28 protein-coding genes, 1 tRNA gene and 6 pseudogenes are annotated in these 43,198 nt (G+C 36.4%); 7 read left to right on the top strand and 28 right to left on the bottom strand.

Features of this window, described 5'->3' with window-relative positions:
• Window positions 1-61: 61 nt before the first annotated feature.
• The 4 genes and pseudogenes from ACP6PM_RS01180 to aspS form a co-directional block, all read right to left on the bottom strand.
• Window positions 62-1,111: pseudogene (locus ACP6PM_RS01180) on the bottom strand (DNA cytosine methyltransferase).
• Between the two features lie 25 nt (window positions 1,112-1,136).
• Window positions 1,137-1,931 (bottom strand): DUF3226 domain-containing protein, encoded by a 795-nt coding sequence (locus ACP6PM_RS01175; RefSeq protein WP_426581071.1) that lies wholly within the window; start codon window positions 1,929-1,931, stop codon window positions 1,137-1,139.
• Window positions 1,925-3,076 carry an AAA family ATPase gene (locus ACP6PM_RS01170; protein WP_426581069.1) on the bottom strand — a complete coding sequence of 384 codons (1,152 nt, stop codon included), beginning with the start codon at window positions 3,074-3,076 and terminating at the stop codon, window positions 1,925-1,927. Before ACP6PM_RS01170 ends, ACP6PM_RS01175 begins: the two co-directional genes overlap by 7 nt.
• A 299-nt stretch (window positions 3,077-3,375) precedes the next feature.
• Window positions 3,376-5,163 carry an aspartate--tRNA ligase gene (gene aspS / locus ACP6PM_RS01165; RefSeq protein WP_426581067.1) on the bottom strand — a complete coding sequence of 596 codons (1,788 nt, stop codon included), beginning with the start codon at window positions 5,161-5,163 and terminating at the stop codon, window positions 3,376-3,378.
• Window positions 5,164-5,377: 214 nt separating this feature from the next.
• Between aspS and ACP6PM_RS01160 the strand changes: the two genes are divergently transcribed.
• Window positions 5,378-5,656, top strand: a complete 279-nt coding sequence (locus ACP6PM_RS01160) for a hypothetical protein (RefSeq protein ID WP_426581065.1) — start codon at window positions 5,378-5,380, stop codon at window positions 5,654-5,656.
• A 417-nt stretch (window positions 5,657-6,073) separates the two neighbouring features.
• Here the strand turns inward: ACP6PM_RS01160 and ACP6PM_RS01155 are convergent, their stop codons facing one another.
• From ACP6PM_RS01155 to ACP6PM_RS01140, 4 genes are all read right to left on the bottom strand, one after another.
• On the bottom strand, window positions 6,074-7,012 hold the full coding sequence (locus ACP6PM_RS01155) for a DMT family transporter (protein WP_426581063.1): 939 nt from the start codon (window positions 7,010-7,012) through the stop codon (window positions 6,074-6,076).
• A 472-nt stretch (window positions 7,013-7,484) separates the two neighbouring features.
• Complete coding sequence (locus ACP6PM_RS01150; protein ID WP_426581062.1) at window positions 7,485-8,480, bottom strand: DMT family transporter; 996 nt, start codon at window positions 8,478-8,480, stop codon at window positions 7,485-7,487.
• A 214-nt stretch (window positions 8,481-8,694) separates the two neighbouring features.
• Window positions 8,695-9,384, bottom strand: coding sequence for a class I SAM-dependent methyltransferase (locus tag ACP6PM_RS01145; protein ID WP_426581060.1), 690 nt, complete (start codon window positions 9,382-9,384; stop codon window positions 8,695-8,697).
• Between the two features lie 325 nt (window positions 9,385-9,709).
• Window positions 9,710-10,828, bottom strand: a complete 1,119-nt coding sequence (locus ACP6PM_RS01140) for a hypothetical protein (protein WP_426581058.1) — start codon at window positions 10,826-10,828, stop codon at window positions 9,710-9,712.
• A 674-nt stretch (window positions 10,829-11,502) separates the two neighbouring features.
• On the opposite strand from ACP6PM_RS01140, the gene ACP6PM_RS01135 reads away from it, so the two are divergent.
• The gene (locus ACP6PM_RS01135) at window positions 11,503-11,763 is read left to right on the top strand and encodes a hypothetical protein (protein ID WP_426581056.1); all 261 of its coding nucleotides are present in this window, start codon (window positions 11,503-11,505) and stop codon (window positions 11,761-11,763) included.
• Between the two features lie 14 nt (window positions 11,764-11,777).
• Here the strand turns inward: ACP6PM_RS01135 and ACP6PM_RS01130 are convergent, their stop codons facing one another.
• Complete coding sequence (locus ACP6PM_RS01130; protein ID WP_426581054.1) at window positions 11,778-12,626, bottom strand: calcium-binding protein; 849 nt, start codon at window positions 12,624-12,626, stop codon at window positions 11,778-11,780.
• 256 nt (window positions 12,627-12,882) lie between these two features.
• Here ACP6PM_RS01130 and ACP6PM_RS01125 point away from each other — a divergent pair, with 256 nt between their 5' ends.
• The 3 genes from ACP6PM_RS01125 (at window position 12,883) to ACP6PM_RS01115 (ending at window position 15,781) form a co-directional block, all read left to right on the top strand.
• Window positions 12,883-13,893 carry an ABC transporter ATP-binding protein gene (locus ACP6PM_RS01125; RefSeq protein ID WP_426581052.1) on the top strand — a complete coding sequence of 337 codons (1,011 nt, stop codon included), beginning with the start codon at window positions 12,883-12,885 and terminating at the stop codon, window positions 13,891-13,893.
• A 251-nt stretch (window positions 13,894-14,144) separates the two neighbouring features.
• Window positions 14,145-14,846 carry a DUF1963 domain-containing protein gene (locus ACP6PM_RS01120; RefSeq protein ID WP_426581050.1) on the top strand — a complete coding sequence of 234 codons (702 nt, stop codon included), beginning with the start codon at window positions 14,145-14,147 and terminating at the stop codon, window positions 14,844-14,846.
• Between the two features lie 146 nt (window positions 14,847-14,992).
• The gene (locus ACP6PM_RS01115; RefSeq protein WP_426581048.1) at window positions 14,993-15,781 is read left to right on the top strand and encodes an ABC transporter permease; all 789 of its coding nucleotides are present in this window, start codon (window positions 14,993-14,995) and stop codon (window positions 15,779-15,781) included.
• 530 nt (window positions 15,782-16,311) lie between these two features.
• Here ACP6PM_RS01115 and ACP6PM_RS01110 read toward each other — a convergent pair.
• From ACP6PM_RS01110 to ACP6PM_RS01080, 7 genes and pseudogenes are all read right to left on the bottom strand, one after another.
• Window positions 16,312-16,767 (bottom strand): annotated as a pseudogene (locus ACP6PM_RS01110) (formylglycine-generating enzyme family protein); the annotation flags it as partial.
• 113 nt (window positions 16,768-16,880) lie between these two features.
• A pseudogene (locus ACP6PM_RS01105) lies at window positions 16,881-17,102 on the bottom strand (formylglycine-generating enzyme family protein); the annotation flags it as partial.
• Window positions 17,103-17,479: 377 nt separating this feature from the next.
• A complete protein-coding gene (pruA, locus tag ACP6PM_RS01100) occupies window positions 17,480-20,461 on the bottom strand; it encodes an L-glutamate gamma-semialdehyde dehydrogenase (protein ID WP_426581046.1) in 2,982 nt (993 codons plus the stop codon).
• Between the two features lie 1,883 nt (window positions 20,462-22,344).
• Window positions 22,345-22,418, bottom strand: a tRNA-Pro gene (locus tag ACP6PM_RS01095).
• 340 nt (window positions 22,419-22,758) lie between these two features.
• The gene (locus tag ACP6PM_RS01090; protein WP_426581044.1) at window positions 22,759-23,124 is read right to left on the bottom strand and encodes a DUF1818 family protein; all 366 of its coding nucleotides are present in this window, start codon (window positions 23,122-23,124) and stop codon (window positions 22,759-22,761) included.
• Between the two features lie 3 nt (window positions 23,125-23,127).
• The gene (locus ACP6PM_RS01085; protein ID WP_426581042.1) at window positions 23,128-23,784 is read right to left on the bottom strand and encodes a hypothetical protein; all 657 of its coding nucleotides are present in this window, start codon (window positions 23,782-23,784) and stop codon (window positions 23,128-23,130) included.
• Window positions 23,785-24,725: 941 nt separating this feature from the next.
• Window positions 24,726-24,986: a DNA-directed RNA polymerase subunit omega gene (locus ACP6PM_RS01080; protein WP_426581040.1), complete on the bottom strand. Its 261-nt coding sequence runs from the start codon at window positions 24,984-24,986 to the stop codon at window positions 24,726-24,728.
• 158 nt (window positions 24,987-25,144) lie between these two features.
• Between ACP6PM_RS01080 and ACP6PM_RS01075 the strand changes: the two genes are divergently transcribed.
• Window positions 25,145-25,837 carry a GDSL-type esterase/lipase family protein gene (locus ACP6PM_RS01075; RefSeq protein ID WP_426581038.1) on the top strand — a complete coding sequence of 231 codons (693 nt, stop codon included), beginning with the start codon at window positions 25,145-25,147 and terminating at the stop codon, window positions 25,835-25,837.
• A gap of 647 nt (window positions 25,838-26,484) precedes the next feature.
• On the opposite strand, the gene ACP6PM_RS01070 is transcribed toward ACP6PM_RS01075, so the two are convergent.
• From ACP6PM_RS01070 to ACP6PM_RS01025, 10 genes and pseudogenes are all read right to left on the bottom strand, one after another.
• Entirely contained in the window at window positions 26,485-27,675 is a 1,191-nt protein-coding gene (locus ACP6PM_RS01070; RefSeq protein WP_426581036.1) for a class I SAM-dependent methyltransferase, read from the bottom strand.
• A 221-nt stretch (window positions 27,676-27,896) separates the two neighbouring features.
• Entirely contained in the window at window positions 27,897-29,288 is a 1,392-nt protein-coding gene (locus ACP6PM_RS01065) for a VanZ family protein (RefSeq protein ID WP_426581034.1), read from the bottom strand.
• A gap of 755 nt (window positions 29,289-30,043) precedes the next feature.
• A complete protein-coding gene (locus tag ACP6PM_RS01060; RefSeq protein WP_426581033.1) occupies window positions 30,044-31,240 on the bottom strand; it encodes a class I SAM-dependent methyltransferase in 1,197 nt (398 codons plus the stop codon).
• A 41-nt stretch (window positions 31,241-31,281) separates the two neighbouring features.
• Window positions 31,282-32,370: a hypothetical protein gene (locus tag ACP6PM_RS01055; protein ID WP_426581031.1), complete on the bottom strand. Its 1,089-nt coding sequence runs from the start codon at window positions 32,368-32,370 to the stop codon at window positions 31,282-31,284.
• 475 nt (window positions 32,371-32,845) lie between these two features.
• Complete coding sequence (locus ACP6PM_RS01050; protein WP_426581029.1) at window positions 32,846-34,078, bottom strand: methyltransferase domain-containing protein; 1,233 nt, start codon at window positions 34,076-34,078, stop codon at window positions 32,846-32,848.
• Between the two features lie 615 nt (window positions 34,079-34,693).
• On the bottom strand, window positions 34,694-35,719 hold the full coding sequence (locus tag ACP6PM_RS01045) for an NAD-dependent epimerase/dehydratase family protein (RefSeq protein WP_426581027.1): 1,026 nt from the start codon (window positions 35,717-35,719) through the stop codon (window positions 34,694-34,696).
• A 57-nt stretch (window positions 35,720-35,776) separates the two neighbouring features.
• Window positions 35,777-35,992 (bottom strand): annotated as a pseudogene (locus ACP6PM_RS01040) (zinc ribbon domain-containing protein); the annotation flags it as partial.
• A gap of 246 nt (window positions 35,993-36,238) precedes the next feature.
• Window positions 36,239-37,012, bottom strand: coding sequence for a glucose-1-phosphate cytidylyltransferase (gene rfbF, locus ACP6PM_RS01035; protein ID WP_426581024.1), 774 nt, complete (start codon window positions 37,010-37,012; stop codon window positions 36,239-36,241).
• An 806-nt stretch (window positions 37,013-37,818) separates the two neighbouring features.
• Window positions 37,819-37,953, bottom strand: a complete 135-nt coding sequence (locus ACP6PM_RS01030; RefSeq protein ID WP_426581075.1) for a zinc ribbon domain-containing protein — start codon at window positions 37,951-37,953, stop codon at window positions 37,819-37,821.
• 192 nt (window positions 37,954-38,145) lie between these two features.
• Window positions 38,146-39,144 carry a glycosyltransferase family 2 protein gene (locus tag ACP6PM_RS01025; RefSeq protein WP_426581022.1) on the bottom strand — a complete coding sequence of 333 codons (999 nt, stop codon included), beginning with the start codon at window positions 39,142-39,144 and terminating at the stop codon, window positions 38,146-38,148.
• 593 nt (window positions 39,145-39,737) lie between these two features.
• Here ACP6PM_RS01025 and ACP6PM_RS01020 point away from each other — a divergent pair.
• Window positions 39,738-41,063 (top strand): annotated as a pseudogene (locus ACP6PM_RS01020) (IS701 family transposase).
• A 15-nt stretch (window positions 41,064-41,078) separates the two neighbouring features.
• On the opposite strand, the pseudogene ACP6PM_RS01015 reads toward ACP6PM_RS01020, so the two are convergent.
• Window positions 41,079-41,257, bottom strand: a pseudogene (locus ACP6PM_RS01015) (IS5/IS1182 family transposase); the annotation flags it as partial.
• Between the two features lie 206 nt (window positions 41,258-41,463).
• Window positions 41,464-42,726: an LCP family protein gene (locus ACP6PM_RS01010; RefSeq protein ID WP_426581020.1), complete on the bottom strand. Its 1,263-nt coding sequence runs from the start codon at window positions 42,724-42,726 to the stop codon at window positions 41,464-41,466.
• Window positions 42,727-43,198 lie beyond the last annotated feature (472 nt).

Raw genomic sequence — 43,198 nt, 5'->3', positions numbered from 1 at the left:
TTCGACATATCCATTCTACACAATCAGGCACAACTGAATTACCATATAAAGCATATTGATCCTAAATTTTAGCAACTCGACACCAATTATCAGGAAATCCCATTAAACGAGCATATTCAATATTAGTTAAACGGCGAAATTTATTACCTACTTTATATCTTTCATAATGTCTAGAAGTAGAAGCGGTTAATGTAGAAGTAACGCCATTAATGCCAAATATTGTATAGCCAAGACGCGCTCCTCCTCCTTGGTTATATAATATTTCCACACCATTACAATATCTATTTACAGTTTTGCTCTTTTTAATTCTTTCTAGAGTATCAGAAGTAAAATCAAATTGTGGATTTATTTCTGATTCATCTTGGAGAATATCTTTGAGTTTTTTTCTGGGTTTTATATCGGTCATTAAAGGCAAAGATTGACTATACATTTGATTTTGATAAGCAATACCCCAGTGATAGTTTTTACTACTGACATTCATAATAGGCTGCATATATTTTTCTATTTCGCTATTTTCATTCCAAGGTAAACTGTCAGCATCATTATCTGTTAAAAATACAGAAAACTTTTCTATAGCAGGAATTTTTTGTGTAGATTCAATACAAGTGCCAAAAATAAAAATTCGGTCTCTGTTTTGGGGAATACCAAAATTTATCGGGTTAATGATTCGCCATTCAATAAAATAGTCTAAGGAAGCAAGGGCATTTAAAATTATTCGGAAATGATACCCTTTTTCCATAGTCAAGATTCTTTTGACATTTTCTAATAAAAAATATTTTGGTTTTTGAGCTTGGATTATTTCCACAATTCGTTCAAAAAGTGTTCCCCTGACTCTATCTCTAATTCCCATTTTTTTGCCTGCTTGACTAAATGGTTGACAGGGAAATCCTGCTGTTAAAATATCGTGTTCTGGAATTTATGATAAATTAATTTTATTAATATCGTCTAATACTATTGAGTCACTACCAAAATTACTTTGATAAACTTGAGAAGAAAGTTTGTTAATATCATTAGCCCAAATAGTGTCAATATTTGCAGCTTTCATTCCCAAACGAAAACCACCTATTCCAGCAAATAATTCTATGGCTTTTAGTTTATTAGTTTGAGTCAATTTATTATTTCGTTTAAGTGGAATTTTAGCCAGCAACATCGGTTAACTCTAGAAGGTCTATTAAAAAATTTTGGAGTTGTTTTAATGATGTTACTTCTTTAATAGTTGTTTCGCTGACCCAATCATTATCTTTATCTGCAATACTGGCTGTATTTGTTTGCCCTGGGTTTAAAACACTAACTACTGTAGCAATTAAAGCTTTTTTATCGTCAAAAGGTTTCCATTTGAGAGGTTTAGATTCTCTCTCTTCTTTTGAAAAGTTATCCAGATATGATTTAGCTCTTTCCATATATTCTGGATAAGCTATTTCTCCACATTCACATAGCAAAGTATCTAAAACTCCTTGAGAATTATTATCTGGTAATACATAAATACCTGTTCTGGCAATATTGGAAATATTTTTAGCTACAACGCCTGGTTGATTAGGAAAATTAGGGAAGTAATCCTTAAGTATTTCACGATATTTTTCTACTACTATTTCAGGAGTATTGTTATCAGCATCAACGATAATTCCAAATGCTGTTATATCGGTTTGATATTCAGGATAAATACAGAATGTATCATCTAAATTTTCAGCAAGATTACTACCTCCACCAACATAAATAGCTACGGATAAACTATCATTAAATAGAATAGAAGGCATATTTAATCGCGTGTACAACTTTCCATTTTTTGGATAAGTAGGAATAAACTTTTTCCAGAAATTCTCTAATTTTGATTCCTCTCCCTTAAATTTATTAAAACCTAAAAGTTTTAATAATCTGCTTACTAATGCTTGATCGTGATTACCTTCTACGGCAATAATTGCATATTTTACCATCTTACTTCCAATCCTAAATTTTCTCTAACCCTACCTAGTTTTGCTTGGTCAATTCTAACTGCTTTAGTTTGCATATCTTTTTGATACAAACGATATAAAACTAAGTCATTTGTTGACTCACTAGCAGCCAACATTGCATCGACAGTTTCTAGACTATGGGTAGTAGCAAATAATTGTACATTCATTTTTCTACACCACTTAACTAACCAAGAAAATGAAGGAACTAATGCTTCAGTATGAATGGCTGTTTCTAGTTCATCAATTAGCAAAATACCGCCCTTTAATTTTGCGATAGTTAAAGCTATAAATAGTAACCGACGAACACCATCCCCAAAAGAACTTATAGGGGTAATACCTAATGTTTTATGAATTACATAAAGGCGAGAATTTTTACCTGTGGGGTCGAGAATTTCTAAATCAATAATTTCTGAATCTATCATTGAAATTAATTCAACTACCTCTTTCTTAAAACCTTGAAAAGTTGCACCTGTTAATAGTTTGATTTGCAACTGTTCTATCCTATGAGAAAAAGGAGTAACCGTATCAACTGATAACGAGTTGTCTCTATATTTCTTAAGAGTAGTTAATGGTTTATTTTCCCAGATTTTAAACTTTTTGGATATAGATCGTTCCTTATTTTCATCCTCAATACGCTGAAATGTTGGCTCTGGTGGAGTAAATGTTAGCTTTAAATATGCACCATATCTAATTTCATCATTATCAATATCTATTTCATCAATCAGATTTTTTTGATCATATTCTTCATTATTATTTTCTGTAGTATCCCAGATTTCTTCAAATTCTTCATAAGTTGCTTTTGACTCTACTAAATTAAAATTACCACTACCAGAAACAAAAGTTTCTCCTTGATAAAAATCATCTGGATTATTTTCATTATTTTGAGGAAATAACCACTTAAGAGATTCTAATTTTGATTTGCGGGAAAATTTAATTTCTCTTCGCCAAGCTGTATTTATCCATTCCAAAGGGTCTAAAGGATTGCAGTAAGTGGAAATTGCTTCTAAAACACTTGTTTTGCCTGAATTATTAACACCAACTAATAAATTTATTTGACCTAATTCTTCCAATGTCAAATCTCGTATACCACGGAAACGATGAATAGTTAAATTATCAATATTTCTCATACTTTTATCTATCATCCTCAAAACAAGAAACTAAAAAAAGTATAGAAACCGGGTTTGTATTAAATGCAACCTTATTAATATTTACCTTCCATAAACCCGGTTTCTTCAATAAACCACATAAAAAAAATTATCACCCTGTAGGGACGTTCGCATTTTTGTTATGCAACGTCCCTACTTTATGGTTTGATCAAATGTATAAAAAAGCAGAGAAACCGGGTTGATTAAATACCCCACAATGGTAATATCTATCTTCGAGAAACCCGGTTTCTAAGTTGCGCATCATCTTGCCACAAAAAAACCTAAGATTTCGGTTTAGAAATCGAACTAACGTGTAACTCCTTCAACTGCTTCTTATCAACTTCAGAAGGTGCATTTGTCAACAAACATTTTGCCTGCTGAGTCTTCGGAAACGCAATCACATCCCGAATAGACTCCTCACCCGCTAACAACATGACTAACCGATCTAAACCATAAGCAATACCACCATGGGGAGGTGTACCATATTCAAACGCTTCCAATAAAAAACCAAACTTATTATCAGCTTCCTCATCAGATAAACCGATCGATTCAAACACCTTTTCCTGAACATCCCGTTGATATATCCGCAGACTACCACCACCAATTTCATAACCATTAAACACTAAATCATAAGCTTGCGCTCGTGCAGTCTTCAAGTCATCAATATCATCTGGGTGGGGTGCAGTAAAGGGGTGGTGCAATGCTTCCAAACGTTTTTCGTCCTCATTCCATTCAAACATGGGGAAGTCTGTCACCCATAATAAATTAATTTTATCCTTGTCAATTAATCCCAACTGTTCGCCCACAACTAACCGCAGGCGGTCTAAGGTTTTGTTGACAGTGTTTGTGTCATCCGCAGCAAATAACAGCAAATGACCAGGTTGAGCATTGGTACGTTTGAGCAATTCCTGTTTTTGTTCGTCCGTGAGGTTGTCTTTGATAGCTCCAATAGTATCTATCTTGCCTTTTTCTTTAACGCGAATGTAAGCTAAACCTTTTGCTCCTACTTCACTTGCCTCTTTAAATAAGTCGCCACCAGGTTTAATTCTAACGTTGGAGATGGCATCGTTACCTCCAGGAATAGGCAGAACTTTCACTATCCCACCAGAAGCAACCGCACCAGAAAATACTTTGAAACCAGAATCTTTCACCAAGTCGGAGACATCCACCAATTCTAAACCAAACCGAATATCTGGTTTATCACTACCATAACGTTCCATCGCTTCCGCATAAGTTAATCGAGGGAATGGTAAAGGCAAATCTACACCCTTGACTTTCTCAAAAATGTATGCCACTAACTCCTCATTTAATTGAATAATTTCCTCCTGAGACATGAAACTCATTTCCATATCTAACTGAGTAAATTCAGGTTGTCTATCCGCTCGTAAATCTTCATCCCGGAAACAGCGGGCGATTTGATAATAACGGTCAAAACCAGAAACCATCAACATTTGCTTGAAAAGTTGGGGAGACTGGGGTAAGGCAAACCATTCCCCTGCATGAACGCGACTCGGAACCAGATAATCCCTAGCTCCTTCTGGAGTAGAGCGAGTGAGAATAGGGGTTTCGACTTCAATAAAGTTTTGTTCGTCTTCCAGAAAACGGCGCATTGCTTTAATAACTTCATGGCGCAATAACAAATTGTGAGTCATGCGCTCTCTTCTCAAATCTAAATACCGATATTTGAGCCGCAACTCTTCTCGTACTGCTTCTGTTTCAGCAGTGGAAACTTGAAATGGTAGTTGTTTACCCAAACCATTTAATAGTCGAATATCATCCGCATAAATTTCTATTTCCCCAGTAGGAAGTTTAGGGTTGATAGATTCTTCCGGACGACGACTGACTCTACCTGTTATTTGTACAACATATTCATTCCGAATATCCCCAGCTATTTGATAGGAGTCAGGAGTACGTTCTGGATCGCTCACAATTTGGACAATGCCAGAGCGATCGCGCAAATCTAAAAAAATTACCCCCCCATGATCCCGACGGCGGTCTACCCATCCACAGAGATTAACAGTTTCTCCAATACGATCGCCATTTACTTGTCCACAATAATTAGTTCGCATAATTACCTAATTATAAATTTAGCTAAAAAATAAATTTTATCATTATATTAATAGGATGTCTGTAAATAATTAATAATTTTAGGTTAAATTCGGATTTAGAGCCCTTTTGATGATTAGTAGACCACAAAGTAGGGAGGTTGCATGAAACGTCCCTACAGAGTTATCGTTTTTTTATTGACCTGAAAACTGCTGTAACAAAAAAAGATTGCAATATTTGGCTAGGTGCATTGACTTAATCAAAGAAGTGGAAATTTTAGCTTCTACTGAAATGGAGGGGGGTGAGATTTTAATGGAATGCTCTTGTACTTGTATTAACTACAAAGATTTTGAAACCAAGCAAATTAGGCGTTCTTTTACTTGTCAGTTTCACCCAGAACTACTTTCCGATATCCGAGAAATGGGTAAACGTCCCCCTGCGTCTTACGTGGAGCTAAAAGAAAGCGACGGTATCCGTTTTTTGGCGAGACTGCTCTATGAAAGAATGCAGGAATAGGGAGATAGGGAGTGTGGGGAGTGTGGGGATTTTGTGGGGAGTGACCTGGATATGTTTTTTACCTTCTGAATTAAAAAAATGTGGGGCGTACAGTCTGCTCTCCACATTTATTACTATCAGGACTTACGAAAAATATCTAATTATACACCATCTGTAGGGGCGATTCGCGTTTGCGGAGCATTCCATAGGAAATCGCCCCTACTAAATATGGTGGTTATGCGTAAGTCCTGTTATAGTTGGATTTGATATATGAGTGTCTAGAATAATCATTTTAGCGTTTCCCAGTCTTCTAGAGCTACAGGTTCATAACGAAAGGCAGAAACGACCTACACAGACCAGACAACCCGAAAACCTCTCAGAATGTCGAGTTTTGTGGCTTTATGTCTTGATGAATTATATTATTTTGATGAGCTACCGCTAATGCTTCTGACTAGATACAGCCAGAAATAGACCAAACAAAATCGCAAACAAAGCTACCCAGTCAAATAAGCTTAACTTTTCACCAAATATTCCCCAGGCTGCTATAGCAACTAAAACAGGCTCTAGTAGAAGGGCTAGAGCGACAACCCCTGACGAAAACTTTTTGAGACTATAAGCAAGAAGTCCTTGCCCCAATACTTGGTCAACTAAAGTTAGAGAAATTACAAACAACCACCCATTCACTGAATAGGGAAAAAGTCTATCTTCGGTAAACAGAAATATAGGCAAGCTTAACAGAGATCCTAATCCACAACACCATAGTATTATAGTTGTTGAATTAATCTTAGTTCTCAGTTTTTCTATGGTTAGCAGATACGCAGCTTCCAAAATTGCCGCCAGAAAAGCTGCTATGTCACCTTGAATTTTGTTCGTACCAATTTGTAGATCGTCTAGCCCAATAGCACTTGCACCGACCATTGCAATTATCATCCCCAGTAAGAATTTGTTGTCAAAACGCTGACCCCAGAGCAGCCAAGCTAGGAGGCAAGTAAATATTGGTTTTAAACTACCTAGTACGGTAGAGATGGCGATCGCTGTTTGACTAACAGACCAAGCCCATAAACCTTGGAAAGCAAGATAAAAAGTAGCCATTGCTAGCAATAGCCAAATATCTCGGCTGTCTAATTTTTCTTGTATGGGTTTTTCATTGGTGGGTCGGTTATTTAGGGTATTGACTCCTTTCCAAAACCCAAAGGCAATAGTACCAAATGCCACTCGGTTAAATACTGTTCCGTAGGGGCTGATTTCTGCTTCACACAATCGGATAAATATCGAGCCTGAAGAATAGGCAAGTACACCTGCACATAAAGAGGCGATCGCTAGTAAATTTCTTGTTTTAGAATTATCTTGTTGTGGGATTTCTAGTTGATTGGTCATTTCAGTTATAGCGCTAGGGAATAGGGAATAGCGGTGCGACCCCGCGTCGCCGACAGGCGCAAGGGAACGCGCACCAAGAGAGGGAATAGTAAATTGTCAAAGGGTTTTTCTTATAGGGAAATGCTCCGCAAACAGGATTTAGAAATGTCAAACACCTTAATGCGTAATGCTATATCAGTTATGACTTAGAAGAAAAAATAAATTAATCAGGACTTACACAAAATATTGAATTATACACCAGATGTAGGGGCGAACGGCCGTTTTCGGCTAATATCATGTTCGGTTGAATAGTTATAATTAGGATATAGATGGAAGATATATCTCAAACCACTGAGATTGCTTCCTTCCACTCCGTTCCAGTCGCAATGACTTTATAGTTAGTGTTTATCCGAACATGATATAAGAGCCGACATGAAACGCTTGCGCGACATGAAATGCCCCTACTAGGTATGGTGGTTATGCGTAAGTCCTGTTAATTAGAAATCAGGTCATTACCTAATGTAGAATTTTGGTCTATATTAGTTTTAGTCGGTTGGCTGGATACAGCTAGACATAGACCAAGCAAAATTACAAATAAAGCTACCCAGCCAAATAAACTTAACTTTTCACCAAAGATTACCCAGGCGAATATTGCAGCCAAAACAGGCTCCAAAAGAAGAACTAGAGCTACTAATCCTGACGAAAACTTTTTGAGACTATAAGCAAGAAATACCTGCCCCAATACTTGGCTAACTATAGTTAGAGAAATTACAAATACCCACCCATTTACTGAATAGGGAAAAACTCTATCTTCGGTAAACAGAAATATAGGCAAGCTTAACAAAGTTCCTAATCCACAACACCAGAAAATTATAGTTGTTGGGATAAACTTAGTTCTGAGTTTTTCTATAGTTAGCAGGTACCCAGCTTCCAAAATTCCTGCTAGTAAAGCTGCTGCGTCACCTTGAATCTTGCCAGCACCAATTTCCAGCTCGCCCACTCCCATAGCACCTACACCCCCAATGGCAATTACCATTCCAAGGAGGAATTTGTTGTCAAAACGCTGACCTAAGAGCAGCCAAGCAAAGAGACAGGTAAATATTGGCTTCAAACTAATCAGTAGACAAGACATCGCGACAGTGGTTTGAGTCAGAGACCAAGACCATGAAATTTGGAGAGCAAGATAAAAAATAGTCATTGCCAGCAATAACCATAAATCTTCTGGAGTGATATCTAACTTTTGTTGTGCAGGTTTGTTAGCAGAAAGTCGATGACGCACTGCATTGATTCCATTCCCAAATCCGAAGACAATAGTAGCCAAGAGCAATCTGTCAAAGACAGTCGCTATAGGACTGATTTCCTGTTCACACAGTCGGATAAAGATCGCAGCATTAGCATAAGCGAGTAAACCAGCAAATAAAGAGGCGCTGGCTGCTAGATTTCCTGTTGAAAAAGTATTTTGTTGTGATGCTTCCTGTTGATTGGTCATTTTCTGATTTAGAAGTTTTGACTTGTGGACAAAAGATCAGGACTTAGGCAAAATATTAAGTCATACACCATCTGTAGGGGCGATTCGCGAATCGCCCCTACAATATATGGTGGTTATGCGTAAGTCCTGAAGATCAAAAAACTCCCTCAAATCAGATACTATTGAGGGAGGATATTTTTCTATAAAATAATCAACTTTTTGGCTATAGCTACTACTATTTTTGAATAACAGGAGCAAGAATTGTTTTGTACTGATAATATTTGCAATCTGAAGGAGGATTCACATTGACAATATTAATATCAAACTTAGAAAACTGAGCTTCTTGAAGTAGTGGTATTTGAGTTTTATTAAAAAGCTCGTAATCATCTGGATATTGGCTTTTAAGATTTCCCCAAGAAGTTAAGTTGCAGTAAGTGATAATTCCATTGGGTTTCAGCAGACGATAAGCTTGCTTGAGAAATCGAAATTGGTGTGTATGCAAATCTTCTTCAGAAGTAGGATAAGTGTCATAAAGAATCCCATCGAAACTAGCATCAGGTAGAGTAGGGATAACATCTTCCCACATTCCAAATAAAGGAGTAACTTTTTGAGCTGCTGTCTTTTGAAATTCTAAGAGGCGTTTGAATACTCCCTCATTAGCCTCAATTATTGTATGCTCAAGTATGGGGAAACTTTGAATAAAGGAGGCTGAAATTCCCATACCAAAACCTACTTCTAGAACTCGACCACCATTTTTAGTGGCAATAGAGGCAAGTTCTTTCATGTATGGTTCTTCCCAACGCTCCATAACAGGATGCCCCAAGATAGTCAGTTTCGTATCTTCTTCGGAATATTCAGCAGATGCTGTATCCCAGTTTGATTTGCTGTTCCCTTGAGGGATGTATCCTTTGAGTGACTCATTCATAACTAAAAAATATCAGAACTTAAGCTACTAAAGACCAAGAAAACTATAGCACTACAAAAAAGTGTTAAAAAAACCACTTTAGCTAAGTGCTAATAGCTATAAATTTACCGAAAAATCAAGGTTGAAAGTCTCTCCTTTCAAGGAGACAAAAGAAAAAAAAAATTCCTTTTAACCAATCTTCTTCTTTTTAAGAAGAGGTATAGTAATCAGGAATGAGATGTGAGAAACCCCTACGATAAAATATTACAAATTCTCACAAATGACAACTGATTGCTAAATTATTAATTATTAATTATTAATTATTAATTATTGAAAGCCCTATTTCCTAATCAGTTGGTTCGGCAAACCCATAAGATTCTAGTTGACTGTTGCGCCTGACATCGCAAGTAACACAGTGAAATGAACCACCAAAAGTATAGACATGACGGAAATCAACAGGAATTACTTTAAAGCCTAAATCTTTGAATAGCTTATGGATGGGTTCTTCTTGCCTTTCTACAATAATCCTTTCTGGATCTAAAATCAGAATATTCATACACAGCCATTTACTGGACATATAAAGTGGCCAGTCATCGGGGAGAGTAGGTTGAGTTGCTTCGACAACATCCCATCCAGCTTTCTTGAAAATATCAATTTGTTTGCAAGGTCTGTCAGGATTGGTTAAAACTAATCCTGGCTTAAGAGGAACAAAGGTTGCATCTATGTGCATGGGATTCGGGTCTTTAAACTGAATTGTGTGGACTCGGAAGCGATCGCCCAAATTTCTTTTCAACCAAGTAATGCCTAATTGATTTGTGACTTGACTCCTCTGAACAAATAAATCCCGTCCACAACGCATAATATCAGCAGCATCAAAGCAAGGCTCAAATTCAGTTGTGACAAATGTTCCTTTTTCTGCTAGAGCGTGTCTATCTTCGACAGTATAGATAGGATAGTCAAAGTCATACAGTTCGTCAGCCATCAACGGTTTAGGAGCAGTTGTCCATTTTGCACCCTGCATCAGATACTCTTTCATCAAGGACCTGTAAGCTCGGTATTCAAAAAACCGCGATCGCCAAGCCATTGGTGCTTCAATTATTTCATTGCCAATTACAATTAGTATGTCCCGTGGCATTGCTGCATACAGACCTGTGGCCTCAAAATCTGGTGTTTTATAAGACTGAGAAAAATCAATAATATCGGGTCGCCTAACAGTGACGCCTTCCCCCTCTAGAACTCGACAAAATTCATCCAACTCTTTTGAGGCAGGTTCAACTAATTCTTGAGGATATGGAAGACTGCCATATTTTTGGAAAAACCACCAGTTTTTAGGATATGTATTTGCTTTGACAATAGCATCAAATTGTGGTACACTAGCCCCTTCTACACGCCCTACAATAATTTCTTGTAGGGCGTCCCACTCGTTGTGGCTATTCACAATTGGAATAGATTCTGTATTTTTCATGTTTTCTCTGGACTCAATCGAATCTATTCAATCAGGAATTACCCAAAATATCAAGTCATATCATGTCCGGTAGCATCGGTATTGTAAGCGGGAAGTTCAACAATTAATAATTAATAATTAATAGACCTCTCCAGAAAAGAAGGAGTAGGGACTAGGGGAAAATAATTGATGGTTTCTATACGATAATTGATTTTATTTTTTATTATTGGAGATGTCTAATAATTAGGGTTTGCTGATTAAATATCAAATCCTTTTTAGGTAAAAGTTTCAGCCTTTTTAGGTCTTGAAAAAATCCCAGCTTTTAGGTCTGTGCGGTTCAAAAATTTAGTATTTTGGGCAGACGAAAGACAGAAAAATTGAGGAACAATTCTTACTCCTAACTCCTCTAATATAGAATCCGGATAATTACTATAGCCAAGTCATTGCGACTGGAACGGAGTGGAAGGAAGCAATCTCCGCGCATCCCTGAGATTGCTTCGCTGCCGCTCGCAATGACGACTATTCAACCGGATTTTATATAAATTCCTATTTCTCCTGACTCCTGACTCCTGACTCCTAACTCCTACCCCTAACACAAGACTTTTTCAGCAAACCCTAATTAATAATTACCTCTCCTTGAAAAGGAGAGGATTGACTAATCATGAAAATTTTTTCTTCTCAAGGGGAGATTGGATATGGCGAGGTCTCCTCGCCATCCCATCCTGACGGAATGCTCCGCTTTCCGACCGCTTGTTTCTCCTTGCTCAAAGGAAGAAGGAAGAAGTAAGAAGGAAGAAGCTTTAAGAGAAGCAAAAACCTTAAAGATGGTAGATATTTCCCCAGCTTTTACACAAACAATACCAATGGAGATGATATCATACACCATCTGTAGGAGTCAACGGTCGTTTTGCTCCACAAGATGGAACACCCCTACTAGATACGGTGGTTCTGTGTAAGTCCTATTAATTCATCAAAAATCTACACTAATAAACTGTGATTCTGGTAAAGCTGCAATTTCTGCCGAGTTTGTGTTCAACACATATCCTAATAATTGATTTGTGCTACCAATTCTAATAGCAGTAGCTTCTAAAATACCATCACTATTCGGGTCTAAATCCTGTACTGAAATACCTGCCTTAGCTAACAGTGCAAGTTCATCATCTAAGAATGGTAAAATTAGATTTGTATTAATACCAAACTCAGTTAAACTGTTAAAATCTTCAAATATTAAATCAGCTTTTGTCACCCCTCCTGTTAATCCAATAATATCTTCAGCAGAGTTAAAATCAGTAATAATGGCATTAGGCAATTCAATACTACTGGGAATTACTGGAAGTATAGAACTAATAGCACTTAAATCTTGTGTTACTCCTGCTAAATCAGTTCTCAAAACATAGACATCACTTCCCAAACCACCCTGATAAATACCAACACCAGCATCACCAATAAGAGTATCATTACCTGAACCACCAACTAATAGATCGGTACCTTTACCCCCAAATAATATATCATCACCTGAACCACCATCAAGAAAATCTGTATCTTTATTACCAAACAAGCTATCATTACCATCATTGCCTAACAGATCGTCTTCTCCTCTACCTCCAAATATTAAGTCATTTACAGATGAACCATTAATGTTATCATCACCACTAAGAGCTAATACTCCTCCAGGAAAATCATTAGCTTGTTGTACTGTGATAATTTCATTATCATCACCATCTGTTCCTAATAAACGAGCAAGGGGTTGTGAAAAGTCTGGGGTAAGTACCATAATTAATTTGTCTCTTAATGTGCTAAGTTTTTTTTGCCTATCCATTTCTATGGAATTTGGCGTGTAATACCGTTTCACTGAAGTCAAAAGTCAACCCACCCCTAACCCCTCCCAGGAGGGGAAGTAGGTGCGAATGGCCATTCGCCCGTACAAAAGTCAAAAGTCAGATTTTATAAGATTTTATAGGCTCAAAACTTTGACACTACAGTAATTTCAGGAAATTATTTCACATTTAAAGTTGAAAACTATTTGTGACATCTCTAAAGTGAATTGGTATAACTTAAAATTGATATTTAAACTTATGTCTATTATACTCGCTAAAAATTTAAGCAAAGTCTATCCAGTAGCTATCAAAGAACCTGGAATTAAAGGAACATTGCGTCATTTTATCCGTCGCAACTACCAATATGTTAAGGCAGTTGAAAATATTTCCTTTGAAATAGACCCAGGAGAAATAGTAGGATTTCTTGGACCTAACGGTGCCGGTAAAACTACTACCCTGAAAATGCTGACAGGTTTAATTCATCCGTCTAATGGCGTAGTTAAGGTTGCAAATAATATACCTTTTGACCGCAAGAGAGCATTTTTACAGCAAATTACTTTAGTCATGGGGCAAAAACAACAGTTAATATGGGATTTACCTGTGTTAGACTCGCTGAAAATTAATGCTGCTGTTTATGATGTTTCTGACGAAGAATATTACAGACGGTTGATGGAGTTAACAGAGATGTTGTCTCTAGAGGGTAAATTGAAGCAACCAGTTAGGAAATTATCTCTGGGGGAACGGATGAAGGCAGAATTGATGGCAGCGTTGTTGCATCGACCGCAGGTTTTGTTTTTGGATGAACCAACTTTAGGTTTAGATGTTAACGCTCAAGCAGCAGTGCGGGAATTTTTGCGGGAATATAATCAACGTTATCAGGCAACTGTGTTGTTGACGAGTCATTATATGGCTGATATTACTGCTTTGTGTAAGCGGGTGTTGTTGATATATCAAGGTCAGTTAATTTATGATGGCAGTTTAGATGGTTTACTCGATCGCTTTGCTCCTTATCGGGAGGTGCAAATAGAATTAGTTAATCCCCTGCCTCCAGATGTGGATAAATTTCAGCAACTTTTATCTAATTATGGGGAGGTGGAAACATTAGAAGGTCAGGTAGTACGTTTATTGGTGCGCCGGGAAAAATTAACGCAAACCGTAGCTCAGATTTTGGCAGAATTAGAGGTGCAAGATTTGACGGTGACTGACCCACCTATTGAGGAGGTTATTGGTAGAGTTTTTCGGTCAGGGAAAATTGAAGTCAGAAGTTAAAAGTTAGAAGTGATATGAAATCCGGTTAAACAGTTGTCATTGCGACGATAGGAAGCAATCTCAGAAGTCTAGGAGATTGCTTCCTTCCACTCCGTTCCAGTCGCAATGACTTGACAGTAACTAATTACCCGGATTCTATATGATGTATTATAATTTATATTATTTTTAATTCAGCAGAATATTTATCTAGAGAAAATTCTGCGTTTCAAGTCTCCTGAATTAGCTAGAACTACTGATAACTAATAACTGAAATGACTAATATTCTCCCAGAAATTAAACCTTATAAACGTGACACTTGGAAACCCATAACTATTGAAGGAGATGGTGTTTTAACTGCTTCTAAATTTGCTGGTAAACCTTGGTTAGCAAAAGATGAACAATGGCCGAAATGTCCTCATTGTAAAAATCCTTTACAATTCTTTCTTCAGCTAAACTTAAATCAATTACCAGAAGCATTACAAAATGAATTTGGCAGTGGAATTTTACAAATGTTTTATTGTACCAATGTAGATACGCTATGTGATGTGGATTATGAAGGATGGGAGGCATTTTCAGATGTTCATTTTATCAGGATTATTCAGCCAGAAGGAGAAGCACAAAATGTAAAAATTCCCAAAATGGAAGATTTTTTTCCACCTAAATTAATTGTCGATTGGCAACAATTAGAAGATTATCCTAACTATGATGAAGCTGCAGAATTTGGTATAAAATTAGATGATGAATTATATGAGGATAATTTCCCAATTCAAGGAGATAAATTAGCTGGCTGGCCTTTGTGGGTTCAGGGAATAGAATATCCCAACTGTCCGATTTGTGGTGAAACAATGAGATTAGTTTTTCAGGTTGATTCTGAGGATAATTTACCTTTTATGTTTGGAGATGTTGGTTGTGGTCATATTACTCAGTGCAAACATCATAAAAATCAAGTAGCATTTGCTTGGGCTTGTGGCTAATATAGTATTAGTTATAATTAAAGCTTGTAGTAGGGCTTTAGCCCGAACTGTAGATAGGGCTTTAGTCCTACTACAAACAAAAACTTTTTTATCACTTATTATCCAGACATCATATTACTAGCGGGCAAGATAACCGCACTGGAAAAATGAAAAAAATTATCAAAACTGCAAAAGTTTTTCTTTCTACTTACTACGCCTATATGCTGGAATATAGAGCCGAATTATTCTTATGGGTATTGTCATCTTCTTTACCTTTTATTATGATGGGAATTTGGACAGAAGCTGCAGTAAAAGGTGATTTTGCATTAGATAAATTACAGTTTTCTCGTTATTTCTTAGCAGTATTTATTGTCCGAGCTATAACTCCTGTTTGGGTAATTTTTGATTTTGAAGATGAAGTAGTTGAAGGAAAATTATCTCCTAAATTATTACAACCGATAGATCCAGTCTGGCATCATGTAGCAGGTCATATTTCAGAAAGATTTGCTAGAGGACTTTTTGTTTTAGGTTTAGTATTATTATTTTTTGTTTTCTATCCCCAGGCATTTTGGTTGCCTAATTTTGGTGATTTTTTGTTATTTTTAATCGTAGTATTAATGGCGTTTGTCTTGCGATTTTTAATTCAATATACATTGGCTATGTGTGCATTTTGGACTGAAAGAGTTAGGGCGATCGAGCAACTTTGGTTATTACCTTATATGTTTTTATCAGGAATAACTGCCCCACTAGAAGTATTTCCAGAAATGGTGTTGAAAATAGTATTGTGGACTCCCCTTCCTTATCTAGTTCATTTTCCTGTTTCTTTGTTAGTAGGGTTACCTGTTGATGTTGGGCGTGGGTTATTAATGATGTTTGTTTGGAGTGTCATATTTTTTGGGTTAAACCGTTGGTTATGGCGACTGGGGTTAAAGCAATATTCCGGGATGGGAGCCTAATCAGTTGTCAGTTATCAGCAAAATTTTTAGGGTGCGTTAGACAGCTAAAATTTAGACTGTGAAAGGTATTTAGGAATCTGTCGTAATGGACCTGTCAGTTCACTAGGCTAACTATATTATTGTTTGATTCTATCTTTCCCCATAAATACCACAATGTTTTCTTTGGTTGAATAAAAAGTCATGCGTAGGTACGAGCAACACCCAATAGTTACATACTACCATGAATTTTTTTCCAATGCAAGGAGAAATTCCTTTCGTCGCCGATTTTTTGGGGAAGCTCCACAGAATGAAACCTCTCCCCCGACCGCTCTCCTACAAGGAGAGGGGAGAAACTCTTGCTCCCCCTTCCCTCGCAGGGAAGGGGGTTGGGGGGTTAGATCATATAATCATCCGTGCATCAGTGGCAAAATCCTTGTCTTTCCCTGACTTCTCCGCTCACACGGATTATGGCACGGATATACGGATTAATTCGCGGGAGGGAAGAGAAAAGAAAAAGAGGGAAAAGAGGAAAAGAATAAAGGGGAAGAATCCTAGGAACGAGAGACCGAAACGACCGACACAGGCGATACAATCCTAAAACCCCTATTGTAGTTGAAGTCCTCGGCATAGATGTCGTTACGCCAGGCGCAACGGCAAACCCAAGAATCGTTGCCCCAGCAACCGCCACGGAGCACTCTTGTATTACTATCACCTCCAGTTTCCCAAGCACTTCCATATGTTGGCGCTCTGTTGTAGTTACTGTGCCAAACATCCTGACACCATTCGTAGACATTACCATGCATATCGTACAAACCAAAAGCATTGGGAGGAAAAATTCCCACATCTGTTGTTTCTTTTCGATATATTCCTTTCGGTGCATTTCCATAAGGATAGTCACTAGCATTATAGTTAACCAACTCAGACGTTATAGTTTTGCCAAAATAAAATGGTCTTGTTGTTCCTGCTCTACAAGCATATTCCCACTGACTCTCACTGGGTAAACTATATTAGACATCTCCGGAAAAGAGGGAACAGGGAACACTTAACTGGGAACAGGAAGAAAGAATAGATAATTTCTGGATGAGAATTGATTTGATTTTTAATTTTCACCAGATGTCTATTTTTTACCTGTTATTTGTGAGAGTTTCTGACAAAACTTTGTCGCGTCCTTCCAACTTACTGTTTCTACAGAACGGTTTGCACCTTTAAACCTAGAAGGATTATTTTTATTTTTTTTATTTCCCACGATCGCCTGCCAAAAATTATTTTTTCCCATAACTGCTTCCCACTGTGCTTGAGTTACTGGATACTTTCCCATGAAAAATTCGGGTACATCTAAGTAGGTATCTCCAAAACCTCCACTTCCGAGAGAGTCAATAATTTTGTAGTGATTTCTCAGGATTTTTCCAGACTGCATAATTTTTTCAGTTATCAGACTGCCTAGCAGGAAAATAGGTTTTTTTGGCCGAATTTATTTGAGTATATCTGAGCCCACCTTTCCCATTATACTTATAATACCATGTCAATTTTTTTTGTCAACAACCTTTTTTCAGTTATTAGTTAGCAGTGGGAGCATCTTGCTCCCGTCCTCCCCATTCCTTGCTCCCGTACTGAAAACCTCTCCCCCGATCCCTCTCCTACGAGGAGAGGGGAGCAAGAATTTCTCCCCCTTCCCTTGCAGGGAAGGGGTTTGGGGGGTTAGGTCTTTTCAATCTAACCTCAACTATCCACACCCTCAATAGGTGCAAAACCTTGCCGCTGAACATTCTCTGTTATCGTACGCGGTTCCAAAAATTGCAGTAAATAATCCGGACCTCCTGCTTTTGAACCTACACCAGACAACTTAAACCCACCAAACGGTTGTCGGGAAACGATCGCTCCGGTAATTCCACGATTAATATATAAATTTCCCACTTCAAATTCTGCTTTTGCTTGTTCAATGTGAGAAGGAGTACGGGAATACAACCCACCAGTCAAAGCAAAATTTGTTCCATTAGCAATTTCCAACGCTTCAGTAAAATTCTGCGCTTTCATTACTGCCAATACCGGACCAAATATTTCTTCCTGAGCAATAGTCCCACTTGGCGACACATTCTTAAACACCACCGGACCGACAAAATAACCATCCTCTGGCGCACTCATTTCAATAGCAACTTCCGCCTCCTGCTTACCTTTAGCAATATATTCCTTAATCCGCTTTTGCGCCTTATCATCAATTACCGGACCTACTTGCGTACTTGGTTTCTCCGCATCTCCTATATTTAGCGATCGGGTAGCTTCTACTAAACGATTCACAAAAGCATCATAAATTGGTGCTGACACTACAACCCTGGAACAAGCAGAACATTTCTGTCCGCTATATCCAAAAGCAGAATAGACAACACCAGCAACCGCTTGGTCAAGGTCTGCACTTTCATCCACAATAATCGCATTTTTACCACCCATTTCAGCAATAACTCGCTTCAGATGTTTTTGCCCTGGTCGCAAAATTGCAGCTTGAGCATAGATATGACAACCAACCTCCTGGGAACCAGTAAAAGTAATACTATTAACATCCGGGTGCTTCACCATAAGATCGCCAACAGTCGAACCCTTACCCGGAACAAATTGAAATACTCCTTTTGGAAAACCTGCTTCCACCAAAATTTCAGCAATTTTAGAGGCAATAACTGATGAGACCTCCGCAGGTTTCAACAAGGTGCAGTTACCAGTCACCAAAGATGAAACCGTCATTCCAGTAGGAATAGCTAGAGGAAAATTCCAAGGAGAAATTACCAAAGAAATACCACGGGGTTGATAATAATAACGGTCAGTTTCTCCAGCGACATCATATTTATAACCCCCATCTAACCGTTCCATTTCATCAGCATAATAACGACAAAAATCTATAGCTTCAGAAACTTCGGCATTACATTGGTTCAGAGGTTTGCCAACTTCTAAAACCATCCATGCTGCCAGTTTGTGGCGACGTTTTTCCATTAAGTCGGCAGCTTTGCGCAATATCCCTGTCCGTTCCCGAACTGGTGTTTTTTTCCAACTCGGAAATGCTGCTTTTGCTGCTTGAATTGCCTCCTCTGCTTGTTCGACGGATATTAAACCAATTTTTCCAATAACCTCTTTGGGATTTGATGGGTTAACAGAATCAACTATTTGTGTAGTGTTTGTATATTCACCGTTGATAATTGGCAGATATGTTTTTCCTAACTGTAGTCGCGCTTGACCAATAGCATCCAGAGCTTGTTGCCGTTGTTTAGCATTGGCGTAGTCGCTATCCGCAGCATTAGGGAAAACTGGTTTAACGATATCGTGAATAGTAGTTTTGCCATTAGTGCTTGGTGCTGCCAATAATTCTTCTAAAGGTCGGTTTTCTGAACTTTGTCTGAGGAATGAACTGTTGGCAGTATTTTCCAAGAGGCGACGAATTAAATATGACATTCCTGGTAATAGGTCGCCGTAGGGACAATAAACTCGGACGCGATAACCTTTATCAACTAACGCTTTTGCTATTTGGTCGCCCATACCATAGAGAACTTGCATCTCGAAACAACGGCGAGGAACTTTTAGAGTTTCAGCAATGGCGATCGCTCTTGCCTGAGACCGAACGTTATGACTACCGATGGCCGAGTAAATATATTGATGATTTTCTAGCATCATCTGAGTCAGCTTTTCAAAGTTGGCATCGGTTTCAGGTTTATCGTTAAATACTGGTTGTGGCCAGTCGTGTTGTAAAGCTGTGATAGTTTCCTGATCCCAATAAGCTCCTTTAACGAGTCGAATGGTAACGGGGCGACCTCGAATTTTTGCCCAGTCAATAATACCTTGCACATCTTTTTCGCTATCCCGCAAATATGCTTGAATTGTTACGCCGATGTCGGTGCGGTTGCGGAATTCTTCTTCCATCAACAATTCTTTGAGAATAGCAATGGTCAGGTCTTTGTAGGTGTATTGTTCCATGTCAAAGTGAACTGCTACACCGAGTTCTTTGGCGCGTCTGAGTAGAGTACGGATGCGCTCGCTCACTCTTTGCTGACTACCTTTAACATCAAGGGGGTCAAACTGGGAATAAAATGCTGTAAGTTTTACGGATACTTGTACTCGTGGTAGTTGTTCTCCTTCTGCTTCGTCTATTTGGGGAACTGATGACCACTTGTTAGCAGCTTGGGAGAGTTGAGTCATCAGTTCGAGATAACGGTCTAAATATGACTGTGCTTCAGTTTCAGTGATAACTGCTTCCCCAAGCAAGTCTACAGTAAAGCACATTTTTTCTTTCCGTAGTTTTTCTAGGGTTTTGATAATTTGTTTGACATTTTCCCCAGCAATGTATTTATGAGCAAGGGTTTCGACTGCGGGTGCAACGGTAGTAGCTGCTAGTTGACCAGGAACGGAGTCTGGGTTAGCAAAATTGAGAAGTTTTTTCAGAGCTTCTGGGAGTTCGACTTCTTCAGTAGTCAGATATTCTTGAAGGTGAGCAGCTATTTCTGGTTTACTGCGTAATGCTGGCAAACAGTCAATAAAACGAAATAGTTGTACCCGCAAACCAGGACTTGCCATTGCCCAGTCAAGGAGTTTATCATCCCACCGCATTTGATTTTGTAATTGACCTAAGAAAGAACGATTTTTTTCTTGAGTTGCTGTCAAGATTTGTTTGGCTATTTCTTGGGTCTTGGTTTCGTAGTTGCTATCTGATATTTGTGCGACCATTTTTTTTTAAAGTATAGTTAAATTAATTGGGATTGTGTATCGGATTAATTTAGGTAGTTTCCACTAAAATATATTTAAAATTTAGTGTTTTTCCGATATTGTTTCCGGTACTTTCAGTCCAATATGTTGTTGTATTTCAATTCTACTTTAAAAAATATTCTGTGACCATACTTTTACTTTGTTGATTAACAGAAATTAATCAATTGTGCTATTTATCCTATTAGATATCTCCGAATAAATATATAAACTTTTTGTACAAGCAAGCAACAGGGAAAAGATAATATCATTTTGAAAAAAGAATCTTACAAATAATTTGGTCAACTAAAATGGTTGAAGTCAGAAAGTAAAAAATGATAATAAGAAGGTCAATCTAGCTGACTACTGACTATTGACTACTAGAAACAGTCCAAATATTTGTAGGCAATATTTATCACGCTTGGTATAAGAGATTTTTAGGGTGACTTTTTGTCTCTAATCTTATGTGGTTTGGGAAAAGAGTTATTTATTTTTTGGGAAATGTCTCATAGCTGAATCTAAGGATTTCCAGAATAGTGATACTAATTAACTTAAAAAATTTCATAAATAGTTGGTAACTGATAAAGTAAAATAATAAGCTGAAATTACTGTAAAATTGAGGTATTATATAGAATCAGGTTGAAAAGTCGTCCGCAGCGACGATAGGAAGCAATCTCCGTGCGCCACTCAGATTGCTTCCTTTCACTCCGTTCCAGTCGCTGCGGACTATGGTATAGTAATTATCCGGATTTGAATTAAATCCCTAAAATATTATTTATGATTTCTGAGTTTAGTGAAACTGTATGAGATAGGTTTACTAGAAATTCCCTGGAAATTAGTAGTAATTATCTGATTAAATTCTCTGAGGAATTAAAATTCTAGAGAAATTACTAAAGGTTATATAAAATATAGATAAATAGATTTTTGATAAGCGATCGCCCTTTTTGATTTCAAAATCTGGCGTTGCTGATTTTAGGTATCAAACTACATTCGTAAGATAAGTTAAGAGTTCATTCCTATTTCCTACCCTTTAATTAGGAAAAAAATCCTTTCTACCTCGTGAGTTTTGACTTCTGAATTTTAGAGAATATTTATCAAATAGACATCTCCAGAAAAGAGGGAACAGGGAACACTTAACTGGGAATAGGGAACCCACCCCTAACCCCTCCCAGGAGGGGAGTAATTGATGATTTATGGATAATAATTGACTTTAATTTTTATTTTTGGAGATGTCTAATAAGTCAAATAAGTATTAATAGATGATGGAAATACATTCATATAAAAGTGGGAATAAGTCTAGGGATTGAAATAAATATGACAGAGTAGTATATCGCTATTGAGACTTTATCAGTTATGTTGACACCCTAGGAAGTATGTTGTGTTTTCATAGGACTCCCCCTATTCCCTCTTATCTAAATACAACAATTTGATTCAACATAATTGACAAAATTTGCCTCCTACTAAATCCTAATGGTAACTGATACAAATTCACCATTAATATAGATGAATGCCGAGCAAAATATATAAAACATCGGCCTGATTTTAGTTGCTGGTGAGTATCCCCAACTATAAATTTATAGAAGCCCTAAGTGTATCTCTGCAAAGCTGCGGGTTTTTGGCAAAGGAAGACAGACTCAGGAGTCAGAGAAATACCATAGGGGAAAAAGGTAGAATCTAGGCCCCCATCTCCGAATCTCCCCATCTCTAAGCGGATTAAAATTAGTGGTAAGTTTCCATCTCCCGCTAATTTTTACTTCTGAGTTATGACTTCCGACTCTCACGGGGTGACAAGCAAAAAAAAACACCCTAGAGTTAAATTTAACTCTAGAGTATCTTTGAGTTAGGGTGTTATGAAAATTTCCTTTTAATCGGAGCGGCGGGATTTGAACCCACGACCCCCACTACCCCAAAGTGGTGCGCTACCAAGCTGCGCTACGCCCCGTTAACCTTAACTAATATATCACGCCATATCATATTTTGGCAACTAATTTTACTCAAAATATTCCAAGGCACATTTTTTTATAATAGCATATTGTCAGATATATATCAAATATCATTAATTAGGGGTGGCTGATTAACTCTCAAAGCATTGACAGATAAAGGCAAGTCCATTTTTTGGTCGAAAAAAGTGCAAGCTTTTCAGTTGCTCAAAGCTACAAAAAGTGAGCATTTTGGGCAGACAAGGGCAGAAAAATCAAGGGACAATTCTTTGGAATACCTCCTCTATAAATTCTCATTTCTCCTAACTACTCCCTAATCCCTACTCCCTAACATGATATTACTCAAAAAATTTTCAACATTTTTGCTGCTGGGACTAAACTAGGTACAGCTTCTACAGACCATTTTCCCTCGCCCCTGCGCCCTTGATTTAAAATAAACTCAACGGTATAACTTTCAGGAAAACCTTGTACCTGCATCCAGAGCAAATCACTTTCAGCTTCACAGGCTATTCTTTCGCCATCCATCAACTCATCCGCCATCTGGCTAATAGTTTGGCTTAACTGGTCTAATAATCGACAAAAATCATCAAGTTCCCCTTCTGTCAGTTCTATTGACCAATCATCCCCACCAACTAAACCCTTAAACTCCAATGCTTGAGGATTCCAACCTAACCGCCAACCAGCTCCACTTTTGACTATTCGTTCCATAACTTAAGGTTTAAGTAAATCTGCATCTCCTGGTTGGGGAACCATTGGCGCTCTTGGAGCTAACCGCCCAGAATTATCTCTCTGCTCTATTTCTGGTATGGATGGGGGGTTGGAGTCGCCTCCAAAAATATCTACCAACCTATTAACTAAAACATTTCTCTGAGAACGAGTTAAATTTTGAATTGCTTGACGATCGCCCTTCATCGGATTTTCTGTCAAAGAATCATTGCCAGGATAAACAGATGACTGTAGATAATCATTAGCTCCCAAATAATCTGCTAATGTTAATTTCCAGTCAAACCGATAATTGGGTGCACGACCTTTGACATAAAAATGATACCTAATTAAACGCGATACTAGGGTTTCCTCAGTATTAACTTCCCCCGTTTCCTTAGATATATAATCATTTTCCAATGGCAAATCTGGTATTTTTTCATATACAAACGGCCATACTTCAGTTGGTCGCACCCGCCGTTGGACAATTTTGATTGGGTACTCAGAATTTTCTCGGTTTGTAACTTTGAGCAACTGATGTTCTAATAAATAAGTAGAATCAACTGCTGTACTAGCTAAAGAAGTCCAAAAAATTTCAATAGTAGCCCAAACAATTACTGTTACCAGAGTAATTATGAAATATTTGAGCCATCGCTTCTTGCTCATGGTTATTTGCAACCAACTACCAAAAAGTTTAAACAAAGATGACAGCCAGGAGGTTTCAACCCCTGGGTGAAAAATGAGTCGCGGGATTTATCCCGTAGTATTCCAGACATTTATCTAAGATTTTGCCACTATACTTAAAATTTTTCTAGAATCATAGCATAGCTTAGTTAACTCTAAGACTAAAATTACCTTTTTATCCTCTCAATGCTTGTAAAGCTGATAAGTTTAAGGTAATTAACTAGGCTTAATACGGAAGTAGCTAATACCTTGTTGAGAGTTGATAAATCTCAGGGCTTTGACATCCTCTCCGTCAGTTAGGCACGGAGATTACTACCGAGCCTTAGCTCCTCGCTGAGTTGACGTTTGAGCAGGTGCTGCTAGCAGTACGGTAATCTGGCGCTTCCCGAGGGTGAGTTTAATTTCTCTCCTTGCCCACCCGCGACAACAATACTATACCTTATGTCCTTCTATATTAATCAACCCAAAAGTTGCCCTTCTAGGGCAAGGCTTTAGACCGAATTTTTCGGTAAGTACACAATTTAACAATTAATAATTAATAATTACCTCTTCTTATAACGGATAGGATTGACTAAAAGGAATTTTTTTTCTTCTTTTGGTCGATTGGATATGGCGAGGAAACCTCGCCATCCCATCCTAAGGTCATGCTCCGCAAACGACCGCTTTTTCTCCATGAATGGATAGGCTTTATACCTTAATTTTTCGGTAAAAACAGGTGTATTTAGGAATGAAAACAAAATAAAACCGGATAAAATTAATTACGGTCAATATCTTTCAACGGCAGAAAACAGACTTTCCCGGTCTTATCTAATTTCTGTTCTTTATCACCTGTTTTGACAATCTTTGCTTCACAATACTAAGGCATTTCATGGCGCGGAGCGAAACAGAATCCACATGACTCAATTCCATGGTGTGTCAATAAACTATATTGACCTATCCATACTACTGCTAACGTCACTAATTATTTCTGGCTGCATCAACTCATCGGACATTTCAAATACAGCCCGGATGACTGGTTTCATTTGATGCTCATCAAAATTATCAAAGTCTTCATAACGACGACGCTTGGCACGATTAGCTACTTGGACTACCGCTCGATAACGATTAGAAGAAGCTTTAATCAACTCTTCAGACCGACGACTTAGTTCTGCCGAATCAACACTAGATTGCCTTTGTATGTGCATAAATTTTGTTAGTCTTTGATAATTCTATATCTAGGTTAACAATGTTAATTGAATATTTCCCACTATGGTCTAGTCAATCCTAATATTTTGAGTTAAGATGTAACAAAATTTTAATAGATTTTAATAAAATTTATTTATTTCATTGATTTTTATTACTTATGTTAATCGGTGCTGCTCCGACTTCAAGGGAATTTTCTCAGACCCGTCATCATCCCCTAAAAATAGTTGCTTTAGGGGATAGTTTAGTTTATGGTTTTGGCGATCGTGAAGGTGGTGGATGGGTAGAAAGACTACGACGACATTGGATGTTACCAGATAATTCTGGCCATGTACTATATAATCTGGGAGTTCGCGGAAATCGTGTTTTACAAGTAGAAGAACGCCTAGAGCATGAATTTCACCATCGGGGAGAATTAAGAAATCGTCAACCAGATATTATTATTCTTTCTGTAGGGGTTAATGATTCTGCTAGAGTCCAAAGACCAGATGGACGTTATTATACAGACTTTTTCCAATTTAAGACAATTTTAGATAACTTATTGGATAAATCAAAACAACTTTGTCCTGTAGTATTTGTAGGAATGGTTCCTGTTGACCAAGCTAAAATGCCTTTCCAAGATTGTTTATATTATAGTCACGATGACCAATACATATATAAAGAGGCGACTCGCTTAGCTTGTTTAAAGCGACAAATACCTTATTTGGATGTGTTTGAAAAATGGTTAAGTCGGGGCGAAAATTGGTGTATATCGCGTCTTTGTGCGGACGGAATACATCCTAATGTTAGAGGTTATCAAGCCATTTTACAAGATGTACTGAACTGGGAATCTCTCAATTTGTTAACTAGCTAATAAAAATTTTAGAGCTGTTTTATCTCAACGTTGGTTAAAGACCCGCGCTCTCCATCCCCCCTAACCCCCCTTTGAAAGCCAAGGGTGTTTCATTCTCTTGAAAGACAGATAGGGAGATAGGGAGATGGGGAGAAATTAGTTCCTAGTTCGTCTCAAAATCATCAAATTTATCCCACAATCATCATTGTCCATTTCTACACCACTACCGTATGGTGAATTGTGGGTTGATAGCTTGGGAATATTTAGTTGATATTATCCAATGAGTGAAAGAGTAAGGTAGTGGTGGAGAAATTAAAATACATCCCTTTCCTTTATTCTACTAGGATTGTTTGATATGAAATCCGGTTATACAGTTATCGCACTCGCTCTTCTCCACTAAAATACATACTTTTGATGGGGTTTAAATAACGGGTAGTCCTGCATGGTAATGGTGAGGATATATATTTTTTAATTTCTCGGACACTCCCCATCTCCCCACACTCCTGGTGCTTCCTTTACCATTACTATGCACCACCACCAAATAACGAATATCCCTACTCCCCCACTTTCCTATTCCCCCGCTCCCCTACTATACAATAATTGTTCAACCGGATGTGATATTAGCAGCGTATTTTGAGCAATCAATTCTTGCAAAATCCACTTTCAACCTAAACTAAAATAAATTCAGGTTTTAAACCTAAATTATCAGTAAGCTGTTTAATTTCTTGTTCGTATATAGGATTCATAATAATAATAATTTCTGGTTGATAATCTTTCAAAAATTCTGGAGAAACAATTTTTTGACCAGCTCCAGCAATATACATTCCTTGTTTACGAGGATTGAGATCGACAACATACTCAATATTATTATATTCTTTCAATAAATTCAAAAAGGTTACACCTTTTGAGCCAGCACCCCAAACTACAATTTTTTTATTTTTGTTAGTAAATTCATCAAATTTTTGTTGCCATTGATTAATTAAGTCATTAAAAAGCTGATTAAATTTAAGAACTTCATCACCAATATTTTCCACATCAGAAATTATTTTACTTCCTTCCGTTGTTGTTGTTTTAGCAGGAACAGCTTCCAAACATAAAAATTGCTCCTCAAAAGTTTCATAAACATCAGTAACTAGAAAATTATTGTTCAGAAAAGCTTGAATCAGAGAATTTTTAATAAAATAGCAACAGTGTTCATAAATAATATCCCAAACAGCAAGATTTTTTAAGATATAGCTAGAATTAGGAACCTCAAAAAAAACTTTTGTATCATAGCGATCGCCAATTGCTTTTCTCAGAGAATTAAGTAAATCATTAGGATTAGGAATATGTTCTAAAGTGTGACGACAACAAATAAAATCAGCACCATACTCTTGATATTTTTCTGAATAAAAGTCCTGAATAAATGTAATTTTATTACTCATGTTATTATGTTCTGTACGCGCAACATAAGTTGGGTCGAAACCAATACCTTTATTATCTCCTAATTGACATAAAGAGACTAAAAAATCACCTTTACCAGAACCAATTTCAATAATATTTTTCTGTTGAAGATTGTGATTTTGAACTAACTGCTGTGCTAAGGAATCTGCATACTTTTGGAATCGGGATGAATAGTGTAAGGAGTTTTCATAATCTTGAGAATAAGATAGTTTTGTTTCGTCAAATGCTTGATTTTCTATAAAACCGCAGCTAGGACAAAAACTCAGTTTAATATCTCCTTTCGGGCAATCAATTGCTGGTTGTTTTTCTGACCAGAGTAAATTACAGTACACTGGCATATTTAGCATTGAAAAGAAATGTTCTACCTCTGAAGAACCACAAATAGGACAGTTTTTTTGAATTGAATTTAACATCATTTTTGTTCCTGAGAATAGTTTTTAATACCAATTCACTTTAAAGATGTCACCAATAGTTTCTAACTTTAAATGTGAAATAATTTCAAGAAATTACTGCATAGTCAAAATTTTGAGCTGATAAAATCTTACTTTTGATTTTTGACTGTCTTGAGTGCGTCTTACATTCTGTTCGCGGAGCGTTTCTGCAGGAAATGGAAACCTCAGAATTACGCACTCGCTTTTTAATTCCGTGAAACGGTAATAAGTTGTTCCATAATTAAATAAATAAGAATTACAACGGGAGATACTAATATTATATAATAAATAAAATTATATAACCTTGTATTATTTTTATTAACATGAATTAGGGAGGAAAAAGGAGGAGACAAATTCCAAAATAGTGTTGTTTGAGGAGAAAAATTGATTATGTGTTTATTGGTAAGTTCATCTAGATATACTGATAAATTGTTGATGTCATAGGTTATTATTAAATTATGGTACTCAGTATCACGGAAAAAATTAGCGACACTAAATTCTGGTCTAGTTCCATTTTTTTTAGTAATTAAATTTCTAATTCTAATACTTAGATTATGATTCCACTGTCCTAAAGTTAAGTTCCGATTATAAGGGTCTTTAGAAATAGAAATAATCCTTGCTGGTCCAGTTTGACTAAGACTTAAAGTTGCATATTTAATAAATAATGTAAACTGAGAACTATCGCGTATTTCCTCGTTAAGCATAGTAACTGGTTTTTGTGTCTGCAACCAATTTAATTTTCCCAGTTGAATAGAATCTTGATTTGGATAATTTAATTGTTGTTTTTTCTCTACTAAATTCGGAGAATTTCCTTGTCTATCAGCAAAATAATTTTTATTTTTTGGAGTGAATTGATAAGCAGCAATTAGATTATTTTCAATACCATCACAGTTTTCATATTTTAATATCCGATCGATTTCTAGTTCTGATATTTTTCGATTAGCAATACATAGCTGAGAAATATTACCATTCCAAGGTCGGTCTTCTGTAACTTCATTTCCCAATACTAGAGGATAATCTAAATCCCAATTACTTAAATTCCATGTTTCAATTGCTTCTAAAAATTTGACATTAAAAGCCGAAGCCAGAATTATATAAATAATTATCAAGACATTTAAAAGCGGAATCGAAAGTAATTTTTCACTTATAGCAGTTGCCTGAAAAAATATCTTAGTAATATATTTTCTGAAAATATAAAATATCAAAAATCCTGTCACCCCTCCCAATGTATTCATTAATAAATCTACATAGGTAGGATTACGAGTTGGTATGAATAGCTGCAATATTTCAATGACAAAAGATAAGATAAAACTAACAGCAACTACTAATTTTGCTACAGTGATTATTTTGATATTCAATACTTGAGTCAAGAAAGCAGTACATCCAAAACCAAAAGGAATAAACAAAAGAATATTTAAAACTAAATCTTGAATATTAGCAGGTCTTTCAGTGCGTTTCAACAAAAAATCATAACTAAATTTACTTAAGGTTTCTTGGATAAAAAAATCGTATGGAAAGAGAGTTAAAAGAATAATTACAAACCAACTTAATGTAATTAATAATATGAGATAAAATCTTAAAAGTTTAGTTTGACTCATAATTACTCATTTCATCTTCCTAGCATTTTTCCAGCATAATTTTTCCTAGTCTAGTAATACCAAATTTAAAAAAGATAGTTTGAATAATGTAGGTTGGGTTAAGCCCTAGCGTAACCCAACAAAAGGTTATATCATATCCGGATAATTAGTGATAAAAAAGTTTTTGTTTGTAGTAGGGCTTGAGCCACTTAAATATCTATACTTAAGGCTAGAGCAAAACTACGAGCTTTAATTATAACTATTTAACCAGACATGATATTAGGACATAAAAAATGGTATCAAACCTATTCATTCTGACTTCTGACTCCTGAGGACTCCCTAATTATTTATAACTGTTCATTTGGACATGATATAACACTTTGGTGGAAGGAAGGCAGAGGGAAGGAGATAGTCAAACAACTCAAATACTTCATTATTTTAGGGTGCGTTAGACGGCTATCAAAACTAGGTGTGAAAGGTATTTAACAATCCGTCGTAACCCACCATTTTATACTGAAAACTCAAGAAACCCGATTGCTACTAAAAATAAATGGTTTGAGTAATAGATATAGCGCTACGCATTAAGGTATTTGACATTTATAAATCCTCAAATCCTTTGATAGTCTCCTGTTCCCAGTTAAGTGTTCCCTATTCCCGATTCAAGTAGCGCTATATCTACTAAAAAACTGGGTTTCTATGTTTTGTCTGCGTAAGTCCTGATGATATTACTTCAATTGAGACAATCTCTAATGTTAATCCCGACTTACTTTACTGATTTAAAGTAATCTAATCTTAGAACCTACTCCCATATCATCAAGCATTTTTTGAATCTCATTTTGATAAATTTCATTCATTATAATTACCTCATCAGGTTGATATTCTTTTAAAAATTCTGGAGACTTAATTTCTTTCCCAACACCAGGAATAAACCTACCATGGCGATGAGGATTAATATCAACAACATAATCAATTTTATCGATGGTATCCAGAGTAGTCAAAAAAGCAACACATTTAGAACCAGAACCCCATACCACTACTTTTTTATTTTCCTTCTTTGCCTTATCTAAATGAGTTTTCCAAAAGTCTAACTTTTCATTAATTTTATTGCTGAAATGCTGAACATATCGCCCAACATCTGCAACACTTTCTTCTAAAGGATGAACAACATCAGAAGTAGTATTGACTGGTTTAGCTTCAATCAAAAGATATTGCTCCCCATAAGCACGATATAGATCGGTAACTTCAAACCCACACTGCCGAAATAACCGTCCTAGAGAACCTGGTGTAAAATAGGAACAATGCTCGTAATAAATATCCTCAAAGGCAATATCTTCAAGAACTCGCACAGTATCAGGAATCTCAAAGACAACCGATACATTCAGGCGATCGCCAATAGAGTTCCGAACAGTCTGAATAAATTCCTTAGTAGGTTGGATATGCTCCAGTGTATGACGACAACAAATAAAATCTCCTACATACTCAGCATATTTTTCAGAGTAGTAGTCTTGAATAAACTTAACGCGATCGCCTGCACTACTCTCAACTCGTCCTGGAACTACAGAGGGATCGATACCAACTCCTCGGTTATTCCCTAACTCGCAAAGCAGTAAGAGAAAGTCACCCTTACTACAACCAATTTCCACAATATCTTTATTGTGAAGATCGTATTTCTCAATTAGTTTACTAGCGAGTTCCTTTGCAAACTTGTTAAAAGTAGGTGAAAAGCTTTGTTGATCCTCATAATTCGGAGCATAAGCAGACCATTTAGAATCAAACTCCAGGTTAGTAATAAACCCACAGTGATCGCAAAATCCTAATTTGACATCTCCACGGGAAAACTCTAGTGCTTTTTCCTTAGTTGAGGACATTAAACAGCTATGAACTGGAACGCTTTCTACGTCATAAAAAACAGATAACTCACTGTGTCCACAGTTGGGGCAAGTATGATTGATAGTATTTTGAGAACTAATCATTTTTAAAATTTTAGAGTGTTACAACAATAAATCAAAGATAGTTAATTGACAACTAAAGGTTCAAGTGATGTAATCTTAACAGTACCGAAATCGACTTGAGCACGATGAGCCAACAATGCTACTGCATATTCTCCCTCTGGAATAATTGATTTTCCTTCTTTTAAACTATCAACTTCCATCCAAGTATCTGGTTCGTTTTTTCCTTCCTCCCACCATTTCATTCGTTGCTGATAGTAAAGGTGATTACCTAATTTATCTTGTACTGGTAAGCTCTCAATCACAACAAAGTATCGCATACCAGCCTTAGGATCATAATTCTGCAAAGCAGAATTATGAATGGATTTGGCATCACCATATTTTTCAGAAAATTCTAAATAAAGACCATCTCTAGGTTTCCAATACCAACCAAGACCAAATCTCCAGCCTCGTCTTGGTCTAAAGAGAGGTTCATCTGGATGCCCCCCCCACATTGACAGTACACCAAATCCATAATCTCTGAAACCACCTTCCATCCACCAAATATTACGACGGAATATCATATCTGTTTCTATACGCCTCCCCCCAGGAAAAGCACCTGTAACATTCAGAATTCGATCGTATTCTTCAAAGCCTGGTTTTGGTCGCACGCGCCATTGATTATCTAGCTGGTATCTTTCCCATAAACCATCTTGTAGATCTAATATATCTTCCTCTTTTGACCAGTCAAAAATGATGGGCAAGGAAATATCGGACGAGTTATACTCAAACTGTAAAGTTTGTGTTTCAGAAACTTGCTGAGTGGAAATAGCTTCAATTTTTAGCTGGTTGATACCTTCTAAAAGCTCTTCAGCTTTCAACTCAATGGTAAAAAGAGGAGAAGGAGTTCTAGGTTCTCCTTGAGCAATGGCAACCCATGAACCTTTATTCAAAGAATAGCGAGCATTTTTTACCTGAGAAGAAAGAGAACCACAAATATTTGCAGTTAGCTCACCATAACGGCGAGTAAACTGCTTTGGGGAGTTATAAATTTCAATTAAAGGTTGATTTTCTGTAATACAGCCATAGATAACCACGCTGAGGGTACTGAAGGTAGCCGTTCGTATGAAGTCACGACGGGAAAATCGAGAATTATGGTTCGGCTTAACTTTCATAATAATTTCATTATCATAAATACTGTTTCGTGGTTTGATAAATTATCTAGATTTTTGGATGGATTATTAATAGAGAATTAAACTAGAGTTGCTAGTGGGACTTAGACAAAATAGAGTGATAAAATAGACTCAAATATTAACGGGCAAAGGGTTTGATGTTAAAAGGTATAAATCCTTAACAAGATAAAGAATAGGGGCTTTTTGCATTGTAGCTTGTCACGCAAGTTATTTTCATAATCGCTGTTGCTAAATAAGAGTATGATTTTATAGGAGCTGGGAGTCAGGAGTCAGGAGGTAGAAAGGAGCTTTTTCCGCGCCAGTTAGAATAGAAATAGGTCTGAAAATCACATTATAAATTTAGGAATTTCATACCTAAAAAAAAATCATAAACACCTCATCATCATATTCTCAGAGTTCCATAACTTAGAAAATAAAATAGTTTTTCCAAAGTTATAAAACAGAGGTCTTGAGTTTTCTAAACAATTTTCACTTCAGGAATGGGAATGATAAATTTACCTCCCTTTTGTTGATATTCCTGTTGTTGTTTAATGATTTCTTCGGCAAAATTCCAAGCTAAAATTAAAACGTAGTCTGGTTGGTCTTCTAGAATTTTAGCAGGGGAAAAAATGGGTAAATGATTTACTCCCATATAACGACCATGTTTGAATTTGTTTAAATCTGCGATGTAGTCCAAAAGAGTTTTGTTAATGCCATAATAACTCAGCAATGTAGTTGCTTTAGCTGCTGCACCATAACCTATAACTTTTTTGCCTTGTTTCTTTAAATCCCATAAAATATCCATGAGATTATTTTTGATTTTCTCAATACGATCGCCAAATTCTCGATAATATTCAAACTTATCAACTCCTCTTTCTTTTTCTTGTTTTAATAGAGTTTTAACTGATTCTTTAACATCTTCTTTGGGTTCAACAAATAATCGTAATGAACCCCCATGAATTGAGGTTTGTTGCACATTATTGAGATATAAATTATGCCGTCTGAATAACTTATCTAAAGCTGTTACTGAAAAGTAGCATAAATGTTGATGATAAATCGTATCAAATTCACAATTATCTACTAAATCAACCACATAAGGCGCTTCAATAACTGCTACTCCAGTATCTTTTAAAAGAATACCAATTCCGGCAACAAATCCATTCAAATCTGGAACATGAGCTAAAACATTATTAGCTAATAATACATCAGCTTGTTTTCCTTCTTCCTCTTTTAGTATTTTAGCTAATTCTTTAGTAAAGAAGGTACAAATACTATTAACTCCGGCTGCATTTGCGGCTTCAACTTGTGCCGAAGCTGGGTCAATTCCCAACACTGGAATCCCATCTTCTGCAAAGTTCTTTAGCATATAACCATCATTACTTGCTGCCTCAATTACTAGACTATTTTCGTTCAAACCTCTCTCAGCAATAATAGCTTTAGCACTATCCCGAAAGTGCTTCATTAAAGAAGGAGAAACAGAAGAAAAATAGGGATAATCCTGACAAAAAAGAATTTCTGGAGGAACACTAACTGTAATTTGAACTAATCCACAATCAGGACAAAAAGCTAAATCTAATAGAGCAGTATATTCTGGTTTATCCAATTGGTCTTTCGTGAGTAATCCATCAGCAAGAGGAGTATAGCCAAAGGAAATAATTAACTCTAAATTATCAGATCCACAAGCACGACAAGAAGGCATTGCGTTAGACATTGCTAGATATTTCTCCTATTTATTTTTCTCAAGTATTAGTCATCAGGTTTGGGCAAATAACTTAATATGATTTCCTCTTAATTTGAAAATCATAAATTGAACTGGAATTACTAGGTTATCAAGTTTGTTGTGAGGAATAGTTTAATTATAGGATTAAGAGACTGTTTGTAAAATAAGTCTTAACAGAGCAAATAATGACTAAAATCTAAAAGCGGTAGTACTTCAAGAGATTGAAATTTCCTAGATACCAGAGGTTTAAAGGTACATATATTCCCAGATTTTTAACTTACAAATAGTTGTCTTGATTTCTTCCTCCCTCCATACCTATTCCCTATTCCCTGTTCCCTGTTCCCTGTTCCCTATATCCTTTTTATATTTCCTTTACAAACAGTCTCTAATAGCTGCCCTAGTTTTCCGAGATTACCGAATAATAATTAATTATTAATTATTAATTATTAATTATTAACCCCATAAGGGGAAAAAAAGAAATAATATTTTCTTATATTCAATCAAGTCCGGTTTTAACCAGAGGTAATTATCCATTATCCATTATCCATTAATCAACTACTCCTCATTTCAATATTAACGGACTACTACTGATAACTGATAACTGTTTTAAACTTGCCAGCGTAGGTTAATATTCAATTTTTCTTCTTGGAGTAATTTTTTAATATGAGCAATACGCTGATATTTCGGACCTTCAAATTCTTCCAAAGTTAATCCAACTTTTTTATAGGCTTCATACAGTTCTTTTGCCCCTTTACGAGCATCCCATTGGGGTTGAAATTCCGGTAATGTTTCCATTATGTAACTACAATCTACTCGATAACAACGCTTATCCGGACCTGCATCTTTAGCATATTCAATCTCACAATTTGGAACTGTTTCTTTGACAATATCAGCTAATTCCCGAATCCGATAATTATCTTCATTTCGTCCTACATTAAAAGCCTTGTTATGGACTAACTCGCGAGGAGCTTCTAGAGCTGCAATAAAAGCACGAGAAATATCTGCAATATGAACAATAGGTCGCCAAGGCGTACCATCACTTTTAATGTATACTCTTCCCGTAGTAAAAGCCCAAGCAACTAGATTATTCAACACTAAATCAAAGCGTAAACGTGGAGAAACACCATAAGCAGTCGCATTCCGCAGAAAGGTCGGAGTAAAATCATCATTAGCTAACTCACTTACATCCTGCTCAACTTTTACCTTAGAAATGCCATAGGGAGTTACAGGATTAAAAGCTGACTCTTCAGTTAACCAATCATTTCCTCCAGCGCCATAATTACTGCAAGAAGAGGAAAATATATAGCGACTAATTCCCACTTCTTTACTTAATTTAGCCAAATGAACAGAAGCCAAATGATTAATCTCGTAGGTCAGTTGTGGATTAAGATTCCCCAAAGGATCGTTAGATAATCCTGCTAAATGGAGCATCGCATCAAACCCCACCAAATCAGATGCTTCCACATCACGGATATCTTTTTTTAATTCGGGGATTTCTCTAATACCTTCACCAAAGGTACTATCCTGATATAAGTCGCTATCCAATCCTGTCACTTCATGTCCCCGATCCAGAAGCATAGGCACTAGAACTGTACCAATGTAACCTTTATGACCTGTTAGTAAAACCTTCATAATTTATTCTTACTTTATAAAACCGATATCCAATGTCACAATATATCATTTTAATGTTTACTTCCTGTTTCTACCGAAACTTTCGGCAGCAAGACCTCCACAGAAATCCACGGTCAAGCCGACCGCATTTCTCACTCTTATATTGGCCTTCAAATCACGGTCAATAGATATACCACAATCAGGAAAGTCATAAGTTCTTAGATTTAATGGCATATCTTGGACGCTATCGCACCTACAGCAAGTCTTGGATGATGGAAAAAACCTATCAACTACTTCTAATTCATAGCCGTACCACTGAGTTTTATATTCTAGTTGAGGCTTGAAATCATCAAACCACTATCTACTAATTGATTTAGTTAGTTTATGATTAGCTAGCATTCCGCTGACATTCAAGTTTTCCATAACAACAGTGCTGTGGTTTTTGGCTAAGTATGTTGTCAGTTCATGAAGTGCATCTTTGAATTTATCAAAGATAATGGTATGTTTTCTGACGTATTATACCGTTATTCCTTGATTCAATCAATTCTCCCAAATTTTCCAGGGTGTTTTTTCACTGTTCCAGAGTTTTTCTAAATGTCTTTTATCCCTCAATGTATCCATACATTGCCAAAACCCAGAATAGCGATAGGCCATTAGTTGACCATCTTGAGCCAGGTTTTCTAAAGGAGCTTTTTCCCACTGAGTATCATCACCTTCTATGTAATCAAATACTCCTGGCTCTAAGACAAAAAATGCTCCATTAATCCATCCTTCTTTAGTTTGAAGTTTTTCCGAAAATTCCACAATGCGATCGCCGTCCATTTCCAAGTGACCAAAACGTGCTGGTGGACGTACTGCAGTTAAAGTTGCTAATTTGCCATGACTACGATGAAAATCTAGTAAATCTTTAAGATTTAAGTCAGAAACTCCATCTCCCCAAGTAAGCATAAAAGTCTCATTACCCATATGGGGAATAAGTCTTTTGATACGGCCACCTGTATTAGTGTAAAGTCCTGTATCGATTAACTCAACATTCCAATCAGGCTTTACTCCACCCTGCATTTCTACTTTGCCACTTTGCAAATTAACAGACAGATTACTATTTAGAGAACAATAATCTATCATGTATTTTTTGATAACTTCACCTTTATAACCCAAAGCAATGGCAAACTCTTTAAATCCATAGTGGCCATAGTGCTTCATGATGTGCCAGAGAATGGGTTTTCCGCCAATCTCCACCATTGGTTTTGGTTTATCTACAGTTTCTTCTGAAATACGAGTTCCTAAACCACCGGCCAGAATTCCTATTTTCATCTAAAAGATCCTTATCTATTTATTTAAAGTGATTTTATTCTACATCTAAAAGGGGTTATAACTGTTAATGAGATATAATGTTGTTGTCTATTCCCTATTCTATGTTCTTTGTTCTCTGTTTTTTGGGTAGTCCTGCATAGTAATGGTGAAGATATATATGTTTTGTAATTTCTTCCCACACTCCCCACACCTCCCACACTTCCCACACTCTCTCTAACATTACTATACACCACCACCGTTTTTTGTTCTATAAAATTTTTGATTTTAGAGAACCCATTTGGTATCTTTACCAAGATGCAATTTTTTAGCAGGAGTAAGGAGGAGTCATACCAAATCCGGCTTTTGATCGCCGGATTTTCGCTCTTCCTCTCTAACCGTTCTGCTACCCCCCTTTCAAAGGGGGGTAGGGGTATCACCTCAGCCATTTGTGCATTACCTTCATAAATATTGGTTATGTCTAAACCGGATTTAGTATCACTCCCAACTCAGAAGGTGGGGGGAGGCAATACAGGAAAAAGATGGAAAAATACTCCCAATCTGCCCATCACCCCACCTCTCCATCACCACCTCTATTTTTAGATATATCCCAAATGGGTTCTATATAGGAAAGAAGTACTGGGTTAGGACAACAATAAGAGGACTAAGATTTTTTTCCTTGCATTTATATCGTAGTAATGGTGACTACCACAATGGATAGATTCCCATTCTCTAATTGAAAGGTCTAATTTACCGCCACGTTTGCCCTGCATTCCCCAGGATCAGTTTCCAACGACTAATTACTTAAAAATCCCCACCGTTATAAGTCCTTAAATGTAACAGCATTTTCTGTGGAGTCCACATTGAGAACAAAATTGAGAACTAGAGTAAAACTTATCTACTATAACTAATGCACTACCATACAACTCACATTTAAAATTAAGCTGAGGTTTGAAAGCGTAGATCCTCCGCAGGAAAAACTCATAAAAACAAAACTACAAGTTAGCAATAACATTTGCTAATTTATGGTTTTTGAGCATTCTACTTAGGGAATAGCAAAAAATAAATTCTCCAATTTTTAACTAGAGCTGCTCGTTTTGTACTCTCTATATAGCAGTTTCCACTAGCCTCCCTCATTGAACAATCAAATTTCCAAACTACACATCTTCTGCTGATAGTTGCGATGATCCTTCTAGTTGATTAGACGGTTGTAATATATTTTTGGCATAAACAATATGTATTATTTGAATCATTGCAATCAATAAATCTCTAATTAATTTAGCTCCATTCCAGTAACTAAACATCCATTTTATAAGTTGTATAAAACATAGAAATTCTTCAACTCCAACCATGGGAGATTTTTTTATCCCCCAAATATATTCTTGAAAAATTCGCCAATTAGGTAAGAGAACTTTTCCTTTATTTTGGGGGTCGAACCACTCTGAATATTTATACATCCGGAGGATTTTATGGATTTTATTGTGGGGATTAAACAATAGTTCCATTGATTGTTTTTGATGTCTTCTAGCTTGCAAAAGATATTCAGGGATTTCAAAGAATTGACCATAAAGAGTTAATATTGCGACCAGAGACCTATCTGAACCTGCATAGCTAGCTATTAAGGGAGTTTTTTTGAGAATATTGGTGCGTATTAATCCAAAAATTTGATAATTCCGATGGTGAAGACAAGTAATATCATAAAAGCGTTCGTGAGTTTTGAGAGAATTAGTTTTAAATTTAAGTTGATAAGAACTTATAGTTTTACCCTGTTTATCTATAATATTGGTTCGGGGGTAGCAAAGAACAACTTCAGGATTATTTTCTAATATTTCAACGCATCTCTCCAAAAAAGTAGGTTCACAAATATCATCGTGGGCAGCCCATTTGAAATATTTTCCCTTGGCTAACTTAAAAGTTCGATTAAAGTTTCTAGCTGCTCCTATATTACTTCGATTTCGATAGTAGCGGATACGTTGATCTTTCAGAGCATATTCTCGACAAATTGATTCAGTTGCATCAGTTGAGGCATTATCGGAAATAATAATTTCAAAATCAGTGAAAGTTTGATTTAAAAGTGAATTAATCGCTTCTTGAATAAAATTTTCACCATTATAGACTGGTAAGCCGATACTGATACAAGGTTTAGATGTACTCATAATTATTAACCAATTAAAGTATTATTATGATTTTTTATTTTATGGGTAAAGATAATTTATTTATGCACCTTGATAAGTTTTATTCCTGAGTTTTTTTGTCTGTAAGTTTGTTTTTTTCTAATTAAAACATGACATAAATACGCTGAATATCGCAAGTCCTGTAACCAGATCTTTACTGAATCTTTAAATTCACAAGTCTTAATGTACTTTCATTAACCTCCTATGAATCTTGATTTACCAGGAGATTGATGTTGATTGAATAATTTAACCTGTTAAAAATTTCGATGAAGTTTTGATGAATATTTTGCTAGAGTGCAGAACAATGACACAGCAATGATCAACAAATGTGATATACTAAAAGATTAATCGTTAAAGATTAGCATAGCCCAAGGAGTTGCCGATCTAGAGAGGATCTCTAGAGAGGATTAAAGGCTATTTTCTTTCTCGTCAGTAAGAAGGGTATAGGGTTTGGATAGACTGTCTAATACCAATTACCAACAAAATGCTGCAAATTTTGGGACTTACACAACTTAACTAGCAAAATTAGGCTATAATGCTTGAGAGACAAGGATTTTACGTCAAGGATGTTTGAGATGAGAGAAACAACACCTTCTGCCATGCCACCTTGCGCATGAAAGATGGTGCAAAAAGTTTGATGATTGTTGGAAAAATCAACCTCAAAAAACAGGTTTCAGGCATTATTTAGGAGGTTTATTAGGAGAAAGTGAGAGGAAAAACCTGTCTCAAATGGCCAATAACGCTATTGGAGTAGCTTATAATAGATTACATCACTTTATAGCTGATTCTCCTTGGAATGCAAGTAAAATTAATGAACGTCGTATAGAAATTATAAATCAACGCTCCCAAACGAAATTAAAAAGAGGATTTAGCTTGATTTTAGATGATACGGGTACACGCAAAAGCGCACCGCCTGCGCTGAGGTTTCCTCAGCGTAAAGACGGAGCAAGAAGTGGTAATTTCACAGCCGCAGTAGGCCGACAGTATATTGGAGAAATAGGAAAAATAGATAATGGAATAGTCACTGTCACAACACACTATTATGATGGTCAAAAAAGTTGGCCTTTAGACATAGAATTATATCAACATTCAAGTTCATTACCAAAGGGAAAAGAGGATAAATCATTTGAGAAAAAACCAGACATAGGAATAAAGTTAATTGACTCTACTCTATCCAGAGGCCGGATGCCAGGAATTGTCCTAATTGATGCTGGTTATGGTAACAACACAACATTTCTGAAAAAACTAGAATACAGAAAACTAAATTATTTAGGAGGAGTAGCAAAAAATCGGAAAGTAATTATCAAAAACAAACAAGAAATAGAAGAGGAAAAATCACTCTCAGACTTAGCAATAAGCTTGCCAAAAGAGGATTTTCAACCAGTTATTCTTAACACAGAAAAACCTAAAACAATTTTTGTAGCTACATTTAAAGCATCAGTGTCACGGCTAGAAGGAGAAAGAACTTTTGCTATCGTATCGGTATGCTAGTTCCATGGAAAAAGCAACAGACATTGATTATTTTATTACCAACTTTGAGCCATCAAAAGTAACACCAGAATGGCTAGTAAAGACCTACTGCCAAAGAAATTGGATAGAAGTTTTTGATCGAGAAGCGAAGGGATGGCTAGGGTTGAAAGAGTATCAAATTAGAGATAAATGGAGCATGGAACGCCATTTTATTTTATTTTATTTTAGTGTTTTGTGCCTATACTTTGATCATTTGGCATAAGTTAACAGGAGGGTTACAAAGGCAATGGTCTAACAAACCTTTGAAGACCTTTACTGAAGCTTTGGAGGCTTTTCGTACAGCGATGTCTTTCCGTTTTTTGAGTTGGCTGACTGAAAACATGAACGTATTTGCCTCTCATAGAGCGGGTTTAGGCTATATTTTTGCTTAAAAATTGTGTAAGTCCCATTAGTCGGTCTATGGTGGTTAAATTTTTACTTACATATTTCAGTTTTTTTTGATAGCTTTCCTGATTTCATTACGAGTCTGTCGTCTTTTTTTAGCTACCTTTAAATCTTCTTTTCTTGCTGTTTGACGGTAAGTAATCGGTTTTTTATGAAACTGGCTTTTGAGAGGTTTATACAAAAAATGAAAAGCGCTATATAACTAATACTATTTATCAAAAATAAGACTTTATTTCACAACGACTTTACACTTTGCTATTTTTCCCGAGGCTCTGCTCCACCTACCGCCTTTTTTCAGGAGATATATCAAACTTTCGAAGATTTGGTATTAGTTTATAGTCACAGTATTAAACGTAAATCCATCTGGGATAGGTATATGCACTATTACTATTTCTGTAAAAGATTAATTTTATTAATAGCATCTTCCCCTAATCGAATGGTAAAATCAGAACCAATCTCACCTGTAGAAGCAGCTTCAATCTTACCAAAACCTAAAGTATTTTTCACAACTTCTGCTGAGTCTAAATAACCCCCTTGAACAATAACTTGAGTAAAACGTTGTTTGTCAGACCAGTCAGGAACTACATAAACATTGTAAAATCCTTGGTCACGCAAATACTGAGCAAATTTTGTTGCTGCTTGAGAGTAACTAGAGGCATTTTGCACAGCTATTTTATTTTCAAGAGGCGAAATTTCATTCACTTCCATCGAATTATATATATTGTTGTAATTAAACTGTTCTAATTTGATATCGAAATATTCTTCCAGAACGCGATCGCGACCCGCCTCATCTATAATCCAATAACTAGCAAAATACTTATTTCTAGAACTAGGTTTTCCTGGCAACATCACCATTTTTAAATCATCCCGCTCTAAGTCAAGGCTAAAACCGATCAAAGCCAACATTTCCTGAAAACTTAAATTAGTATCAACATACTTTTGCATTACGCGAATAATCTGAGGCAATCTAGGTAAAATTACCACATTAGTAACGCGACTTCGCAGCGCCTTTAGTAAAACTTGTTGTCGTTGTACGCGACCAATATCGCCATAAACTTCTTCTCGGAAACGGGCAAATTGTTCTGCTTGTTCTCCATTGAGAGTTTGCCAACCTGGCTGTAAATCTATATTTAACTTTTGGGTATTGTCAACATAAGACATAGGTTGAGGAACAAAAACTTCTACTCCACCCAGTTGTTCTACTAATTCTCGAAACGCCCCTTTGCTAACTCGCACATAACGGTCAATCTCAATATTATTCAGAGTATCTTCTAAAACATTTTCTGCCAGTTTTGCTCCCCCATATACATTTGCTTGATTAATTTTGGCAAGACCTATTCCAGGAATTCGGACTTGAGTATCTCGTGGCACAGAAAGTAAACTGACTCTCTTATTCGTGGGGTTAGCCCGTACTAATAGTAAAGTATCACTACGACCCTCAAATACATCTGGAGAATCTTCTGCGACTCCTGGAACTTGGTCAATTCCCATAACTAGGATATTCATAGGTCGTGAGAGTTGGTAAGGTAAGCGTTTACGCCACAGAACATCTGCGGTAAATTCCTGGAGTAGTTGAGTTATAAATTCTGGTTCAACGGGGGCAAACAAGGCAGTTATTGCTCCGAAAGAAGTAGTTATGGTTCCACTCAAGAGTAATATAAGGATCCAGAACCACCATTTAAACCAAAGAGGTCGGGAGTTAGTAGAAGAAGTATTATTCATAAACAATCAAAAAATAAAAATATAAATTCAAAACTAAGATGTTGTAGTTTCAGACTTTATTTCGACAAAAATCTCACTGCTATAGTGGGAAAGTTTGGGAGAAACTGGCAATAATCAGATAAATATTCAAAATCATTACTTTAGTAGGATAGGCCTGGAGTTGGTAAAATAAGTATTATTGATTAACAATTCCCAAATCCTAATCCCAATTCAAAATTAAGACGTTGTAGTTTCAGACCATATCTCCACAAAAATTTCACTACTATAGTTGTATAGTTGGAACATTTGGGAGAAACTGGCAATAATCAGATAAATATTCAAAATCATTACTTTAGTAGGATAGGCCTGGAGTTGGTAAAATAAGTATTATTGATTAACAATTCCCAAATCCTAATCCCAA

It is taken from the genome of Dapis brunnea BLCC-M229 (assembly GCF_050015995.1).
Classification (GTDB): domain Bacteria; phylum Cyanobacteriota; class Cyanobacteriia; order Cyanobacteriales; family Microcoleaceae; genus Trichodesmium.
This window is presented reverse-complemented; position numbering and strand designations above follow the sequence as displayed.

Coding starts and splice junctions, on each gene's coding strand:
- ACP6PM_RS01175 (WP_426581071.1), bottom strand. CDS start 1,931: ATGGTAAAATATGCAATTATTGCCGTAGAAGGTAATCACGATCAAGCA.
- ACP6PM_RS01170 (WP_426581069.1), bottom strand. CDS start 3,076: ATGAGAAATATTGATAATTTAACTATTCATCGTTTCCGTGGTATACGA.
- aspS (WP_426581067.1), bottom strand. CDS start 5,163: ATGCGAACTAATTATTGTGGACAAGTAAATGGCGATCGTATTGGAGAA.
- ACP6PM_RS01155 (WP_426581063.1), bottom strand. CDS start 7,012: ATGACCAATCAACTAGAAATCCCACAACAAGATAATTCTAAAACAAGA.
- ACP6PM_RS01150 (WP_426581062.1), bottom strand. CDS start 8,480: ATGACCAATCAACAGGAAGCATCACAACAAAATACTTTTTCAACAGGA.
- ACP6PM_RS01145 (WP_426581060.1), bottom strand. CDS start 9,384: ATGAATGAGTCACTCAAAGGATACATCCCTCAAGGGAACAGCAAATCA.
- ACP6PM_RS01140 (WP_426581058.1), bottom strand. CDS start 10,828: ATGAAAAATACAGAATCTATTCCAATTGTGAATAGCCACAACGAGTGG.
- ACP6PM_RS01135 (WP_426581056.1), top strand. CDS start 11,503: ATGGCGAGGTCTCCTCGCCATCCCATCCTGACGGAATGCTCCGCTTTC.
- ACP6PM_RS01130 (WP_426581054.1), bottom strand. CDS start 12,626: ATGGATAGGCAAAAAAAACTTAGCACATTAAGAGACAAATTAATTATG.
- ACP6PM_RS01125 (WP_426581052.1), top strand. CDS start 12,883: ATGTCTATTATACTCGCTAAAAATTTAAGCAAAGTCTATCCAGTAGCT.
- ACP6PM_RS01120 (WP_426581050.1), top strand. CDS start 14,145: ATGACTAATATTCTCCCAGAAATTAAACCTTATAAACGTGACACTTGG.
- ACP6PM_RS01115 (WP_426581048.1), top strand. CDS start 14,993: ATGAAAAAAATTATCAAAACTGCAAAAGTTTTTCTTTCTACTTACTAC.
- pruA (WP_426581046.1), bottom strand. CDS start 20,461: ATGGTCGCACAAATATCAGATAGCAACTACGAAACCAAGACCCAAGAA.
- ACP6PM_RS01090 (WP_426581044.1), bottom strand. CDS start 23,124: ATGGAACGAATAGTCAAAAGTGGAGCTGGTTGGCGGTTAGGTTGGAAT.
- ACP6PM_RS01085 (WP_426581042.1), bottom strand. CDS start 23,784: ATGAGCAAGAAGCGATGGCTCAAATATTTCATAATTACTCTGGTAACA.
- ACP6PM_RS01080 (WP_426581040.1), bottom strand. CDS start 24,986: ATGCACATACAAAGGCAATCTAGTGTTGATTCGGCAGAACTAAGTCGT.
- ACP6PM_RS01075 (WP_426581038.1), top strand. CDS start 25,145: ATGTTAATCGGTGCTGCTCCGACTTCAAGGGAATTTTCTCAGACCCGT.
- ACP6PM_RS01070 (WP_426581036.1), bottom strand. CDS start 27,675: ATGATGTTAAATTCAATTCAAAAAAACTGTCCTATTTGTGGTTCTTCA.
- ACP6PM_RS01065 (WP_426581034.1), bottom strand. CDS start 29,288: ATGAGTCAAACTAAACTTTTAAGATTTTATCTCATATTATTAATTACA.
- ACP6PM_RS01060 (WP_426581033.1), bottom strand. CDS start 31,240: ATGATTAGTTCTCAAAATACTATCAATCATACTTGCCCCAACTGTGGA.
- ACP6PM_RS01055 (WP_426581031.1), bottom strand. CDS start 32,370: ATGAAAGTTAAGCCGAACCATAATTCTCGATTTTCCCGTCGTGACTTC.
- ACP6PM_RS01050 (WP_426581029.1), bottom strand. CDS start 34,078: ATGTCTAACGCAATGCCTTCTTGTCGTGCTTGTGGATCTGATAATTTA.
- ACP6PM_RS01045 (WP_426581027.1), bottom strand. CDS start 35,719: ATGAAGGTTTTACTAACAGGTCATAAAGGTTACATTGGTACAGTTCTA.
- rfbF (WP_426581024.1), bottom strand. CDS start 37,012: ATGAAAATAGGAATTCTGGCCGGTGGTTTAGGAACTCGTATTTCAGAA.
- ACP6PM_RS01025 (WP_426581022.1), bottom strand. CDS start 39,144: ATGAGTACATCTAAACCTTGTATCAGTATCGGCTTACCAGTCTATAAT.